This window comes from Daejeonella sp. (genome assembly GCF_030695525.1).
Taxonomy (GTDB): Bacteria; Bacteroidota; Bacteroidia; order Sphingobacteriales; family Sphingobacteriaceae; genus Daejeonella.
Window position 1 is genome coordinate 1 of sequence record NZ_JAUYSS010000037.1, and the last position, 52,762, is coordinate 52,762.

Here is a 52,762-nt window from a genome sequence, read left to right on the forward strand (position 1 = left end):
TTATGGGTTATCAGGCCGGAATATTTTCCAGAATTGGTGCAGTTGGAATGTACTTTCAGCCAGAATTATACCTGGGTAGTAAGGGAAATGAATTCGTCAGGATAGAAGATAATAACGGTAATGATATCACTGCAAACGGAAAAGTAAAATTTACTACGCTTGACCTTCCATTATTGCTGGGAACGAAAATCGGCCCGGATAAACTCAATCTTCGCTTTATGGCCGGTCCGGTAGTATCATTTATTATCGATGAAACCACCACTTTTGCTCAAGCATACCAGAGTGTAAGTGATTTTGGAAATTACAAAAAACAAACCCTGGGACTGCAAGCCGGCACAGGTGTCGATCTGGGCAATCTGACACTTGACTTACGCTACGAAGCTGGATTAAGTAATGTTAGTCAAAGTGAAAAGTATAACCAAAAACAGAATTTGTTCCACCTGAGTTTGGGAATCAAACTTCTCTAAATACTTGACATATCATTTTGTTGAGAAAAACTTTTGCCCATAGGTAAAAGTTTTTTTATTGAATTTGAATTCTCTCTTAAATAATTAAAGCTTAATTTAAAGCTTTGGATTAGGCTTTAAATATACTGATAGAATGAAGGAAATTATTGCTGGCGGGATGTTAAAAAAAGAACGCCATGCCTATATCGTTAATCAGCTCAATTTACATAACAAGGTTTTATCTTCCGATCTAAGTATGCAATTGATGGTCTCGGAAGATACCGTAAGGCGGGATTTAATTGAGCTGGCGGAAAGTGGAAAAATTCTAAAAGTACATGGAGGGGCTCTTTCAAAATCATTTCATTTTCCTTATAAGGAAATCGAGATTTATGCCCAGGAATCAAAAAAGGAAATAGCCCGAAAGGCTATAAGTCTGATAACAGAGGGAATGATTGTACTCACAGGTGGTGGAACAACCGTAATTGAAATGGCCAGGTTAATTCCGGATGATCTTGAAGCTACCATCTTCACCATTAGCCCTATTGTTGCACTTGAACTTTCTGAAAAGAAACTTTTGACAGTAGTTTTGATAGGTGGTACACTTAATAAGAACGCCAAGGTCAACATGGGTTCCAAAACAATTGGAGACCTTTCTGAAATTGGCGTGGATTTATGTCTTCTGGGAGTAAATGGAATTGACTTAAAAGAAGGAATAACTGATTCTGACTGGGAAGTTTTGCAGGTAAAAAAAGCAATGATCAGGGCTTCGGCTAGAATTGCTGTAATGTGTATTGGCGAAAAGCTGAATTCAGTTAAAAAGATGAAAGTTTGCTCCTTAAATAAAATCGACTATCTGATTACTGACCTGCCACCTACAGATTCAAAGGTTAAATTATACGCGCAGCAGACCCAGGTGCTATGAGCAAAAACAAAGCGATTTGAACTATATATAATAACTCAGAAAAAAAATTAGATGATCGTAATTACAAGTTTCCCTCCCTTTATTAAATCACCCTAACGTTTTCTATCACTTGATGCACCTTTTTGTATTTTTATTGCAGACAATACCGGAAGATGGTCTGATAACAATACCGGAAAAACAATGCTTTTTTTGGATTTTGCCAAATGTGCACTACTAACCAATACATAGTCGATCTTTTTTACCGGCTTATTGGCAGAATAGGAGTAATCCTGGTCTTTTCCGGTGTCTGTAAAGACCGACTGCAGGTTTACCATCTCTTTTGTTCCAGGTTCGGCATTAAAATCACCGGTTAAAATGACCGGTAATTGCCTACTTCCAAAAATTTTAACCAACTCTTCTGACTGCGCAAGTCTCGAATTTGAATCCCGATAATCCAAATGTACTGTACCAAACATGATTTTTGTTTTACCTGCTACAATATTGGCAGTTAACAAAGCTCTTGTATCAGCATCTGTTTTACCACTACTGGTTAATATGATCCTATGGTCTTTAATATCAGAAAGTGGAAGTTTTGAGAGTATTCCAATACCATAAGATCCCCCATCAAATGCGAAATGCCTGGCATAAGCATAATGCATACCAGTATGCTCAGCTAAAAATTTCATCTGGTCTACCTTACCAGATCGGATGCAAACACTATCAACTTCCTGCAGTCCGACAATATCTGCCTTTGATGACTTTATAAAATCAGCCATCTTCTTTAGCTGATCGTTATTAGCTGCATCCTGACCTATGTGTATATTATAAGTTAATACTTTTAGGGTCTGTGCCTTTAAATCCGAATTGTGGATGGTCAGTAAAAAGAGGATAGCAATATAGTATTTCATAAAAAAAGCTTAAAAAAAAAGGGAGCCAGGCTCCCTTTAAAATTATACAATTGATTAAAATGATGGATCAGCAGGGGTATTTGGATTTTGATCCCTTTCGCGGAATGGATAATTAACAAAATTCCGTTTTCTTTCTGCTTGCGCGCGACCTAAACGGCGAGAATCTTCAAGCCTCTGACCTGATAGAAACATTTCAATAGAACGTTGTTTATAAATCTCTGTTATAAGCTGAGCCTGAGTCAGCGGTCCTACCAATGGCGAAAGGTCAGCACCTACACCATAAGGATCTGCCGCCGGCTTTTTAGTGATAATCTTATTTAGTTCAATCAATGCAAGTGCGGCATCAGGACTTGTCTGACGGGCATAAGCTTCAGCTTTGATTAAAGTCATCTCACCTGGAAGATAAACCGGCCATTCAGTTGTCAAAGCTGCGGCGAACCCATTCATCCGCCATCTTGGTGCGATTGTAAGATTTTCAGATAGATAGAAAGATAAACGCTTGTCAGCAGGGTCTGGCGTGATACCAGTTGGAAGACCTAAAGTATTATTAATAGGCTGCCATAAGTTATTTGTACCGGTCACAGCAACGTAAATACCATTCTGATTTACAGTTGCATTATGCTGGAAACCTGACTTTTTAGAGAGATCAACTGAATTTGCTGTAGATAGTGCCAAAGCAAAATTGCCATTGTATAAAGCATATCTTGCTTTGAGGGCACGTAAAGTATTTGGAATATCTATTCCGGCAGGAGTAGTTCCCAAAAACGCTGTACTTATTGGATTTTGCGTGATTCCCGCTAAAGCCAGATCAATATCAGCTATGATTTTGGTATATGCTTCTGCACGGGTGATGAACGTCACATTTTCACCATTACCTGCAGGAACCCTCTCCCAAAATGCTGCCAGATCACCCAGAGCAAGAGCTTTAAAAATAGTGGCATAGCCAACCAGGCCGCTTACAAGCGCCTTATCAGGAAAGGCAGCAGAGTTGGTAATAACAAGGTTTGCATCAAAAATGATCTTATTACTGTTTGACCAAAGATTTCCAATAACAGTATTAGCACCATCCAGAGTAGCTCCACCCAGGCTAAGCTGTAACTCGGCGGTATTTCCCTGATTCAATAAAACAAGTTCATTGGCAAGGAAGCCACTCATGGTAATCGTATTGTAGATATTCCCACGGCCGGCGGCATACCGCGACTGAAGTGAAACCGCCACCCCGGTTAATCCTTTTGTACTTGTATTTACATCGTCTTGAGTTGCCCGGGCAGGGTCAGAATAGTTTTTGTCACATCCGGCTAAGCTCAGAACCAAAAGCGCCAGAATCGAATATGCTATATATAATTTCTTTTTCATCTTATTTATAATTAAAATTTAGCCTGTAAACCAAAATTAAATGATCTTGGAACAGGAACTGCACCGAAATCGATACCTCTAACAATAGAACTTTGTCCACCCGAATTTACTTCAGGATCGTATCCTCCTTCAAAATCATCCCATGAAATAAGGTTTCTACCCGAAACACTTAGTGTCAAATCTTTCAAATACTTAACGGAACCAAACCTGTAGCTTAGAGATACGTCTCTTAGTTTTACCCAATGACCAGGCTGAGAGCGCCATTCCTCAATATTATAATTTGCATTAACATATCCGCGTGGTACTAAGCCTAAATGTTCTGCTTCTGCAACTTTACCTGCTCCAACACCCTGGGCAGTTCTCCAGTCAGCAGCCCATCTTTCACCACCTTGCTCTGTATCCAACTGAACTCTGAAACTTAATTTTTTATAGGAAAACTCATTCACTAATGAACCATTCCAATCAGGATTAGGGTTACCAATTACTTTACGCAGAACAGTACCGGTAGGCTGACCAGCCGCATTACGTTGTGGCGTAGGGTTTAGTGGATCGGTTTGAACTCCCCTTTCAGTTTGAGGAAGCCCGGTTGGTGTGAGTAGTAAATTCCCCTGTGCATCTCTCGCAAAATAAGAACCGTAGTATAAACCAATTGGCTGGCCATTTATTAATGATACCGGCCCAGATGAGGTATTTGTAAATGCTGTAACACCTGCACCAACATTTGTTGCTTTATTCCTGTTTCTGTTGAAAATCAACGTTGCATCCCATGAAAAATCATTTGATCTGATCGGAGCACCCGTTACCAGGAACTCAATACCGGTATTTTCTAATGAACCGTAATTATCAAGCTTGCTTGTAAAACCTGTAGTTGGAGCGATCTGTCTTGACAACAGCAAATCACTAACCTTCTTATTATAATAGTTAAAGGTCAGCCCTAACCTGTTCTTAAGAAAGAAAAGGTCAGTTCCAATTTCGAACTCGTTCTGGCGTTCCGGCTTAACATTTTCATTTGCTTGCTGGTTGTTGGATGTGAATGAAGTTCTTCCCAAATAAGATGAGGTACTATATGAATTAAGTCTCTCGTATGCACCAATACCTGTCAGGTTGCCTGATTCACCATAGGCAGCACGCACCTTCATAACATCCCACCATGAGGAAACTCCAAGGCCTTCCCAAAACTTAGTAGAAGATAAAACGTAACTACCACTACCTTTAAGGTAGATCTGGTTACGCTGGTTTTCTCCAAATACACTTGAACCATCCATACGAACGGCACCGGTCAGGAAGAAATTGTTGTTAACCTTAAAATTTTGCTGGAAGTACGCTCCTTCTACAGAGAATTCACTTCTGCCATCTCCACCAACAAGTGGTGTACTTGCACCACCTACAGTTTGAACAAATGGAGCGAGTCCTCTGCCTTCTGCACTTGTATTGGAACCATTTTGATACTGGTATGAGTATCCCAGCTGACTGGTAGAACTGATTTTACTTGTTATTGAAAAATCATAGGTAATATTCAAGTCATTGTTAAACAAATACTGGTTTGCCGTACGTTTACTTGCATAACCATTTTGTGCCGGATCAAGTGTTGGTCCGCCACCATATGAACCACCTGCAGTACTTACATTATAACTGTATGGAGGTACAAAAAGAGTACCTTCCTGTGCAGCATTATCGATACCTATATTATAATCAATGGTCAGGTTTTTAACAGGGAACAACTTAAAGCCTGCATTTGCAAGAACCCTGTTTGTTCTTTGAGCCTGCTTGATGTCTTCAATAATAGAAACCGGATTAACACGGCCTCTTTCCCCGATGGCCTGAAGGTTACCCAAAGCATCACGCTTCCAGATATCGTGGTAATTGGCAATAATCCATTGAATTCCTACAGGAACAATTAAACCATTACCATATGGTTTTTCGTTAGCATCACTCCTTACAAAGTTTAAGCCTGCCCTGAAAGTCGCCCATTTGGAAAGTGTCTGATCAACATTTGCCCTTAAACCAAAACGGGTATAATCTGTATTTTGAACGATACCTTCGTTTGTAAAATAAGAAGCAGAGGTATAGAACTTAGTTTTATCACTTCCACCGCTTACTGAAAAGTTATTGTCAACTCCGCTTGCATTTCGGAAAATATAATCCTGATAATCATATCTGGTAACTGCAGTTGTATTAGTAGGTAGTACCCCTCCAACAAGACTGATAATATCCTGAGTTAAAGCTCCGGGACCATCAGTTGGACCCCCAAATTTAACAGGAGCCATATTAACAGGAAGCTTCTTACGTAACTCACTATTCATGTAAGTTGAAGAAAAGGATACCTGAGGCTCTCCGGTACTTCCTCTTTTCGTAAAGATCTGAACTACACCGGCGTTTGCACGTGAACCATAAATTGCCGCAGCGGCTGCACCATTCAGCACTTCAATACGATCAATGTCTGCCGGATTAATATCAACCAATCTGTTTTGCTGGTTGTCGGTAACGCTTGAAGTAGCATTATTCGCTATAACACCATCAATAATATATAGTGGATCAGAAGAGGAGTTGACCGAGCTGATACCACGTAATCTTACAGACATACCGCCGGCAGGGTCACCCTGATTTTGGGTAATTTGCGCGCCTGCTACTTTTCCCTGAAGACCAGTAAGGACGTTTCCTGCAGCACCCTTATTAAGGTTGTCTCCACTAACAGAACCTACGTAATTACCTAATTGGCGGCGGGTTGTACCTTCTGAAGTTCCTGTGATGATAACTTCGTCAAGACCAACAGAACTTTGCCCAATTTCAGCATTTAGAGTTACAGATAATTCAGTTCCTAATTGTACTGTTTTGGAAATGGTCTGATACCCGATGTATGTGAATGAAACTGTGTACTGTCCGGGATTTACGTCAGCTGTAAGAGAATAATTCCCATCTAAATTCGTAGATATCCCTGATGTTGTTGAAGTAAGTCTCACAGCAACACCGGGCAATGTTTCATTCGTTTTTGCGTCTGTTACTTTTCCACTTATTATATATCTGCGCGTCTGTGCATTAATCTCGCTGCAGAGAATAACTAAAAAAAGCATAAGACCGAATGCCAGAAAGTGTTTTGGCCATCCGGAAGAGTAAATTTTTCTCATTGAAATGGAATTAATTGTAAATAAATGTGATTTAAGTGTTTACCTTTTATGAATAGATAAGACTTTTGTTTCTCAGTAGGATTCTTAATAGGTCTGCATGTTACATTCATACGATTTTCCTTTTAAAATACCATGATTACACTAATCAATCTTTCAGGTTTTTGCAGGATTTTTGAAATTTTCAGGACAAACCTAATTCAATTTGCGGTTATTTTCCAAATTATTTTATAAATATTGGGCCGAACAATTCGAAAATATGTTCCACTATTTGTATAAATGACATAAAATCGACAATATTTAGGCTGTATTTAAATATTCAGTTTTCAAATTCAATATCATATTTTTTTAAAAAATCCGCAAAAACCCGCAAAAAATTGAAAAAAATTGAAAAAAATTGAAAAAATCATCTGCTGCCCTAAAAGTTTAATTTTTTTATATTTGCCTCTCACCTTAACAAGTCTGACCCTCTCATGGCAAGATTAAATTTACTTGAAGAAACCCGCTTCGAAAAACTTCCCGTTACTGTTTATCCAAATGAAGAAACCGCTGCCAGAATGGTTGCACGCCGGATTTCTGATTTGATCATCAAAAAACAAAAGAATGGAGAGAACGCAATTCTTGGGCTTGCAACCGGTGCTACACCGGTTGGAGTTTACAAAGAACTGGTACGGATTCACAAAGAAGAAGGTCTAAGCTTTAAGAATGTAATCACATTTAACCTTGACGAATATTTTCCGATGAAACCCACATCTCCGCAAAGCTATGTGACTTTCATGAAGGAAAATCTGTTCAAGCATATTGATATTGATATGGCTAATGTTCATATCCCTGATGGAACCTTAGCAATCGAAACAATTCATGGCTTCTGCCTGGAATATGAGAAGAAAATCACCTCCCTTGGTGGGCTCGACCTTCAGATACTGGGTATAGGCCGAACCGGACACATTGGTTTTAACGAACCTGGTTCTGCACCAAATTCAGGGACCAGGCTGGTCACTCTCGATGACCTTACCCGTCGTGATGCTTCACGCGATTTTGGTGGAAAAGAAAATGTGCCTACCAAAGCGATAACGATGGGTATCGGTACCATCTTCAAGGCAAGAGAAATTATTTTAATGGCATGGAGCCTGAAAAAAGCCTCCATTATTAAAAAAGCCGTTGAAGGTGAGATCTCCTCAGAAGTTCCGGCAACCTATCTTCAGCTTTCAGAAAGTGTTGAATTCATACTTGATCAGGATGCCGCTTCAGACCTAACCCGCTTCAACACTCCATGGCTGGTAAAAGATTGCATCTGGGATGAACAAATGATCAAAAAAGCAGTGATCTGGCTTGCCAATACCCTTGGAAAACCGATATTAAAGCTTACTGAAGAAGATTATAATAGTCATGGCATGGCTCAGCTTGCTACAGAAAAGGGGCCTGTTTATAATATCAATATTCATATTTTCAATAAACTTCAGCACACAATTACTGGCTGGCCGGGTGGAAAAGGCAATGCCGACGACTCACAAAGGCCTGAGCGTGCTGTTCCTGATAAAAAGCGGGTTATTATATTCTCCCCGCATCCGGATGATGATGTAATTTCAATGGGTGGAACATTCATCCGCCTGGTAGATCAGGGTCATGATGTACATGTTGCATACCAGACTTCTGGTAATACTGCGGTTTGGGACGATGATGCGCTACGTTTTGTTGAATTTGCCCGCGATTTTAGTAAATCTATTAATTTAGATACCCAAAAACTGGATGATCTTTACCTGTCAATGAGGAATTTTATGGAGTCAAAACAGCCCAATCAGGCTGATACATCCGAAATTCAGATATTAAAAGGATTGATCCGTAAAGGGGAAGCGATCAGCGGTGCACGTTTCGCCGGACTTAGCGACGATCAGATTCACTTTATGGCTTTACCTTTTTATGACAGGGGTAAAACGGATAAGAATCCAGTTTCTGAGGATGATATCAAAGTCACTATAGACCTTCTGGAAAAAATTAAACCCCATCAGATTTTTGCTGCGGGCGATTTTGCTGATCCGCATGGTACTCATAAAGTATGTTTTGATATTCTTATTCAGGCACTTGTGCGCTTGAAGGACAGGGAATGGATAAAAGATTGCTGGCTATGGCTGTACAGAGGTGCCTGGCATGAGTTCGAGACTCATGAAATTCAAATGGCTGTTCCGCTTTCACCGCAGGAAGTTGAACGCAAGCGGTTCGCAATCTTCAAACATCAGTCCCAAAAAGACAGACCAGTATTTCCGGGTGATGATGCCAGGGAGTTTTGGGTCCGTGCCGAGGACCGTACCCGTGAAACCGCCAAAGCATACGATAAACTGGGTTTGGCTGAATATGAAGCAATGGAAGCCTTTGTCAGGTGGAAATTCTAATCTGTTCTGTTCAGATATGATGAAAAAAACGATTGTAATAGTTCTTTTAAGTATGGCAATTGGGCTAAACGGCTATGCTCAGCAAACTTCAAAGCCCAATATAATCATCATTCTGACCGATGATCATGCTATTTCTACTATTGGTGCGTATGGATCGAAATATGGAGCTACTCCCAATATCGACCGTTTAGCAAAAGAGGGAGCTCTTTTTAAGAAAGCATTTGTCGCAAATTCAATTTGCGGACCAAGCAGGGCCGTATTGCTGACCGGAAAATACAGTCATATTAATGGAATGCGCGACAACCGTGACACATTCGATGCATCTCAGGATGTATTCCCTGCTCGTCTCAAACAATCCGGATTTCAAACTGCCTGGATTGGAAAGTGGCATCTGGTTTCCTATCCTCAGGGATTTACTTACTGGAATATTTTACCGGGCCAGGGGCAATACTATAATCCTGATCTGATAAATATGCAGGGCGATACAACCCGAAAAGAAGGATATGCTACCGATGTAATAACTGACCTGACCATCGACTTTCTTGATAAACGCGATCATTCAAAACCTTTCTTCGTGGTGGTCGGTGAAAAAGCACCTCACCGCACATGGATGCCTGATATTCAGGATCTGGGTAAATTCGATAAGGTCAATTTCCCTCTTCCAAAAAATTTTTATGACCAATATTCAAACCGGATAGCTGCCGGAATGCAGGATATGTCGATAGAAAAGACTATGAAACTGGGTTATGATCTTAAAATGAGAAGTGAACCGGATGAACTGGCAGCTTCTTTTCTTGCCCGTATGAATCCTGATCAGCGTTTAAAATGGAATGCCTATTATGATAAAATAGACCAGGATTTTCTGAACCGGAAGCTGACAGGAAAAGAATTAACGGAGTGGAAATATCAGCGGTATATGAAGGATTATTACAGCACCACGCTCTCCCTCGACCGTAACATCGGTAGAATCCTTTCTTATCTCGATCAGAACGATCTTACAAAAAATACCATTGTGGTTTACACCTCCGATCAGGGATTTTATATGGGTGAGCATGGCTGGTTCGACAAACGTTTCATGTACGAAGAGTCAATGCGTACGCCTTTGATTATCAGATACCCCGGTATAATAAAGCCGGGGACTGTCTCCAATCAAATCATCTCTAATGTTGACTTCGCCCCTACATTTTTAGAAGCTGCCGGTATGGCTATTCCAAAGGAGATTCAGGGTAAATCCATGATGCCACTATTCAGAAATACCAATGCAAGCATCAGAAATTCAGCTTATTATCATTTTTATGAATACCCGGGCGAACATAGCGTTTTAAAGCATTTTGGAATTCGCACCCACCGCTATAAACTGATCCGTTTTTATGAACATAAGGATTTCTGGGAGCTTTATGACCTCAAAAAAGACCCCAATGAAATGAAAAATCTTTATGGCCTGAAAAAATATCAGATAATTACAGAGGATCTAAAGGAGCAACTCAAACAACTGAGTTTTGAAAACAAGGATGATACTGCTTTAAAAGTATTGGCTCAGAATTTTTCAGGACCTTGTTCATTTCGATATTGAGACCGATTAATCAGCGCTAAGCGACGCTCATGTATTAAATCATGTAATCCCTTTTTTATTAAAATAAAAAAATGCAGATTTAATATCATTTATAAAAATCCTGATGTCTCAACCTTCTATTCTTCAACAATCTCCGGTCAGACTATTATCTCTTGATGTTTTCAGAGGGCTGACCGTAGCAGCCATGATATTGGTCAATAACCCGGGTAGCTGGACTCATATCTATGCCCCTTTAAAACATGCCGAATGGCATGGTTGCACACCAACAGACCTTATTTTCCCTTTCTTTTTATTTATTGTGGGAGTTTCAATAAGCTATGCACTCGGTAGTAAAAAGGGATACATGAGCCATTCAAAGCTAATCATGACAGCCCTGAAAAGGGCATTGATATTATTTGGGCTTGGTTTATTTCTAAATCTATTTCCAAAAGTATTTACTGAACCGCTTGAAGCCTTTCAGACAGTACGAATCCCCGGAGTTCTGCAACGAATAGCTGTTGTATTCTTCATTACGGCCCTGATTTTTATAAAAACCAATCCAAAAACCCAGCTAAGATTATTGATAGGGATCCTTATTGCATACTGGGCAATGATGACCCTCATCCCTGTTCCCGGGGTGGGATACGCGAATCTGGAAAAAGAAACTAACCTGGGTGCCTGGATAGACAGAACCTTGCTTACAGAAGCGCATTTATGGCGCTCAGCAAAAACCTGGGATCCTGAAGGAATTCTGAGTACCCTCCCTGCGATAGCAACAGGGCTTTTTGGAGTACTCGTAGGTAACTGGCTCAAACGTAAAGACAGGGAAGAAAGTGTGAAAATTTCCTGGATGTTTTCAATTGGGATATTAGCGGTTATTCTTGGCCTGATCTGGGATCTGTGTTTTCCGATAAACAAAGCATTATGGACAAGTTCTTTTGTACTTTATTCCGGCGGATTGGCTACTATAGGACTTGCATTATGTTACTGGATGATAGATGTACAGGGATACAAAAAAGGAATAAAACCATTTGTTGTTTATGGTGTAAATGCAATAACCGTATTTTTCCTTTCCGGACTTATCCCAAGAATTCTTACCATGATTAAGATTAGTTTGCCTGATGGAAGCACAGTAAACTCAAGGGAATGGATGTATGAAACCTTCTTCAGTCCTTACTTCTCTCCAATTAACGCCTCACTGGCTGGTGCAGTTACCTTTATTCTGATCTGGTTGGTCATCCTATGGTGGATGTACAACAAAAAAATTATTATCAAGGTTTAGTTTTTCTTATTTTGCAGTCCAATTATAAACCAAAATAAAAATGAAATTTCTAAATAAAAAAGTACTTACCCTCTCGGTAGCGGTACTGTTTGCTGCTGGAGGGGTGTTAAATGCTCAAACAGCTGTAAAGAGTAAAACTGCTTCGGCTGCAACAAAACAATCTGCTTCAGAGATCATTCCTTTAGATCCGGCAATCAGAATTGGTAAGCTTCCGAATGGTTTTACCTATTATATCAGGAAAAATATTGAACCCAAAAATCGGGTTCAGCTTTATCTGGCAAACAAAATAGGCTCAATCATGGAAAATGATGACCAACTCGGGCTGGCTCATTTTATGGAACATATGGGTTTCAATGGAACGAAGAACTTTCCTAAAAATGATCTGGTCAATTACCTTCAAAAAACAGGAGTACGTTTTGGTGCAGATCTGAACGCCTACACCAGTTTTGATGAAACTGTGTATCAGCTTCCAATTCCTTCAGATGATCCTGAAGTTCTCAAAAATGGTATCCAGATCATGCGCGACTGGGCCCAGGATGCAACATTAGATCCAGTTGAAATTGATAAGGAAAGGGGAGTTGTTCTTGAAGAAAAGCGTTTAGGAAAGGGAGCACAGCAGCGCATGCAGGATAAATATCTTCCAATGCTGTTCAATAATTCACGTTATTCTGACCGCCTTCCAATCGGTACTGAAGAAGTATTGAAGAATTTCTCAACCGAAACAATTAAACAGTTTTACAAAGATTGGTACCGGCCTGACCTTCAGGCATTAATAGTGGTTGGAGATATTGATGTTGATGCAATGGAACAAACTATCAAGGCCAAATTCTCTGATCTTAAAAATCCTGTCAAGCCCCGGGAGCGGACCAGGTATTCCATTTCCTTATTAAATAAAAATCAATTCATCGCTGTTACTGATCAGGAGTTTCCTGTGAGTGTTGCACAGATCATGATCAAGCATCCGGAATCGAAGCTGATCACTACAACAGATTACAGAAACAGTATTTTAAGATCTCTTTTCAATTCAATGATCGGAACCCGCTTTGCTGATATGAGCAAACAGGCTGATCCTCCTTTTTTACAGGCGGGAGCAAATATAAGTGGCTTTTTAGCCGGTCTTGACATGTATAATGTATTTGTTGTGGCTAAACCCGGGGAAATGGAAAGAGGATTTAAAGCCATTCTTACAGAAACTGAACGGGTTCAGCGATTCGGATTTACCCAAACCGAATTAGACCGTGCCAAGCAATCCTATCTTACTAATATGGAATCGGCCTTTAAGGAAAAGGATAAAACACCTTCCGAAAGCCTTGTAAACGAATACCTGCGCCATTTTCTGGAGCAGGAAGCTAGTCCGGGTATTGAATACGAGTATAAAATGGCGAACAACATGGTAGGAGGTATTAGCCTGAGCGATGTGAATAACCTGGCTAAAAAGTATATTACCGATGTCAACCGTGATGTGATCATCATGGGGCCAGAGAAAGATAAAGACAATCTGCCTGATGAAGCCAAAGTTGAAAGCTGGATAAGCGGAACCAAACAAAGTGATATTAGTGCTTATGTTGATCAGGTTTCTGATAAGCCTCTTCTTTCTGCAAAACTAAGTGGAGCTCAGGTTATTTCTGAAACAACAATTCCAGAAATAGGAATTACTGAATTTAAACTTAGTAACGGAGTGAAGGTTATTCTGAAACCAACTGATTTTAAGAATGATGAAATCAGCTTTTCAGCATTCAGCCCTGGTGGTTCCTCCTTATACGGTGACGCTGATTTTCAATCTGCCTTGTATGCTACCGCAATTATCAGAAATGGCGGATTAGGTGATTTTAATTCCGTTCAGCTTCCTAAATTATTAAGCGGAAAGCGTGTTTCCGTCTCTCCATACATTACAGAGAGAACTGAAGGAATATCTGGTTCAAGCACTCCAAAAGACATTGAAACTGCTTTGCAGTTAACCTATCTCTATTTCACACAGCCACGTAAGGATGCTGAAACTTTTAAGGGACTGATTACCCAGCAAAAAGGTGGGCTTGCAAACAGAGGAAATGACCCAGCAAGTGTATTTGCGGATTCTGTGGCTGCCATTCTTGGAAGCTACAATGTTCGCAGAACAGGGCCTTCTGTCGAGAAAATAAATCAGGTAAGCCTTGACCGTGCCTTTGAGATTTATAATGATCGTTTTGCTGATGCAAGTGATTTTACATTCGTTTTCGTCGGAAGTTTCAAACCTGAAGAACTCAAACCATTGCTCGAACAATACCTTGGCTCATTACCATCAAGTAATCGTAAGGAAGCGGCCCGGGATCTGGGGATTCAGATACCGGCAGGTAAAATTGACAAAAAAATCTACAAAGGCCAGGAGCCAAAGGCAAGTGTTCGTCTTGTTTTCAGCGGTGATTATACCTGGAGTGAAAAACATAATAATCAATTAAACGCTCTGGCTTCGGTTCTGACAATTAAACTAATCGAACGTCTGCGCGAAGATGAGGGTGGTGTTTATGGTGTTGGGGCACGTGCCTCCTATACCAAGTTTCCAACAGGACGCTACAGCTTCAGTATTTCATTTGGTTGTGCCCCTGAAAATGTAGAAAAACTGATTAGCTCAACACTGGATGAAATCAATAAGATCAGAGTCAATGGTGCCCTTGCGGGGGATATTGAAAAGTTTATTGCCGAAGAAACCCGAACCACCGAAACACAACTGAAGGACAATGGATTCTGGTTAGGTTATTTGACAAATCAACTTCAGAATGAGGAGGAGCCTAAACAGGTTTTAAGCTATCTCGAATCTTTAAAAGAATTAAGTCCTGAAGCTCTGAAAGCTACAGTTCAATATCGTTTGAACCCTGAGAATTTTATCAGAATGGTATTGCTTCCTGAGAAATAGAAAGATCATTATTTAACGTGAAATCGACGTAATATTTAAAAACCACATAGAAACATAGTACTTTATAGCTGTCAATCTTCATTTTAGACACAGATAGCTTTGAAGCTTCGCTTCAATCTATGTTTCCTTTGAAGCATAATGTAAGTCAATCTATGTGGTTAAATATTGCTCTTTAAATATTTATATGTCGAACTCAAATTATTTAAAAAAGCCGTTCATGCTCATGAACGGCTTTTTTTATGCTACAAGATTAAAACTCAGAATCTTGGGCTTGCGGTAACTGCATTTGAAGCCTGACTTTCATTCTTAAGCCTGTCAATCGCAGTAACAACATAGGTATAACTACGATTAGCATTTACCAGAGTATCTGTATATGTTGTTTCCGATGCTTTAAATGAGATTTTCAAAATATGATGAGCTTGTTCAGTATCCATTCTCTCGCCCCGGTTAACCCTGTAAATTACATATCCAAAGGCCCGATCACCATCACTGGCCACAGAAGGCAATTGCCAGCTTAATTCAACACCCTTAGTTACAGGTTTTGCTGTTAATGCAGTTGGAGCATTGGGTTTAACATCATCCAACCAGGGCATTGCTGGCTGAAGCGCAGGGTAACGGTAAAAATCTCTCCGCAGGGAGTCTTTCACACCTGCCATGTTATTTGTTACCGATTTGGAGCTAAAAAAAACACTCCCCTGAGTATTTTTATTGTTTCTCAAATACCTGATCTGCTTTGGTATCTGTGATCTGTCGCTCCATCCGGGTCTATTTTCTAATGACCTGTAAACACCCTGACCCACATAAAGATGTTTCCCAAAGGTATTATTGCTCCACCAATCGAGCAATTTATCATAAGGAGCCACCTGATAACCAAAAGGGAAATAAATTTGCGGGTTTATATAATCGAGCCATCCTGATTGAACCCATTTCCTGGCATTGGCATAGAGTTTACTATAACCATCAAATCCATTACTTTCAGAGCCTTCAGGATCCTGAGATTTGTTTCGCCAGATGCCAAAGGGACTAACACCAAATTTGATATGTTTTTTTGCATGGTGAATACTATCTGATAAAGTATGTATCAGTGTATCAACATTATTCCGACGCCAGTCTTCAATACTTCTGAATCCGGCCCCATATTTATAATATGTTTCGCTGTCCCTGAGTGGCTGAGCCTCCGGATACGGATAAAAATAATCGTCGAAATGTACTCCGTCAATATCATAATTTCGAACTACATCCATAATTACACTCACAATATACTGACGTACTTCAGGTAGCCCGGGATTAAATAGCTTCTTTCCACCGTAGGTAAAGAACCATTCAGGTTTCTGTTTGGTAATATGGTTGGCTGCTGTATGTGCATCGATAAGATTAAAAGTCGCCCGGTAAGGATTGAACCAGGCATGAAGTTCCATACCCCGCTTATGGGCTTCCTCAATAGCAAAGTCAAGAGGATCATAATTTGGAACGGGGGCTCTTCCCTGGGTTCCGGTCAAAAATCGGCTCCACAATTCACGGCTTTTACCATAAAAAGCATCTGTAGATGGTCTTATTTGCAACATTATTGCATTGATCCCACTTTTCTGATGATCATCAAAGATGCGGATCAATTCAGCTTTCTGGATATCTGAACTTAATCCTGGTTTGGAGGGCCAGTCAATATTTGCAACTGTAGCAACCCAAACTCCCCTGAATTCGCGTTTGGGGTGAGATTTACTTTGAGATCTTAAATAAAAAGGAGCAACAAGAAGGAATGCGAGGAAGAAAATAAATTTATTTACCATGTATAAGAGGAACGTTTTGCGGGTAAAGATAATTAATCTAATTAACTGCATAATTGTATTTTGGGCAACAATATGGATAAACAATAACAAAAAAATGTTTAATTTCAGTCTTGAAGCAGCCTAAATGGCTAAAACCGAAATATACAGATGTCAAAATTTGTTAAAACCCAATTCTTAAACAATATATTTGTCACGATTTCGGTTTCTTCGAATTGATTTTAAATTGACATTTAGTTTTCGTTAACCAGATATTTGAACATGGAAAACCCGGAACAGGAGCAGCCAATACGAAAGGACTCAAATAAGATCTATTTTTTAGTTGCAGTAATTCTTGCCTTGCTTGGAACAAATACCTATTTGTTTTTTAAGGATAAAAAAGCCAATGACCGTATTGTTACGGTAAGTGATGAAAAAACCAGAATGCAGACTGAAATTGACAAAATTGAGGCTGAACTGGATAATGCAACAAGCAATAACCTGAAACTTTCTGAAGAAATGATGAAAGAACAGGAAATCGCTAGAGAAAAGATTGATAATTTAAGAAATGCCCTCAAACAGGGTCAACTCACACAAGGACAACTTGCAAAAACACAGGAAGAAATAAAACAACTCCGATATTTTGTTTCCAAATACTCAACTGAAATAGATGAACTAAAAAAACAAAATCAAGATCTCACGAGTGAGCGTAATGAACTCTTGTCAGCAGTTGACTCTGTAAGTACAAAAGCCAGTGAGCTTGAAAAGCAGAATGAGGAGTTATATACTAAAGTCCAGGCTGCGGCTGCGATAAAATCAGGAAATATATCAATATCAGCATATGCTATTCGAAATAATGGCAAAGAAAATATGGTTACCCGGGCCAGTACAACTGATAAGCTTAGGATAAGCTTTTCAATTGTGAATAACCCATTAGCTGAAAAAGGTGTTCATACTATTTATCTTAGGGTGATCGACCCCAGCGGCAATCTGGCAATCGCGAATAATGGAGGAATGTTTATTTCTGATGATGAGGAACTACAATATTCCTATAAAACAGCTGTAGAATTTGCTAATGACGGAAGGAGCTACAGCATAGACTGGTCGGATGGTAAAACTTACCAGAAAGGAATCTATACAATAATACTATACGCCGACGGATATACTTTGGGAAAAGGGTCGGTTAGCCTTAGATAAAAAAGGAATTCCTAATCAACCCGATCATCCTCTAATCCTGAGGTTCGATCAACGGTAGTTCTATATAAAATATAGTACCAGAATCCGGAACAGTATCAAATGTGATATTCCCATCAATGTTTTCAATAGCCTGCTTTACGAAGGCAAGTCCAAGTCCTGTACCCGAGCTTTTAGTCGTAAAATTGGGGGTAAATATCTTCCTTTCGAGTTCTGTATGCATACCCGTTCCATTATCCTTTATTTCAACACATACAGAACCAGACTTACGATACAATAGAATGTTTATAATACAATTTCTTTCATCCGCTTTGGCTTCGATGGAATTTTTAATTAAATTATTAAAACATCTTAAAATTTGATCCCTGTCTGCCTGGACTATAATATCCCTCCCCGCCGTATTTTCAAAATTAATGGTTGTATTTTCAGATTGCCTGTAAAGTATAATGGATTGCTCTATTATTTCATTCAGATTTACCTGCTCTAACTTAGTTTCGGGCATTTTAGCGAAATTGGAGAACTCAGATGCTATATGCGAAAGACTTTCTATCTGTTCAATAAATGATTTCGTGAAACGCTCAAATTTAGCCTCAAATTTTGGGTCATTCTCCTTCCAGGATTTTTCCAATAGTTGAACCCCAAGTTTTAATGGGGTTAGCGGATTTTTGATTTCATGGGCAACCTGCTTGGCCATTTCACGCCAGGCCGACTCACGCTCTGAACGTGCAAGTTTTTGAGCACTTTCATCAAGAGCAGATATCATCGTATTGTACTCGCTGATCAGATTACCGATCTCGTCATTCCGTTTCCAATTGATGTGTTCATTCTTAGCTCCAATTTTAGTATCGCGAAGAAGTTTTTGTATCAATGTCAGCGGACTGGTGATGCGACTAGCAACAAAAACAGCAAAAAAACCAATGGCCACAAAAACCAGGGCATAAACATTAATCAGGGCATTCAGAAATATGCCAATCCGATCCTGATAATCTTTTTCATTCGAAAAATAGGGTAAACCCAAATAAGCAATAACCTCACTTTTATTGTTGCGCAGGGGTACATAGGCCGAAATAAACGACAGGTTACCAATTTGCTCCCTGTTTATAAATTCTGATTTCTGTAATCTGTTTAAATATAAATATGCTAAAGCATTCATCCGGGGGGCAATTAAGCCATTCTCATAAATCTTAGGTTGAGTAGAATGCAGGAGTTCCCCATTCAGATCGAACAAATTCAGATCTACACCATTCAAATCAGCTAAGCTATTGAAGGCAACTTCTGCCTGCTCATCAGGAGTGGGCATCCCCATACTCACAATTTGCTTATTAATACCTGAAGAGATTTTTGCCACCTTATCCAGTACTGTATTTTCCTGCTGATCTCTATATTGCTGACTAATGTTTAAGAAAGTAATTATACCGGTTAACACAAGCGTAATCACAACTGCAGATACCATGGATAGTTGTATCCTCGTTTTATACAGCATTCTATTGGATGAGATCAGCAACCTCCACCTGAAATTCCGGAAACTGATATTATAATTTTGAAAACTGTTCCATAATAATTGTAAAACATATATTAAACCGGAAAAAAATAAAAGGATTAAAAAAATAAACGAAACGGAAGCAAGCTGAGTAAAGAGACTGTTAACTTCACGGCTAACAACTACAAGCTTACGCGGGTTTGGTTGAAAGACCAGATGATTATATTGGCGGCCATTATCATAATTATTGACATAAATATATTCCCTGTTCTTCCCGCGGAATTCAGTATTTACCAGATTATAAACATAACTCCCATGCTGGTTTAATAAGCGTCCATCACTATAATAAGCAAAGGAATAATTGTTTAGCTGAAGGTCTTCCTTAATTTTTCCATCAATCAGAAGCTCAGGGAATACCCCAACTTCATTCAGCCGCTTGGAATTGAGTTGTAAAACCAGGGTTCCTAACTTGTTATTATCTTCAATGATAGGCAATATGGCAAAGTATTGCTTAAATCCAAACGTGTTATTTCTCTGGTAAAAATATTCTGATACTTTTACCGAACCACTCAGAACCAGATTTTTGAAATTAGAAAGCGGAATACCCCTATCTCCCTGAAAGAACTCGTCTTTTTCATTGTATTCAAAGCTCTCAAAGTCATACCTGGATAAATAACCGGCCATATATAATTTTGTGAGCCTGTTACTTAAGGCACTGTGACTTGACAAAGGATCCTGAAAATAATCTGCAACAAATTTATCCCTGACGATTTCCTGTTCCAGATTATAGAACAATAGAATGGCATTGGGATCGACAGATGATTCCAGTTTCCCTGCCAAAATCTTACGACTTTCCTGCTCTTTAACAAACTGAAAATTCGATAATTTCAAGGAGCCAATGAGGGCGAATATCAATATACAAACAACAAGAGTGCCCCCCTTAATCTTCCCTTCTGAATTAAAATAGGCTTTACCTGCAAGAAAGAGCATCAGAGCAAATAGTAGATAATATATGGAAAACTCAGTGAAAAAATGATATATAATAGCTAGTAACAAGGCTACTATAAAAGTGATGAGCCGTTCTTTTGCATTGATATTCAATCTGGAAATTAAATCAAAAGAGAATGATATGATCAGATATAGATTCAGGATAGCAAAACAGAAAATCAGAAATCCAAACCAGCTCAACCAGGTAGAATTAAGAACATTGCTTACATCAAAGTTGATATTCGAATTAGTTACCAGTCCGTTAAAAAGGTAATCGATAACATAGGCACTAATGCAAATGAACAGGCCTGTTAAAAACAACAAAAAATAGCTGACTGGCTTGCTGAGATCAGAAAACGAAGTCAAAATATTATTACGGTAAGAGTAAATAAATACAAATACCCATGTAAAACATATAATATTTAGAAAAAAATCCCCTATAGAAGGAAAGAAATAGCTAGAAGCGTAATGCTTCGGATTAAAAAGTTCAATATCGAAATACTGGCTAAACCATTGGTATTGAAGATCAATTAACCTGAAAGCGAGAACTGAACTAAATAATAAAATAACAGCATAGCCAACATAACCTCTATCCGCAATAGAAATACAAAGGTGTGTTAAAGATATTAGTGCAAAAATAAGGGCTAATACCCACATCCATATCTCAAGATAACTGTAAAATGAATTTGATACCGGTGTTCTGAGCTTTACAGAAAATAAATATTTACCGCTCAGATTGCGGATATTAAACACCTCCTTATCATTCAAACTGGCTATGTCTAATGTGTTTGAGGATAACAGGTCTGGTGAAAAGCTATTCCTCAAATATTCATTCTGATAGGGATAATCAGCCATAATTGGAATATAGCAAATAACAGAAAAGTTTCCCCAGGTCCTTTTTATAGCTTCATAATATCCATTTTTCCAATTGATAAATGTGATACCTTCCCTAAGCAGGCTATCAGTTTCTAAAACGATACGGATCCCACTCCAAAAACTGAGTTTACCATTTTCAAAGGTCTCGATATAAATATCTTCCTTTTCACTGAACTCAGAAATGATAAATTGAGCCCATTCTCCATTGCTATTGATATTTTTCAGGGAGTCACGGATGGCTGAATTATTCAGTAACTGATCAACTAACTTTTCTTTCCTGTGAAGACGCCGTTCGACTTTCCGGGCTTCCAGACTAAGCACCTCATCATCCTGAATAGTATAATTTATGGTTAAAGCAGTGCATGCAAAGCCAATGGCTAGCAAAAAGAGAAGTAGCCGAATTTTCAAATTTCCGCTCAAAACGTTGTATTATTAAGGAAGGTAAAATATTTGTTGAACAAAAATCAAGCCCCTTCTGGGAAATTTAAACGATTAGTTTAATAATTCCGCGCTAAATGCAGGTATACTCCGATCTACCTTCTTTACCAGACCCTGCAATACACTTCCTGGACCCACTTCAGTAAATGAAGTTGCTCCATCATGGAGCATTTTTTCAATAGTTTGTGTCCAGCGTACGGCTCCGGTTAACTGTGAAATCAAATTATGTTTAATATTGGCTACATCAGTGTATGGTTTTGCGTCAATGTTCTGATATATAGGACAAATCGGTTCATTAAATTCTGTATTCTCAATTGCTGATTGTAGTTCAACACGTGCAAGCTCCATTAAAGGGGAATGAAAGGCACCCCCAACATTCAACTTAATGGCTCTCTTTGCTCCGGCCTGCATTAATAATTCGCAAGCCCTGTCAATTCCCTCTATTGATCCTGAAATAACCAACTGACCAGGACAATTATAGTTGGCAGGGACGACCACATCACTGATTCGCGCACAAATATCTTCAACCGTATAATCATCTAGCCCCAGGATTGCCGCCATAGTAGAGGGTCTGATCTCACAAGCCTTTTGCATTGCATTAGCTCGGGCACTTACCAATCGTAAACCATCTTCAAATGATAAAGCCCGGGCAGATACCAGTGCAGAAAATTCACCCAGCGAATGGCCTGCAACCATGTCGGGCTGGAATTCACTTTTCAGTTCTTTAGCAAGAATAACAGAATGCAGAAATATGGCAGGCTGTGTTACATTGGTCTGCTTCAGTTCTTCATCATTACCTTCAAACATAATATCCGTAATCCTGAACCCAAGGATCTCATTTGCACTTTCGAATAAATTTCTGGCCGCTTCAGAATGATTGTAAAGATCCTTACCCATCTCTGGAAACTGGGCACCCTGTCCCGGAAAAATATATGATTTCATATTTGATAAAGCCCTTTCAGGCAATTTGTTTAAAATATTTCTATTAACTAAACTTTTTTAACTTAAACTTGCAGTAATAAGCCTCAAAAATTCTGAACGTGTAGTTTCATTCACAAATGCCCCTGTAAATGCAGATGTAGTAGTAACCGAATTCTGCTTTTGTATACCTCTCATCGACATACAGAGATGCTTACATTCTATCACAACTGCTACACCTGCCGGATTAAGAGTATCCTGAATACAATCACGGATTTCATTCGTTAATCGCTCCTGAACCTGTAAACGACGTGCAAATGCATCTACCACCCTCGGAATTTTACTAAGACCCACAATATGGCCATTGGGAATATAGGCAATATGAGCCTTGCCAAAAAAGGGCAGCATATGATGTTCGCACATTGAAAATACTTCAATATCCTTTACCACTACCATTTGGCTATAATCCTCCTTAAACATTGCGCTGCGCAAAATTACTTCAGGTTTTGCATCATAACCATGTGTGAGAAACTGAAGGGCTTTTGCGACCCGAATGGGGGTTTGCAGCAGTCCTTCACGGTCCGGATCTTCTCCGAGGTCGGCTAAAATTCCCTTATAATGTGATGCAATCCTTTGAATCTTATCCTGATCGTAACTATCAATCTTGACATATCCGTCAATCTTATCAATCTCTGTATTATTACTTTTTATACCCATATTTTTGGCTTCAATTCCGTCAATATTATCCGAAATACTCTACAAAATTATTTTCTGTTTCAAATAATTTTATTGAATGCAAAATAGCTCCCTGGGTTTCTACATGAGGTTTAAGAACCTCAAAAATCGTAACAGCAAGAACCTCCGTTGAAGCCATTTTACCCTTCATAAAATCAACATCAAGATTGATGTTTTTATGATCCAATACATCAGTGATGTATACAGTGATGATTTTTTTTAATTCTTTCAGGTCAATCACAAAACCTGTCTCAGGGTTGATTTCTCCCTTTACTGTGACGAACAGTTCGTAATTGTGACCGTGCCAGTTTGGGTTGGAACATTTTCCAAATATTTCCAGATTTTGTTCCTCACTCCATTCTTCCCTGAATAGCTTGTGTGCAGCATTAAATCGTTCCCTGCGGGTAATATATATCATTTTCAGCAAATTAAAATGCAAATATACTTAAACTAAAAATGCCTAAAGGACAAATTAAGCTAATTGCGTAACTTCGCTTGATGAATATACTTCTTGTAGCCGCCACTCAGGCCGAGATTAATCCATTTCTGCTTCATCATGGATTCCAGGAGTTTCCGGTCAGGGAAAAAACAATTGGCGAATATCAAGTTAGCATTCTGATCAGCGGTATTGGAATGGTCGCTACAGCCTTTGCCATGGGTAAGCATTGCGCTGAGAAAACATACGATCTTGCAATAAATGCAGGCATTGCAGGTAGTTTCGATCCAACAATTCTGCCGGGTGATTTATGCCGGGTATCAGGAGATATCCTTGCAGAATTCGGTGCCGAAGACGGTACTGATTTTCTAAATGCTGAGGCTATTGGTTTGGGCAAAAGCCTGTTTTATGCGGCTTCTTTAGACGGGTTTCCCAAATATAATCAACTAAAAAAAGTTAGAGCAGTAACCGTAAATAAGGTTCATGGGAATGAAAAGTCAATCGCTGAATTTGTCGAAAGGTTTCATCCCCAGATTGAAACAATGGAAGGAGCTGCATTTTTTTATTCCTGCGAACAAGCCGGTATTCCAGGGATACAGATCCGGGCAATATCAAATATTGTGGAACGCCGAAACAGGGAGAACTGGCAAATTGAACACGCAATAAAAAACCTGAACGATACCCTTATTCAACTTTTCAACGCATGAAACTGAGCCTCGGATTTTCACCCTGCCCTAACGATACCTTCATTTTTGATGCGATGATCCATCAAAAGATCGATACCGAAGGACTCAGCTTTGAGGTAATCTTTGATGATGTTGAAACTCTCAACCAAAAAGCTTTCAGAGCTGAACTTGATATTACCAAACTGAGTTATCATGCCTATGCATACCTGACTGAAAAATATGTTTTGCTTCATGCAGGCAGCGCACTTGGTTTCGGGGTAGGCCCATTGTTAATTTGCAATAATGAAGACTATATTTCTACTGATAGTTTGGCAAGTCTCAGACCTCAGACTTCAGGCATCAGACCTCAAACTTCAGACCTCAGACCTCAGACCTCAGACATCAGACCTCAGACATCAGACTTCAGACATCAGACTTCAGACCTCAGACATCAGACTTCAGACCTCAAATCACAGACCTCAGACCCCAGCATAGGTATACCCGGAAAGTACACAACAGCTAACTTCCTACTGAGTCTGGCCTTACCGGAGGCAAAAAATAAAATTGAAATGAAATTTTTTGAGATTGAATCCGCCTTATTGAATCATCAGATCGATATGGGTGTGATCATCCATGAAAATCGTTTCACCTATCAGGAGAAAGGCCTCAAAAAGATTATCGATCTGGGTGAGTTTTGGGAGAATCTGACCAAAGGTCCTATTCCATTAGGGGGTATTATGATCAAAAGGGATCTTCCGGAAGAAATAAAACAAAAAGTGAACCGCATCATTCGGCGAAGCGTTGAATATGCATTTGATCACCCCGAATCGGGAATGGATTTTATCTGCTCACTTTCTCAGGAAATGAGTTTGGAAGTCATTAAAAAACATATTGATTTATACGTCAATAAATTTTCCATTGATTTGGGTGAAGCAGGAAGAAAAGCCGTTGAAACCTTTTTTAAGGAGGCCCATAAAGCCGGTATCATCCCCGAAACGAAACAAAACTTATTCTTATAATTGTAGAAATAGACTTAAACAGTTAGTATGATCATTATTACAGGCGCAGCAGGATTTATCGGAAGTTGTTTGGTTCAAAAATTAAACGATGAAGGTTTTTATGACCTGGTGCTGGTGGATGATTTTTCCAGTGAGATCAAGAATAAAAATTTTGAGGTTAAACGCTATTCCAAAAAAGTAGAAAGGGAGGTCTTTGCAGAATGGCTGCAAGAAAACCATTTACATGTACAGTTTGTATTTCATATTGGCGCCCGTACTGACACTACCGAAATGGATGTTAATCTCTTCAATCAGTTGAACCTCGATTATACCAAAACCATCTGGAACATCTGCACTGAATTTGGCCTTCCGCTCGTTTACGCTTCATCAGCAGCTACCTACGGATTAGGGGAACATGGCTATGATGATGATGAATCAAAGATTCCAATGCTGAATCCCCTGAACCCCTACGGTGAATCCAAAAATGACTTCGATATCTGGGCATTAAAGCAGGAGAAGAAACCTTATTTCTGGGCAGGACTGAAGTTTTTCAATGTGTATGGGCCTAATGAATATCATAAAGGACGCATGGCCTCCGTGATTTTCCATACTTTCAATCAGATCAAAAAAACAGGGGCTATGAAATTATTCAAGTCACATAATCACAATTTTAAAGATGGCGAACAAATGCGCGATTTTGTTTACATCAAAGATGTAGTCAATGTTTTATATTTTCTGATGCACCACCGTAAAGATTCGGGAATTTATAACCTGGGTACAGGTAAAGCAAGAACATTCCTTGATCTTGCAACAAAAACCTTCGAGGCAATGGATGCACCCCTCTCCATCTCATTTGTTCCCACACCTGAGGACATCCGTGAAAAGTATCAGTATTTTACAGAGGCAAGTATGGAAAAGCTGAGGTCTATTGGTTATAGCCTTGATTTTTATAGTTTGGAAGAAGGTGTTGAGGATTATGTTAAAAATTATCTGGTGCCGAACAAATATTTATAAGTCCATTCCTGTCCGTAGAGTTAGCGCAGAGTCTCTACGGATTATCAAATATTGAGGAGTCTTCAGACTCCTCACACATAAACAACAGCAATCAAACCTTTTCCATGTCCGTAATAATCAATTCCAGAAGAATACAAATAGTCCTGCTCAAATCTCACAATTCCTGCTCTAACTGGGTTCTGATGTAAATATATCATCCTCGAAAGCAATATTTCTGGTGTTGAACACTCAACCGGATGATTATCCTGTTGCCAAAATTGAAAGATTTCATTTCTCTTATTCCACTCACCTGCCTTTTTAAAAATCCATAGCATCCATTTTTTTCTGCTTTCTTGTGGATTATCCCTGATCGCTTTAACAATTGCAAAGGAGCTGTACTTTTTAAAATCCCTGATCACGTCAGAAAGTCGGGTAATACCATTTGTAGATACAATTAAATGAATGTGATTACTCATGATACACCATGAATGAATATTCAGGCCTTTTTTCTCCTGACAAAATTTTAAACTGTCTACTAAAATATCTGCATAAATTTTTCTACTAAAAACATCTACCCATTCTACAACTGAACAAGTAATGAAGTGAACAGCATATTGATCCCTGATCTGAAACCCTCTATCTGACATAATAAGTGAATTTATACCCGAGTCTGTCCCGTATGTACGGGATATTTTATTCTCAATACTGAATATACCCTGGAATATTTATTGTGGGAATTATACTTAGTGAACGGTATTTGCAGAGGATAAACGGTATTTTATTCTAACAACAAGTCGAAAGCTATTTTTCTTGTAACCCCTGTCCTTAGAGCGAAGCGTAGCGTATCTAAGGATTTGTGAATAAATTGGAGTCTTTGACTCCAACAAAATATAATTCTTCAGCGCGGCGAGTCGAAAGACTCTTTTTTATTGTACATCCGTAGAGACGCTGCGCTGAACTCTACGGACAGCGGGTAATACGGACAGCGGGTAATACCTGTCCGTAGAGACTCCAACTATCGGGCTAAAGCCCCATGTAAATTTCATCACATTTTGCTCAATGTTGGGCTGAAGCCCGCCCGGATGAACTCCATTCGGACTGGCCCGAAAACGAGCAAAATCTTAGCCCCAGCTAAAGTTGGAGCCTATTGAATAAGCTTGCTAGTGTGCTGTCATAAACTGTACAAGAGCAATTTACTGTTGTACTAAAAAATCGATTTTTGTAATCGCTGGTAACTCCACGGACAGAAGGGAGGGGTTTTTTGTTGCGAATTATTAACTATTAAGTTTTTAACTTTAAGTAATGACACCAGCCGAATATAACCTCCTAATAGGACTGCTAAGTGCTGTAGTACTTGTTCTGCCATTTACAGGTAAAGTTTATGATGGTAGAAGGAGAATCATAAACAGAATTCAGGTTAAGGGGTGGATCATTATTATTTGCTTTTTTTCAGCATTGTTAGTTACCTATCTCAAAGATGTTGATGCTGAATTGGAAGAGAATAGAAAAGAATTACTTATTCAACAGGGACAAGCAAAATCTGATTCCATTGTTAAATCAGGTCGTTTAGAAGTAATTAAGGAACTAGCTAAGTATAATCTTGGACTTGAAAATAAACAGAATACTGTTATTAAGCTGATCAGAGATTCAGCAAAGAGGATAGTAAATATCAATTCAAGTGTATTACCATCCCTTTCTATTAATAAAATAACTCTTGAAAAGGTAAGTTATCCTGATCATCTATATCAAATCGAATTGATTTGTACCAACAACAATGCGTATAAGATTAATTTAAAATTATCTACAATTTCAGAGGGCAGTAACGGTTACGTTTATAATAAACGCGTTCCATTTTATTCAAGTGGAGGGAGTTTGAATTCGGGAGCAATAGCAACTTCAGGCGTTCACGTTGAAATTAAAGATAAAACTTCCACAAAGATTCATTTCCTAATTGAGGGTACATATAGAAATCTCGAAGGGAAAGTTATTCCCGTATTAGAGCTACTTTACTACGATCTAACATTAAATAAAGGTATGATGCTTCTTCCAGAACCGGAACATTCCCATCTATTGAAAATCTTTAGAGACTTGGCTGCAAAATTCTAAATCTCCATTTTGAATTGGCCCTTCTACCTGTCCTACCTGTCCGTAGAGTTTAGCACAGCGCCTCTACGGATTGTCAAATATTGAGGAGTCTTCAGACTCCTGGCACACTTACCAAAGGAATACATACCAGAGGAATACAAATATTTATAGATCCTCCCTCAGATCAACCGTATTTTTTACACTTAAACGTGAAGAAATCCCCGAAGCAATTACTGAAACAGTCAATACCGTACAAAAGACAAGAATAAAGTCTGTTAATTTAATCCCTACAGGATAATGATCAATAATCAGGTTAGCTCCTGACATTGCAATGAATCCGAACTTTTGTTGTAAAAGAATGAAGGCCAGTCCGGCAGCCATACCAATAAAACAACCCAGCATAGAGATCATCATACCTTCAATAAAAAAGATCCCCCTGATCAATTGCCTGTTTGCCCCAAGGCTGCTCAGGATGGCTATGTCCTTACGCTTATCAATTACAAGCATGGTTAAGGAGCCGATAATATTAAAGATCGCAATGATCAGCACAAAGGTGAGTATCAAAAAAATTGCCCATTTTTCTGAATTCAGGATCTTATACAACAATTCATTCTGCTGACTGCGGTCCTTGACAATGAATTTCTCTCCCAGCAGGTTATTTATTTCTTCATGAAGTTCGTCAATAGCTGTACCGGGTACCGTGTTGATCTCAATAAAAGAGATCAATTTATCCTCAGAAAGCAGGGTACGGGCAAACTGAATCGGAACTATCACCATGTTATCGAACTCCTGCTGTACTGTAAAAACCCCTGCAGGATAAATAGAACGAACATTAAATTCATCAGCCGGATTGATGGAATTTGAAGCGCCTTTTTTAGGGGAATAAATATCCAGTGTTTGAAACTCGTTATTGAGATTTACCGATAAAGAATTTTGAATACCTGAACCGATTACCGCCATGTCCTTTCCCAAATGATGGAGTGTAAAACTACCGCTGGAAATAACCGAATCGAGGCCGGTTCTGTTTTTCAAAAAGCCTTCGCTAACTCCTTTTATGAGTGCAATCGACTGACTATCCCCATACCTGACTAATGCCTTTTCTTCCAAAACTTCTGTATAGTTAAGGACCCTTTTGTCATTTTTCAGATTTATAAGCTGGCTGTATGATGGGTCAAAAGTTTTTCCTTCGGCAGGCTCTATTCTAAGTTCAGGGCTAAAGGTATTGTACATGGAGAGTACAATATTTTCAAAACCATTGAAAACCGAAAGAATGATAATCAATGCTGCACTTCCGACAAATACCCCAAGCATTGAGATTCCCGAAATGAAGTTAATGGCATTAACAGATTTCTTCGAGAACAAATACCTTTTGGCGATATAGTAAGATGTGTTCACCCTCTTTATTATTCAGGTCAGCTTAAAAAAGGATTGAATTGCTTTTCAAAACCTATACTTGTGGCAGGTCCATGCCCGGGATAAACCCTGGTTTCATCTGGCAGGATGAACAATTTTTCACGTATATTCCTGATCAATTGGTCATAATTGCCACCGGGCAGATCCGTACGCCCAATACTGCGGTAGAACAAAACATCACCGCCAATTAAAAAATTTTCTTCCTTGTTAAAAAAACAGAGATGAGCTGGTGAATGACCGGGTGAAAAAATCAGTTCCAGCTCAGATTCCCCAAATTTTACTATTCCGCTTTCAGACAGATAGACCTGGGGTAAAGGGGAAACTTCATAACGGATTCCCATTTGGGGAGCATAGGAAACTATTGAATTTAGTACCATTTCCTCTCCCTTGTGAAATTGGGGAAACAAGCCATAAGTATCATAAATGAACTTATTCCCGAGGACATGATCGATATGGCAATGGGTATTCAGCAATAAAACCGGTTTCAGGTTATTTTCAGCGATGTACTTCAGAAATGCATTCTGTTCTTCACCACTATACATACCTGGATCAATGATTACACATTCCAGTGTATCATCATGAAGGATATATGTATTTTCCTGGTAAGGGTTAAAGGCAAAGGATTTAATCTGGATCATAATTACAAAAGTACCAAATTCCTTCCGTTTAATGCTGAAAGTAGCGCTTATGGATTAATTGAGTGTCGGGTTTTGACGGCTTAATCTATAAATCATCAGTGCTGCCCGCTGTATAAGTAAAGGGAACTCTTTCAGATTGATTAATTCACCCGGTTTATGGGCACCGCTTCCGGAAGCCCCCATTCCATCAAGGCTGTCTACATATTTCGCAATATCTGAAATATCACCCGCTCCGCGTGCGCCTGGATCTCCCGCATTTGTAGCGCCAATACCCATATCCTGAGTAATACGGTCGAGATATTTAACAAGATTATAGTTTCCTTCAGTAGGCTCCATTGCAGGTAATCCATCAGTAAATGAAATGCTGGCAGAAGTTCCATTAAGATTTTGAGAAACAATGGTCCTCATCCTTTCTCTGGCATTATCCCGCTGAGCTTCTGAAATAAAACGAAGATCCCCCGCTACAAAAGCTGCCGGAGGGATAATATTGGTTTTACCAATAGCTTCCATTCTTGCATTTGCAGGATCGAGTCGAATCTCTGAACCACCACTGATCAAACCAGGATTGAAAGTCAGATATTTCTCATCCTTCAACTGAATTCTGAACTCATTAATGATGCGTGCAGCCTCATAAATAGCTCCATAACCTGCATTTTCACTGAATATACCTGCTGAATGACCCGTTTTTGCTGTCACATTCAATGTCCAGCCACCTATACCTCTTCTGGCTACTGCAACAGTATTTAATCCCTGTGCACCTTCGAAGCCCAAAGCAATATCTGTTGTTTTTGCACGCTCAATGAAATCTTTTCTTGCCACCTCATGCGGAGAACCCGAGCTTTCCTCATCTCCGGTGAAATAAGCAATAATCTGGGTGTTTTTTAAAAGGCCAAGTTCATGTAATGCTTTCAGAGCAGATATCATGACTACGTTACCACCTTTCATATCATTCACTCCCTGACCGGTTGCAGTAGAATCGTTCAGTTTCTGGTAGGGACTGAATTCCATATCCAACTCAAATACGGTATCCAGATGACCGATCAGAAAAAGACGTTTACCCTGATTGCCCTTACGGCTGGCTACCAGATGACCGGCACGACGTAATGAATCGGGCAAATCAACCCATTCTGTAGTGAAGCCAAGCTTATCAAACTCCCGGCGGTAAACCGCACCAACTTTTCTTACTCCTTCCACATTCAGTGTTCCGCTATTGATATTGACTGATTCAATCAGTAATTCTTCAGCTTCACCATAATGGGCTTTTAGATAATCAATTATCTTCTTTTCCTCAGAGTTTAGCTGAGCTGAGGCACTTTGTGCGATGATTAGCAGGAGAAACAGATAAAACGCTTTCATGGATTTTCAATTTGTTGGTAAAAGCCAAACAGCTAAGATAATTGTTGGATTGAATCTTTCACATCCTTTGGATGTATTTTGTACGGAAACAATAATAATGATGCTATAATAGTAGTAGATTACAGGGTAAAGTGTTGAAAGGCGATATTGGCATTGCTAAAAAAATCTTAACCTGAGTCGATATAATAAGGGTAAAAAATACGGTTATAATTGGTCTGATGAGAATCTGAAGACTTTACAATTGATTTTTGGAAACCAATGCTTGTGGGTTTTAGGCTGGTTTAGCCCTTTCCTCCGGAGTATTTCCGGCAAGAAATCACGTTCTATTTCAAATTACGAATAGCCGGAAGATACCTCCTTCGGCAAGGTTTATTTTACCCGGAGCTGTATTTCATCGGGAAGGACAGCCCGGCAAAAGGACCATTTGCCATTTGAAATAAACCCGGGTGGCAGCTGTAGATTTTTGCCGGGCAGATTTTTATATTATAAAGGAATTTATAGGCAAAAACTACGGCAGAACACGGGACTGCTGGAACCGAAGAATCACAGACCTTGCTTTCTAAAACAAAAGAAAATAATCAACCTAAGTAGTCATGCAAGATTTTATATTGATCTCAGGTTAACTTATTTTCTAAAAAAATAGCTGTTCAGTTTTTCCATTTAAAGGTTTTGATCATCTGGTCTATATCCTTTTTAACAAAATCCAAAACCGGCTGTATTGAATCGAGCCTTGGTTGTTCATTAAAATAAAGGGCTCCCCTAAGATAGTTTTTAGTACTGTCTGTCAGAAAAAATTGAACAGAAGATGCCGTATTTCCATCAATGGAATAATAAATCCCATAAACCTTTTCTTTGGGATAGGAGATTATTCCCTCATCTATTGCGGTAGCCTTAACAGTATGTTTAAATGCAAATGTCCTTGCATCTTCAGTAAGCTGATTTAACTCTGCTGCAGAGGAGATTGGCTGATAACTTAAATGGATTCGACCATTGAATTGCGGATAATTAATATTCAGCCAGCATGGTTGAGAATTCCTGCTACTATCCTGCTGGACTTGTGCATATTCCGGAAAATCAAAGGTATAGGGGCAGTCGCCTGTGTAAGTCTGGTATTTATTTTCAGGGAATTCAATTCTGAAATAGCCCCGTGGTTTTGGAGAGTATTCGGTGCCACAAGAAATAAAAAGGAAAGCGCACAAAAGTAAATGATATGGAAAGCCTGCTTTCATCAGCGATTCCATATTTCCCAGGATTTTTCTGCCTGCAAATGCAGCATTTCCATCCCATTCTTAATGGCAGCGCCTTTCGCTTTCCCCCGTTTAAGAAACTCCGTTTCTGCAGGATTATACACCAGGTCATATAAAAGGTGTTTATTGCCCAGTAATTCATAAGGAATATCCGGACATTCCTTAATATTTGGAGCGGTACCAAGAGGAGTTGTATTGATGATCAATAAATACTCATTCAGAATATCTGCAGTCAATTTTTTATAACTTAACTGCTTGCGAATGTTTCTTCTTGAAACAAATCGATAAGAGATTCCTAATTTACCAAGAACATAGCCAACGGCCCTCGAGGCACCCCCGGTTCCAAGTACCAAAGCCTTTTGATGATGCTTTTTTATCAGGGGCTTCAAAGATTCTTCAAAAGCATAGGCATCGGTATTATAGCCCTCCAGCCTGACATTCAATGAAGAAAGCTCTCCGCTGAAAAATGCTTCCACAGGCTGATGATTTACAATTTTTATACAGTTTACTGCATCAATCTCTTTTGCAGCCGGGTCTATCTTATCCAGATAATACATAACTCCGATCTTATGAGGCACTGTCACATTTAGTCCGCACAAGTCAGGAATGCTTTTAATCAGATCAGGAAGATCGCTTAGATTTGGAAGTGGGTATAATTCATACTGATGGTTATCAAGCCCTTCATTCAAAAATTTTTCGGTAAAATATTTTTTTGAGAAAGAATGTGTCAGCGGATAACCTATCAGGCCGTATTTTTTCATACTAAAAAAATTGATAGCTGGCTTTATGAGGTAAAAAAATACCTCAGCCTATTTTGTTTCCATATTCAGAAAATGATCGAAAGTATCACTTCTCAATCCCAAACGTAATGTTTCGACCGGAATAACATCAGCAGGTGCAATATTCCCAAGATTGATATTGGTTCCAATCAATTTTATGAACCAAACCTGTTGAGCCTTTTGTGGTGCTTCCCAGATGATTGTTTCAGCAGGAATCTGAGTTAAAATTTCATCTACAAGACCCTGTCTTACTTCCCCTGAATCACGATACAAACCAACATTTCCACTTTCCCGTGCCTCAGCAATCACCTTCCATGCTCCAGCCTCAATCTCGGCTTTCATCAGGCTGATCCACTTATAAGGGGCAAAGATTTTTGCTGCATCCTTTGAGCCAACTTCAGAGATAACAGTAACTTGTTCACTAAGCTTTCTGATATACTCACATTTTTCTTCGTGATCTATGGTAATTGATCCATCAGAAACTTCCGCAAACTTCATATCGTATTTATCAAGTATCCGGCGATAATCATCAAATTGATTTCTTATTATAAATGCCTCAAAGAGAGTCCCGCCAAAGTAAACCGGGATATTAGCATCTCTGTAAATTTGTAATTTATTTTCGAGATTGGGTGTTACATAAGATGTGGCCCAGCCTAATTTTACTATATCAGTATGTGGTCCTGCAACTTCCAGGAAATCTTCTATCTGACGTACACTTAGTCCCTTATCCATAACCATAGTCAGGCCATTCTGACGCGGTTTTTGTGTACGCTCAGGGATATTCTTTAGAGTATAATTCATCTGTTATTATAATTGATTTTTGAATGCCTTTCAATGTAATCCATTTTTAAATTCAGGCTATTCACTCAGATGCAAATCTCCAAAAAAAAATCAAAACCTAAAGGCTAATATTTTATTCGCTTATTTAACGGGTATAACGGTTAATAATATCAACAATTACCTTATTTTCATGTAGTTGAGGCAGGTATTCAAATAATATATGGTGTTTTTCCGGATCAGAGTTCAATGCTGTCTCGAGGTAGATAAGCGCTTCACTGAACTGATGAGCCGCAAACAGATAAGCCACCATTCTGTAATATAGTTCTGCTGAGTCGGGGTTGTTTTTAATTCCATCGGAAATGATTTCGATTGCCGAATCCAGCTTATCCTGCTCAAATAAAATGGATGAATAATCCAACCAGGCCTCAATATCCACCGGATTTAATTCCAGCACCTTTTCATAGGCCTTTTCCGATTCAGGTAACTGCTTGAGTTTATACTGGGCATCCGCAATTGCGAACCAGTAATCTGCATTTTTATCGTCCAGATCCAGTGCTTTCTTATAAAAATAGAGCGATTCAAAATACCTTTCCTCAAAATCAAGCGTTACCCCGATACCAAACCAGGCATCAGATTGTGAGGGATCTAATTTCACTGATTTTTTATAATATGATCGCGCCTCGTCCATGCGCTCGAGTTTCTCATAACATTCGCCAATGGCACAATAAGTATCACCACTTGGCGGTTCGTATTCAAATGTTTGCTTATATACCTCAATAGCATCAGCATAGCGGTCGAGATGAACCAGTGCATTGCCCTTATTGAAATAGGCAGAAGCAAAATTATCCTTGATCAAAATGGCGTAATCATAAGCATCAATTGACTTTTCAAACAAATCCATCTTATTAAATGCGTTACCCAAATTATACCAGGCTGCATAAGAATAAGGCTCATTGTCTATGTACTGCTCATAAAACTTAATGCTTTCTTCCTGCTTATCTAAAACATCATAGCAGAAAGCGAGTTCATAAAGAGCATCCTGATTCTCCATATTCTGCTGCAGGCATTGCTTAAGATAACCAACAGAATTTTCATAATCGCCCATACTTTGGTAGACATAGGCTATATGAAGCAGGATTTCATCCGTACTTTCAGCAAGGGTCAATGCCTTTTCATAATTATCCAATGCATCCTGATGACGCTCCATACCCTCATAAACATTGCCCCTGATGGTATAAATATCCGCTTCTGAAGGCTCCAGAGTTTCGGCTCTGCCCAGTGATTCAAATGCAAGATCAAACTGATTGGTTGCCACATAAAGCTGGGCCTGCTTAATTGAAAATACTGCTGCGAACGGATGCTGATTAATGGCATACTCAGTAACCTGTAATGCTTTAATCGGATCGTTTTTCTCAATATAGTATTCAATTATATTTTCAAATGCCTGAGCATCAAAAAAATACTGATCCTGATTACGGATCATCTCTTCATATCTTTCTACCGAAAATCTGGGATCTTCGGAAAAACCAAACTCAAAATCTTCTTCCATCCTAAAATAATACGATTAAGAACGTTCTCCCGGCCAATTCTGTATAGCGTATCGGCCATATTTATTTTAAATTAAGGCAAATCGCTATTTGTTTTGCTTTTATTTTTCAACATCCTGACAAACTTATCCTAATCAGCTGAAAATAAATAAATAAAAAGGGCTGTTTTGTTGGATTATGATTTATAATAAAGCATTCCAATGCCCTTGGGAGAATTGCTTAACTTTAACAAAAATACGAAATTTTATGCAAATAGATATTTTACCGGTTCTACAAGCCCTTGGAATCCAGTCAGTCAATGAAGCAAGCAGTACAGGAAAAGCCTGGAATAGCAATGATCAGCAAAATGTGCAGGTTATTTTCTCGCCAGTGGATGGAAAAGGGATTGCATCGGTAAGGTTCGCAAATAGTGCGGATTATGAAAACACGGTTCTGAAAGCTGAGGATGCATTCAGGGCATGGCGTACCTGGCCTGCTCCCAAACGGGGTGAAGTGATCAGGCAATTGGGGGATGCACTACGGCAGCACAAGACTGATCTGGGTAAGCTTGTAAGTTATGAAATGGGCAAAAGTTTGCAGGAGGGTTATGGTGAAGTACAGGAAATGATCGATATCTGCGATTTTAGCGTAGGATTATCGCGTCAGTTATACGGACTGACCATGCACTCAGAAAGACCGGCCCACCGGATGTATGAGCAATGGCACCCGCTAGGTATCGTTGGAATTATTTCAGCCTTCAATTTTCCTGTTGCTGTTTGGGCATGGAATATGGCAATTGCTCTCGTCTGTGGCGATGTATGTATCTGGAAACCTTCAGAAAAAACCCCGCTGACAGCTATTGCATGCCAGCGCATCTTACAAAAAGTATTTGAGGCAAATGATGTTCCGGAAGGGGTATCATGCCTGTTGCTTGGAGACCGCAGCATTGGAGAACTACTGAGTCATGATAAACGCATTGGCCTGGTCTCAGCAACCGGTTCAACCCGTATGGGAAAGGCAGTCGGGGCAGCAGTTGGGGCACGACTGGGCCGGAGTTTACTGGAACTTGGAGGAAATAATGCCATCATCATTTCTAAAGATGCAGATCTTGAAATGTCGCTGGTAGGTGCCGTTTTCGGGGCAGTTGGTACTGCCGGACAACGCTGTACTTCCACACGCAGACTGATTATTCACGAAAGTGTATATGATACCTTCAGGGATAAGCTGGTGAATGCATACAGGCAATTGAAAATAGGTAATCCGCTTGATGAAAATATGCATGTAGGTCCGCTGATTGATATAGACGCTGTTAAGGCCTACCTGAGCTCTATTGAAAAATGTAAGGCTGAAGGTGGCAATTTTGTAGTAGAAGGTGGTGTACTTGAAGGAGAGGGTTATGAATCAGGATGCTATGTTAAACCATGTATTGCAGAGGCAAAAAATGAATTTGAGATCGTCCAGCATGAAACCTTTGCCCCAATTCTATACCTCATGAAATATAAAACCCTTGATGATGCAATCGCTATGCAAAATGCGGTTCCGCAGGGGCTTTCATCAGCCATTATGACCTTAAACCTGCGTGAAGCGGAGCAGTTTCTTTCCAGTGCAGGATCAGATTGCGGTATAGCCAATGTGAATATCGGTACTTCAGGTGCAGAAATCGGAGGGGCTTTTGGTGGCGAAAAAGAAACCGGAGGTGGCAGGGAATCGGGATCAGATGCATGGAAGGCTTATATGCGTCGCCAGACTAACACAATTAATTATTCGGATAAACTACCGCTTGCGCAAGGGATTAAGTTTGATCTATAAAGAAAAAGGCTCAGGGGCTTTAATTAAATATTATCCTAACTATTTAGGTATAATTGAATTTTTTTTAACCACATAGAAACATAGTTTTTATTCAATTGAAAGACGTTTCAATTCTTTAGAGAAATCATAGCTATATGTACCAAGGCATTCGGCTATTAAAACCTTTTACTATGTTTCTATGTGGTTTATTAGATTATTTATACAGTCAATTAATTGCACTCAAGGGGTTATACTGATCAATTTTTTAGCTTTATTAGAACATAAGCATCTGCAGAAAGCAAATCTTTATTGTCATTAAAGTTTATTCGATTGAATAATATTTGAAGGCTCAGACCATCAAATTCAAGGTTCTGTGAAAGCAGTTGTCTGGAGACCTGTAAGGCTTGTTTATCAGCTAATTTCTGCTTCTTCAATTCCACGTCTAATTGATTGATTAAGGTATCCAGGATTATAAATTTTTCTTCAGACCCATAAATTACTTTCAATTTATTCTGATTTACTAAACGGCTGATCAGCAATTTTCTGGCATTTATGATGTTTGACAAAGTATCAGTTGAAATACTCAGCGGGAGCATATAATCTGCTCCATTCAATGGGAGAAGGTCCATATTAAAGGCTTCAACCAGATTCATTCCCAGATTCAGTTTAGAACCGTTTGTCTCATCCGGCTGAAGGTTTAAATAGGTGTAAAGCCAAAGTTTCTGCCTGCTTTTTATCTCCCATTTACTGGTACGGGAGTCATATTTTTTCTTCGCGTTAACAGAAAACAATGAATCCTCTACCAGTCCCGGATCCCGCTTTAGAATTGGGCTGAAACTTTCCAGGCCGTGCATATTCACAAGGTAATCTACAATATTAATCATCCGGCTCATATCATCTTTCGCGGGCTTATGCTTCAATGCACTGATCTTATCACCCTCCAGTGACGCATATTTTTCGAACAATTGTTTCAGTTCATTGATCTGGGATCTTCTTGATATAGAAAATGCCCCTTGCGGACCATAAGCAGAAAAAATCGTTACCAGACATAAACTGAACGGTATAATCATAATATTCTGCTTTTTTGAAAGCAGGAAATAGGCGTTAATGAAAGACAACCAGGCCGCCAGAATGATCAGAAAATAACGTTCCTCAGTAATTCCATAGTCTATTACTCTTGCCATTACTGCCCATATCAGCAGGAGTATCAATGGAATGAGCACATAATAAAAACTGCGGCTGAATGTATTCAACCATTTATTTTCTTCCTGATTTCTAACAGGATAAATGAGAAGCAGAGATAAAATCCCAAAAACTGCATAGCCGAGTATTAAATTAGAAACCAGACCTTTAGGGAGTTCCCATTCAATCAGGATCTTAGCTTCATAGGCTAGAAGTATAATTGCGTATACGGTAGCCAGTGGAATAAGAACAAACTGGGTGAATATTTTTAGTCCGCCGGGATAGGTTTTATACTCCTCAAGTTCATTTAAATTCGCAGGCACTCCCGAAAGGAAGAACACGGTTTGAAAGATCCCTGCTATCCAAACCCAAAGTATCGCAAAGGTATCCCACTCAAACTTAAAATTAAACAGGAAATTCATAGATCCAATGGCAGCGGCAAGACCAAGAAACAAAGCTGCACTATACAGCCCGCCGATTAAAAAGCGAAGGAAAATGGTCTTGTTGAATTGCCAGAACGCATTGATATGACCCTTCCCAAAATAAGCAGCAAATGAAACTAAAAGATGAAAGGCCAGAGCCAGTAAAATAAATCTGAAATAATCCGTTTCGCGCTTCAATGGGTCGATCAAAAAAAATAAAGCCACAACAATTATTATGACCAAAGCCCTAAACAAGTTTTTTTTCAGGACTGAATAAGAATTGTTTTCTAAAAAAAGACTAAGTGAAAGGGATAAAACAAGACCCAGATTAGCCAGGAGGATAAGCCTCATGGCTAGGCTTTCTGCCGCCAGATTAAGGTCACTAATTTCTATGAAAACAGTTGCCGCCACAGTTCCCAGCAGAGCAAATCCCATTTCAAGCGGGAAGCGGTACAAAACACTCCTTATGGAATTGAGAAAAGTCTGCAGGGAAGGAAATTTCATGAATAGTAATTTACCTAAAGATACTAAAAGCTTAAATTAACGAGAGTTCGATATTAAACTAGCTAAAGATTAATATTTAACCACATAGATTGACTTTTATTATGCTTTATAGGGAACATAGATTGAAGCGAAGCTTCAAGGCTATCTGTGCCTAAAATTCAGGTTAGAAGCTATAAAATGCTATGTTTCTATGCGGTTTTTAAAATATTAGTCGAGATCACGTTAAATTATTGTCACTTAATAATCAGCTAACCAATAACTTATATCCCTTGCCATGCACATTGATAATCTCCACCTTGGGATCTTCTTTCAGGTATTTACGTAGCTTACTAAGGAAAACATCCATACTCCGGCCATTGAAGTAGTTATCATCGTGCCAGATTGAAATCAATGCTTCTTCGCGGGTTAGAACCTCATTTTTTTTGAGACATAAAAGCCTGAGCAATTCTGCTTCCTTGGTTGATAACTTCTGCTGGGAATCAGCATTTGTGATCAGTTGTGCGGTGTAATCAAATTTATAATTACCAATGTCAAACTTTGATTGCTGATCTGAAGCTTCAGACTTTTCGGGGTCAGATACCCGTTTAAACAAAGCATTGATTCTTAAAAGCAATTCTTCTATACGAAATGGTTTGGTGATATAATCATCCCCGCCTAAATTATATGCCTCAGCTTTATCCTCGATCATGGTCTTCGCTGTTGCAAAAATTATCGGAATATGTGGGTTTAAGCGTCGAATTTCTTTACCCAGTGTAAAACCATCCTTCTTGGGCATCATCACATCGAAAATACACATGTCAAAATGGTCCTTGTTAAAAGTCTTCAGAGCTTCCTCACCATCCTGGCATAGAACAACTTCAAATTTTCCCTTTAATTGCAAATAATCCTGTAAAAGCATCCCCAGATTTGGGTCGTCTTCAGCTAGTAATATTTTTTTCATATCAAGAATCCCGAAAAAGGAAAAATATTTTTTAATTCAACCTGTACTCAATTAAGCCACAGGTTTCAAAGGAAGACTTATCTCAAATTCTGATCCAAGATCTTTTTCACTCTTCACCCGTATTGTTCCGCTAAGACGTTTAACAATATTATTAACATAGCTTAAACCTAAACCAAAACCTTTTACATCATGCAGATTCCCTGTAGGAATTCGGTAGAACTGATCAAAAATCTTTGACAACTGATCCTTGCTCATACCAATCCCTTTATCTGCAACCTGTATTATGAGATTTTTCCCGGAGATGAACGTACTGATCTTTATCTGAGGATCCTCGGGACTATATTTATTTGCATTATCAAGCAGGTTAAAAATCACATTCGAAAGGTGTAGTTCATCTCCGGTAACTATAGAATATTTTGCCTTTAGATCGAGCTCAATGCTGGCATTCCGCTTTTGAAGTTGCAGGGACATGCTGTCTACAATCGCTGAAAGAAGATCATTCATATCCACATCCCGGTGTTCAAGTTTCAGATCACCTTTTTCAATTTTTGCGATATTAAGTACCCGTTCAATATGGCTACCAAGTCGAACATTTTCATCGTAAATAATATTGGCCAGACGTTCAATACGGCTCTTATCAGTAGTTAGTTCCGGATCTTTCAGAGCCTCACTTGCGATCATAATGGTAGCAACCGGAGTTTTAAACTCATGGGTCATATTATTGATAAAATCAGTCTTCATTTCTGATATCTTTTTTTGCATCAGGATAGAATGAATGGTATATCCGAAGCTGAAGATCAATACCAGCAATAAGCCCCCCGACAAACCCATCATGGCGGTCATATTAGAAAGAATGATAGAGTTTTTATCGGGAAAGGTAATGGTCAGCATTCCAGCATCTCTGATCATATCTTTAGGAAAGAGCGGAGTTTCGTAACTATTATAAGGCAGGAATTTCGTTTGATTAGAAGCTCGGGTAAAGATTAGAGAGTCCCTTTTTGCAGAAGTCACTTTGTATTCATAATCACTCAAAATCGAGAGATTACGTAGTTCAGCCCTGAGCATGGAGTCTAGAGTTAGGGGGTGAACGCGTTTATTCAATGGAACATCAACTTCCCTGTATTCCTGATAAAGGTCCTTAAATACATCCTCTTTGTTTTCCTTCCCTTCGGCAAAATACTGTTTCACCTTTTGTACTCTGGTATATTGTTCAGCATCCTGCGCCTCAGGCGGGCGCTTTAGGTTCCTTAACCTTGGTCTTGGAATTGTTCTAAGAAATGCACCTTCAACAGGGTCAAACACAATATATTGAGTCACGGAATCAGGTAATTGGCCCGGGGCGGATCCGATTATTGCAGCATTGATTTGTGGATGACCTTTTGATGCTCTTGAAATAGTTCTTCTCGTTTGCTCATGTATCTGACCAAATGCATCCTCGACCTGAAAGACATCCACCCGCAGGTTATATTCAAGATCTTTCAGTTCAGAAGCTGTAACCGCATCATTAAATGAAACCACATTTGGATATCTTGCTCTAAGCAGGCTATCCCGGATCATGAATATACTATCAGCTTTTCTTTGTTGAACCAACATGTAGGTTTCATCTGACATTCTTGGCTTTCTACGTTTGGTCCAGACAGGTTTTTCAGGATCAGGTGCAAAAACAGGAGCACTTTTGATAATCGCCGGTTCAGGAAGGTTGATAAACTCCGCCTTTTTTTCAAGAAAATTATTTGCATCTTTTTTTGCAAGCCTTTCAACTACATTATTCAAGGCTTCGTGCACCGACTGGTCAAACAAGCGCGATTGAAGCTGGTAAGATTGCCTGAAAAAATACCATTGCATTCCCATTACCCCCAGCAAGGCAGTTGCCATTAAAACAATAATTAAACTTATGCTTTTACGCTTCATCCCGAAACAAAAATACGCAACACTCTCTATGTCAATATAGTTTTAACATATTTTAACAAAGCATTAACAAAATCCAATCAAGCAGCCTTTTACATTTGGTTCACCAAGAGGGTGATTTGGTTTTGTATTAATCCTTGTTATTAAGATAATAATTCCATCCTATATACCAGTTGGCTTATTAAAAGTCATTTTAAAAAAAATTAAAACTAAGCATATATGAAAAGGTTTATACTCAATCCACACCTTATGCTGATGGGTTTTATTACCCTCATCGTGGTAAGTTCAGGCACTTCCGTGAAGGCACAGGAAGAAAAAAGAATCAGTCAAAGCATTATTATAAAAAATGGAGACACCATTATCAATGGTAAAAAATTCAGCGAGGCAGATCAGAAAGAACGAATTCGTTTAAGGCAGGAGTTCAGAAATTTGGAAAGTCGCATTAAAGGACCGGATGGTCGAAATGAAAAACGGGTAATTATTAAACCCAAATCCGGAATTGAAAAGGATATTATCATTAGCCGAAAAGGGGATGCCCCGCATGTCTTACATTGGGATGATAGTGATATGGCTGAATTTGAGTTTAACCTCAAAGATAAAATGCCCGGAGGATTGCATGTTTTTAAGTTTAAAGGAGACAGCATGATGTTTGATTTTAATACTGATACCATTATGAAAGAATTCAGGTTCCAAATTGATGGTTTGGATAGTAACCTCAGAAAACGCATTATCACCATGCACAGGGATATGGTCCCAAGGGCGCCAGGGGCACCCCGAATGCCAATGCGCCCTGATGCACCGATGGCCTTTGAATTTGAAAGAAGTGAATTCCCGGGGATGAGGAACAGAAATAATTCCTCTTCTTTTAATTTTAATTCAACAGACAAAAATGGAATCACCAGCAGAATGAGTATCCGCCTCAGCGATGCAGAAAAAAGTCAGGTGAAAACGATTACAGGTATTGAAAATGTCGATAATCTATTGGATGTCAAGGATCTAACAATTTTTCCGAATTTTTCAAACGGTAAAATCGGGATCTCTTTCAATTTAGAGAGCATTGGCCCGATTAGGGTAAAGGTGATGAACAGTGATCTGAAACAGTTGTATACAGAGGAGCTTAGAAATTTTAATGGATCTTACATGAAGCAGATACCCTTAGCAGAAAATGGAGTATACTATATTAGTATAGAGCAAAATAAAGTTTGGTTTATAAAACGATTGCTTAAAGAATAATAATTTGTTGAGATCAAAAAGCCCCGTTCCGGATTACCGGACGGGGCTTATGATTTTAATTTATTTCAGACTTAAGATCAGAATGGAAGATCATCATCATCGGGAGCTGAACTGATGTCAACCGGAGCAGCATATTCAGGAGCTGCCTGAGCTGAGCCTGCAGAACTCAAAGGATTAATTCTCCATACAACCAGGGTATTAAAGTATGAGGTTTTATCTGTCTTAGGATCTTTCCATGCACGCCCGCGAAGGTTAAAAAACAATTCGACCTGATCACCAACATTTATATTATCGAACAGATTTACTTTATCCTGAACTGCCTCAAACTTCACAAATTCGGGATAAGTTGGATTTTCTGCGTATTCAATTATAAGCTCACGTTTTTTGAACTTCTCGCTCACGGTAATTACCGGTGAGATTTCGTGTACTTTGCCTTTTATGTCCATGTTAAAAAAAATTAATGATGTTTTCTGGTTTAGTATCCAATAAAATTAACCGGCTCATTTAGCAAAAACCTGCCGGCAGATACGATTTGTAAAAGTATAAAATTAAGGCAGTTTTTAATTGTTAACTTCGCAATTTATTATGCAAGTTTTCCACACAAAAAGCAAAATCATTATAACCTGTAACAATCGCCTTGCTCCTTATCTTAAGCAGGAGGTAGAAGCATTGGGTTATGAGATAAAGAGAGTATTCAGTACTGGTTTGGAACTGGAAGGAACTATCAATGATTGTATCCCTCTGAATTTGAATTTACGTTGCGCGAGTCAGGTTTTATACTCTATTAAAGCATTCACTGCCGAGAATCCGGCAAGACTTTATAAGGAATTACTGGAAATATCATGGGAAGAGCTGATTGACTTTACCGGCTATTTCTCAGTAAGTTCAACTGTCGATAATGAAACGATCACCACTCCGCTTTTCGCAAATCTGAAAGTGAAAGATGCAATTGTAGATCGTATTAAAGAGAAAAAAGAGATCAGGCCAAATACCGGACCGGAAACGAACAAGGCAGTTATTCACCTCTACTGGAAGGAAAATGACGCTGAAATATTTATTGATACCTCTGGTGAAACCCTGGCCAAACATGGGTACCGCAAAATCCCGGGTAAGGCGCCAATGCTGGAAGCGCTAGCTGCCGGAACCATCATGGCCACAGGATGGGACAGAAAAAGTCCCTTTGTTGTACCAATGTGTGGATCAGGAACTCTGGCAATTGAAGCAGCCTTGCTTGCAACTGATAAAACGCCAGGAATGTTTCGAATGAACTATGGTTTCATGCATATCATTGGTTACGATGAGCAAGTTTTCTTCGAAGAAAGACGAAAGTTAAAAGAGAAGGCAAAAAAAGAGATTGATTTCAGAATTGTAGCAACTGATCATTCTGAGGATGCAATTGATATTTCAATAAAAAATGCAAAAACTGCAGGTGTTGATCATCTGATTGATTTCTCAGTCTGCGATTTTGAAGATACTGAAGTACCCGAAGCTGCAGGGATAGTTATTTTTAACCCCGAATATGGTGAGCGTCTTGGAATTCATACTAAACTCGAAGCTACCTACAAACGCATCGGTGATTTTATGAAGCAGAAGTGTAAGGGCTACAGAGGATATATTTTCACCGGAAACCCTGATCTTGCAAAAAAAATAGGCCTGCGGGCTTCGAGGAGAATCGAATTTTACAATGGTAAACTAGATTGCAGGCTATTGGAGTACGAATTATATGAAGGCAGCAAAAGAGAACCCAAACCTGAATCATGATCAGCTCATCGCTGAAACAGTAAAGTTTGTTAAGCATACTTTAGAGGGCGCCGAAAGCGGGCATGATTGGTGGCATATTCAACGGGTATGGAATAATGCCCTACATATTATAAAAACAGAACCAGCTGAGCAACTCATCGTTGAACTTGCTTCATTATTACATGATATTGCCGACAGCAAATTTCATGATGGCGACGAGGAAATTGGCCCGAAAAAAGCAGGAGATTTTCTTTCTTCACAGGAACTGCCTGAAGATTTGATCCTGCATGTTCAGCAAATCATCCGTAATATGTCATTTAAAGCAAGTTTGGGAAAAGTTGAATTCCACTCAAAAGAGCTCAAAATTGTTCAGGATGCCGACCGTCTTGATGCAATTGGAGCAATTGGAATTGCCAGGGCATTCACTTACGGAGGCTTCAAAAACCGTGAATTATTCAACCCTGAGATACCTCCGGCACTTAATATGAGCAAGGAAGAATATAAAAATTCCTCCGCTCCAACTATAAATCATTTTTACGAAAAGTTGCTTCTGCTAAAAGATAAAATGAATACTGAAACCGGAAGGAAGATCGCAGCGGAAAGGCATTTATTTATGGAACAGTATCTGGAGCAATTTTTTAGGGAATGGGAGGGGAAATAGGGAATGGGGAATAGGGATATATACTTAAGTCTAAATTTTCTGGCTCCTTTTCAATTTCTAAACAACATGAGTTCGATATTTATATCTAACCACATAGATTGACTTGTATTATGCTTTAAAGGAAACATAGATTCTAAATCACATATATTGAAGTGAAGCTTCAAGGCTATCTGTGTCTAAAATGAAGGTTGGTAGCTATAAAATGCTATGTTTCTATGCGGTTTTTAAATATTATGTTGGGCTCACGTTAAATAATATTCAACAGACCAAAATAAATTAACATCATTATACCACTTAAGAGGGTCATTCTCGACATGTTCTTAAAATTTGCATTCACCGGATCCCGGTAAACTTTGGCAAACCAACTAAGAAATAATACAAATACCGGGGCAGAGGCAATCAAAAACAACCAGAAATTCATAATTAATTCCAATCTATCCCAATAAATAAAAAGGAGAATTCCGGAAAGCAGGAAAAGGCAGGCTGAAAAATAAAAAGAACCCCTGATGCCTAACATAAGACTCAGCGTCTTATCTCCCCTTTTCGAATCCTCCTCATGCTGATATACCTGAGTAAGCGGATAAGTTGCCCCAATCAGACAGGAACAAATGATTCCGGCGATTGTAAAATTCAAATTCCATCCAAATAGTGTATCAATGCCTGAAATAGAAGCATAGGTACTCCAATAAACAAAGGCTCCCTGAAATATAAATACAATCAGGAAACTAATAATCGGATATTTCTTTAATCTGATTGAAGGATGACTATACATTTTAGAAAACAGCCCGTAAATAAGGACGGCAAAAAACAAGATCCATCCAACATAAATTGCTAATAATAAGGCAATTATATCAAGCAAGAGTGAAAAAAAGTACAGATTTCTGTCAACAGGCGGAGGATTTTCTATGAGCGCAATACTTCCTTCGTCTTTATCGAAATAACTATTGTACCCATTGCTGGCAGGATAAACAAACAGATGCCAAATCACAAATGTTAAAATTGCATTCACTGTATTGATTTCGGGTACCTGAGAAAGCGCAAAAAGAAACACAGGCAGCAGAAAGACTGAAAACAATATGCGTAAATGCAATAAAGTGGATACACTCGGGAAGAAGCTTTTTAAAAGATTCATTTACTAATTTAATAGGAGTCCAATATATAAATATCTAAAGATTAATATTTAACCACATAGATTGACTTAAATTATGCTTTAAAGGAAACATAGATTGAAGCGAAGCTTCAAAGCTATCTGTGTCTAAATTGAAGCTTGGCAGCTATAAAATGCTATGTTCCTATGCGGTTTTTAAATATTATGTCAATTTCACCTTAAATTAACATTTTATACTGAAATCAGTCCTTAAAGTAACAAATGGTTTCAATCAGAAATATAGAATCATTTCTGGCTTATATATTGATATTAAAACCAAAAACATAAATATTTAGTAATTTACTCATATGAGCAGTTGCATTAGCGCGATTGGTACCGCCAACCCCAAATACCGTATCCCTCAGAATGATATTTATCAGTTCATGATCAAGGCATTCAATCTGAGCGATACCAATGCTTCGCGGCTAAAACGTATTTATGACCATTCAGGAATTGAACATCGCTACTCGGTGATTCCGGATTTCGGAGAAAAGGAAAGTAATAATAATACATTCTTCGGGAAGACTGCTGACTTTGAGCCTTTTCCCGGTACCCGCGAACGATTAAGCCTATATCAGGATACTGCAGCAGATCTCGCATCAGAAGCTGTTAATGATTGTATATCTAATCATGCTGAGATTCTTAGTGCTTCGATCACTCACTTGATAACTGTTAGCTGTACAGGTATGCACGCTCCCGGAATAGATATCGAACTGGTTGAGATATTAGGATTAAACCGAAATATAGAAAGAACCTGTATTAATTTCATGGGCTGTTACGGCAGCTTAAATGCCCTTAAAGTTGCTGATTATATCTGCCGCGCAGATCCATCTGCAAAAGTTCTGATCGTTTCAGTAGAACTCTGCACGCTTCACTTCCAAAAGGAAAACACCCTGGATAACTGGGTTGCCAATTCGCTTTTTTCGGATGGTGCCGCCGCAGTTATTGTAGAAAACAGCAAAAACTCAAAGTCTGAAAAAAAATATTTGACACTTGATACTTTTTATTCTGAATTTTTAAATGAGGCCAAAAATGAAATGGGCTGGTATGTAGGGGATGCCGGATTTGAAATGAAGCTAACCTCGAAGGTATCTAAACTTATAACAAAACATGTTCAATCCATTTCCAATAAACTTCTTAATAAAGCAGGTCTGAATTTCAAAGATATTGGTCGTTTTGCAGTGCATCCCGGAGGAAGAAAAATCCTGGAGGCTGCTGAGAATGCACTTGGTTTTTCATCCATTGCAAATCGCTTTGCCTATGATACATTACGGGATTATGGAAATATGTCTTCTGCCACAATATTATATGTTCTCAAAAAACTGATGGATGACCCTGAGGGAATCGATGGTGAAAATATTCTTGGCTTTGCTTTCGGACCCGGCTTAACTGTTGAATCGATGATCTTAAAAAGAAACGGAAATGCCTGACTTTAGTCGCCGAAGTTTAGAAGAAGAAATGATGGACGATTTCTCATTGGGACATGAGATTATCGACCCGATCATGGATGAGCTCGAAGTAGTAAACAAGTTACTCGGCGGGTACAATGTGTTTTTTGATGCCTTCGAAAAGATTGGGCTAAAAGATGGAATGATCATCAGTGATTGGGGTTGTGGTGGCGGGGATTCATTAAGGGTTATTGCAAAATGGGCTCGCAGACGAAATCTTAAAATTCATTTGGTTGGAGTTGATGCTAATGAATCTGCCATCGAATATGCGAGGAAAAGATCCGGGAATTTTCCGGAGATCTCGTATATTCTTACTGATGTAATGAGTGAAGAGCTCGTTAATAATCAATTTGACATTGTAATTTCGAGTCTGTTTACACATCATTTTACCGATGAAAATTGGATTCGGCTGATTCAAAAAATGGCGGATTGTGCCAGAAAACAGGTCGTGATCAATGATTTGCACCGCCATTGGTTTGCCTACCATTCCATCGGTATATTAACCTCTGTTTTTTCGAAATCTGAAATGGTTAAGCATGATTCAAAGCTTTCTGTACTTCGCAGTTTCAGACTGATAGAGCTGGAGCATCTCTTAAAAAAAGCAGGAATTAAAACATTCTCGATCAAATGGATGTGGGCATTCAGATGGCAGGTATGCATTGAGACATCAACAAACAGGGAGATAGTAAGTATCTGATTTGAAAACTGAATATGAGTGATATACTGATAATTGGAGGCGGACTCGCAGGATTGACCAGTGCAATTCTTCTTCAACAGAATGGATATCAGGTAAACGTATTCGAAAAGAAAAAATATCCATTACACAGAGTTTGTGGAGAATATATTTCAAATGAAGTCCTGCCATTTTTGGAATCATTGAATATCGGGATTTCCAAATCCGGCTACTCAAGGATAAACCATTTGGCAATCACTTCGGTTTCCGGTAAAATTTTACAGGCAGAACTTCCAATGGGTGGATTTGGCTTAAGCCGTTATAAACTAGACCAATTAATGTACGAACAAGCAAAAAGACTTGGTGTGGAATTTGTTTTCGAACGCGTTGATAATATATCTTTTAAGGACGATAAATTCACAATCACAACTCCCGGAAATAGGGTGTATGAGTCGGCTATTGCCATTGCAGCCTATGGTAAAAGATCTAATCTTGACCAAAAACTAAATCGTAGTTTTTTTTACAGACGGAGTCCTTACCTTGGTGTAAAATATCATATAAAGACTGAACATCCCGGGAACCAGATCCGCCTTGATAATTTTCAGGGTGGTTATTGCGGTTTAAATAAGATAGAGGATGATAAATTCTGCTTGTGCTACCTCTCAGAAACCGCAAACCTTAAAAGATATTCAGGCATACCTGAAATGGAGGAAGAGGTTCTGTACAGAAACCCATATTTACGTAGCCTGTTTAAAAACTCAGAATTTTTATTCGATAAGCCTGAAGTAATTAATGAAATTTCCTTTGAAAAGAAAACCCTGATAGAAAATCATTTGCTATTTTGTGGTGATTCGGCCGGAATGATTACTCCGCTATGTGGAAATGGAATGGCAATTGCCATTCATTCGGGAAAAATACTTGCAGATAGTATCCTGCGCTATGCAAAAAAAGGAGCAGCCTTGAACAGAATTGCACTAGAAAATAATTATAAGTTTGAATGGGGAAAACAATTTAGCATCAGACTTAAAAGTGGCCGTTTGATTCAGCAGTTATTTGGTAACACATTTATTTCTGACATGACCTTAAACATACTCAACAAATTTCCAGACATAACACAATTTTTGGTTAAAAAAACACATGGCGAAACGTTAAAATACTAACTTGCACTATGAAATTGTGGGTACTCGTTTTTATCAATGCCCTGGCGGTTGCTTTATCCCTTTCGATAATCAACTTCTACTTTCAGCAAAATCTCGTCGATTTCTTAATTACTTTTTCAGTTTCCCTTATAACCAGCTATCTGGTCTTCTATTATCTGATCGAAAGATTTGTTTACAGTAAGATTAAACTGATTTATAAACTGATTCACAACCTGAAACTGGGCAAGGATTTGAAAGATGCTTTGGGTGAATACGTGAGTGCTGATCCGATTAATGATGTTGAACTCGAAGTTAAGGAGTGGGCAAGAGATAAAAAATCGGAGATTGATCGGTTAAAAGATCAGGAAAAATTCAGAAGGGAATTCTTATCAAATATTTCACATGAGTTAAAAACTCCTCTTTTTGCAATACAGGGCTATATTGAAGCTCTGCAGGAAGGAGATATTGATGATCCTGAAATATCAAGGCAATTTCTTGAAAAAGCTTCCAGAAATGTCGACCGCCTCACATTTTTTATTAAAGATCTTGATGCTATTTCAAAACTGGAAAGCGGGGAAATAGCTGTTAATTTTGCCCGCTTTAACTTGACGGAACTAATACATGAAGTAGTTGAATCCCTTGAATTAAAAGCGAAAAAATATAATATCACTCTCCACTTTAAAGACAAGTATCATAGCCCGACCTGGGTATATGCCGACCAGGAGAAGATCAGACAGGTTTTGGTAAACCTGCTCGATAATTCCTTTAAATATGGCAAAAGTGGTGGAAATACCTCCATCAAAACCTTTGAACTTCATGATCAGATTTTGGTCGAAATCACTGATGATGGTATCGGAATTGAAGAAAAATATCTTCCCAGACTTTTTGAACGATTCTACCGTACCGATAAAAGCCGTTCCAGACAAATTGGAGGCTCAGGTTTAGGGCTAGCCATTGTGAAACATATTATTGAAGCCCACCAGCAAACCATAACCGTAAGAAGTACGGAAAATATAGGTTCAACATTTGGATTCACACTCCAGCGGGATAAATAAATCGGATTGTTTTGTTAACATTAACTTAACATTGGGTTTGTAAATTTGCAGCATCTTAAAATCCAATACGATGTCACTGAACAGTATTTTCCAGTACTTCATTCCTAAAGACAAGAAATTTTTTCCTCTTTTCGAAAAGGATAGTGCAAACTTAATCCAATTAGGTGAAAAGCTTGTTGAGGCAGTTAACACTGAAGATCTTACCCTTCGCAAGAAATTATTCAAAGACATTGAAGATCTTGAGCATACGGGAGATGAGATCACTCATCAGATACATCTGGAACTAAGTAAGAATTTCATTACTCCCTTCGACCGGGAAGATATTCACAGACTGGCAAGTGCGATTGATGATATTGCCGATTATATTCATGGCTCTGCAAGCCGTATGGATTTGTATAATGTCATTGTAATAACCCCCCCGATTAAAGAACTTGCAAATTTGATCTTACAAGCATGCCAGGATCTTCATAAGGCCATTCACGAATTAAGGGATTTGAAAAATATCCGTTTAATTGCAGATTGCTGTGTGCGTATAAACAGCATTGAAAATCAAGCTGATTATATTTTTGACAAAGCAGTCGGTGAACTTTTCGATAATGAGAAAGATGCGGTAAACCTGATCAAATACAAGGAAGTACTTTCAGCGCTCGAGACCGCTACTGATATGTGTGAGGATGCAGCGAACGTGCTGGAATCTATCCTGGTGAAAAACGCTTAATTACATCATTAAAGATATTACACCAGTTATATGGGTTTTACACTGTTAAT

General features: G+C 38.9%; 41 protein-coding genes. 20 read left to right on the plus strand and 21 right to left on the minus strand.

Annotation, left to right across the window (positions count from 1 at the left end; translation table 11 throughout):
- Both Q8S11_RS08205 and Q8S11_RS08210 read left to right on the plus strand, forming a co-directional pair.
- On the plus strand, positions 1-467 hold a 467-nt coding region (locus Q8S11_RS08205), incomplete at its 5' end, for a porin family protein (protein ID WP_305661602.1).
- A 157-nt stretch (positions 468-624) separates the two neighbouring features.
- Complete coding sequence (locus tag Q8S11_RS08210) at positions 625-1,368, plus strand: DeoR/GlpR family DNA-binding transcription regulator (RefSeq protein ID WP_305661642.1); 744 nt, start codon at positions 625-627, stop codon at positions 1,366-1,368.
- Between the two features lie 92 nt (positions 1,369-1,460).
- Here the strand turns inward: Q8S11_RS08210 and Q8S11_RS08215 are convergent, their stop codons facing one another.
- Genes Q8S11_RS08215 through Q8S11_RS08225 form a run of 3 tightly spaced genes read right to left on the minus strand, consistent with a single transcriptional unit; the run spans position 1,461 to position 6,736 of the window.
- Positions 1,461-2,255 (minus strand): endonuclease/exonuclease/phosphatase family protein, encoded by a 795-nt coding sequence (locus Q8S11_RS08215; protein WP_305661603.1) that lies wholly within the window; start codon positions 2,253-2,255, stop codon positions 1,461-1,463.
- 54 nt (positions 2,256-2,309) lie between these two features.
- Positions 2,310-3,611 (minus strand): RagB/SusD family nutrient uptake outer membrane protein, encoded by a 1,302-nt coding sequence (locus tag Q8S11_RS08220; protein WP_305661604.1) that lies wholly within the window; start codon positions 3,609-3,611, stop codon positions 2,310-2,312.
- 11 nt (positions 3,612-3,622) lie between these two features.
- On the minus strand, positions 3,623-6,736 hold the full coding sequence (locus Q8S11_RS08225) for a SusC/RagA family TonB-linked outer membrane protein (protein ID WP_305661605.1): 3,114 nt from the start codon (positions 6,734-6,736) through the stop codon (positions 3,623-3,625).
- A gap of 470 nt (positions 6,737-7,206) precedes the next feature.
- Between Q8S11_RS08225 and nagB the strand changes: the two genes are divergently transcribed.
- From nagB to Q8S11_RS08245, 4 genes are all read left to right on the plus strand, one after another.
- Complete coding sequence (nagB, locus tag Q8S11_RS08230; RefSeq protein ID WP_305661606.1) at positions 7,207-9,123, plus strand: glucosamine-6-phosphate deaminase; 1,917 nt, start codon at positions 7,207-7,209, stop codon at positions 9,121-9,123.
- Complete coding sequence (locus Q8S11_RS08235; protein WP_305661607.1) at positions 9,086-10,696, plus strand: sulfatase; 1,611 nt, start codon at positions 9,086-9,088, stop codon at positions 10,694-10,696. The genes nagB and Q8S11_RS08235 overlap by 38 nt, the downstream gene beginning before the upstream one ends.
- Before the next feature lie 103 nt (positions 10,697-10,799).
- A complete protein-coding gene (locus Q8S11_RS08240) occupies positions 10,800-11,957 on the plus strand; it encodes an acyltransferase family protein (protein ID WP_305661608.1) in 1,158 nt (385 codons plus the stop codon).
- Positions 11,958-11,997: 40 nt separating this feature from the next.
- Positions 11,998-14,847: a pitrilysin family protein gene (locus tag Q8S11_RS08245; RefSeq protein WP_305661609.1), complete on the plus strand. Its 2,850-nt coding sequence runs from the start codon at positions 11,998-12,000 to the stop codon at positions 14,845-14,847.
- 257 nt (positions 14,848-15,104) lie between these two features.
- On the opposite strand, the gene Q8S11_RS08250 is transcribed toward Q8S11_RS08245, so the two are convergent.
- Entirely contained in the window at positions 15,105-16,634 is a 1,530-nt protein-coding gene (locus tag Q8S11_RS08250) for a glycoside hydrolase family 10 protein (RefSeq protein WP_305661610.1), read from the minus strand.
- 258 nt (positions 16,635-16,892) lie between these two features.
- Between Q8S11_RS08250 and Q8S11_RS08255 the strand changes: the two genes are divergently transcribed.
- A complete protein-coding gene (locus Q8S11_RS08255) occupies positions 16,893-17,807 on the plus strand; it encodes a hypothetical protein (RefSeq protein ID WP_305661611.1) in 915 nt (304 codons plus the stop codon).
- Positions 17,808-17,838: 31 nt separating this feature from the next.
- On the opposite strand, the gene Q8S11_RS08260 is transcribed toward Q8S11_RS08255, so the two are convergent.
- From Q8S11_RS08260 to Q8S11_RS08275, 4 genes are all read right to left on the minus strand, one after another.
- The gene (locus Q8S11_RS08260) at positions 17,839-21,555 is read right to left on the minus strand and encodes an ATP-binding protein (protein ID WP_305661612.1); all 3,717 of its coding nucleotides are present in this window, start codon (positions 21,553-21,555) and stop codon (positions 17,839-17,841) included.
- An 84-nt stretch (positions 21,556-21,639) separates the two neighbouring features.
- Positions 21,640-22,527 carry an ACP S-malonyltransferase gene (gene fabD, locus Q8S11_RS08265; RefSeq protein ID WP_305661613.1) on the minus strand — a complete coding sequence of 296 codons (888 nt, stop codon included), beginning with the start codon at positions 22,525-22,527 and terminating at the stop codon, positions 21,640-21,642.
- A 57-nt stretch (positions 22,528-22,584) separates the two neighbouring features.
- Positions 22,585-23,220 carry a GTP cyclohydrolase I FolE gene (gene folE / locus Q8S11_RS08270; protein ID WP_305661614.1) on the minus strand — a complete coding sequence of 212 codons (636 nt, stop codon included), beginning with the start codon at positions 23,218-23,220 and terminating at the stop codon, positions 22,585-22,587.
- Between the two features lie 25 nt (positions 23,221-23,245).
- Positions 23,246-23,656, minus strand: a complete 411-nt coding sequence (locus tag Q8S11_RS08275) for a 6-carboxytetrahydropterin synthase (RefSeq protein ID WP_305661615.1) — start codon at positions 23,654-23,656, stop codon at positions 23,246-23,248.
- Between the two features lie 80 nt (positions 23,657-23,736).
- Here Q8S11_RS08275 and mqnB point away from each other — a divergent pair, with 80 nt between their 5' ends.
- Genes mqnB through rfaD form a run of 3 tightly spaced genes read left to right on the plus strand, consistent with a single transcriptional unit; the run spans position 23,737 to position 26,351 of the window.
- Complete coding sequence (gene mqnB, locus Q8S11_RS08280) at positions 23,737-24,381, plus strand: futalosine hydrolase (protein ID WP_305661616.1); 645 nt, start codon at positions 23,737-23,739, stop codon at positions 24,379-24,381.
- Positions 24,378-25,358, plus strand: a complete 981-nt coding sequence (locus Q8S11_RS08285) for a menaquinone biosynthesis family protein (protein ID WP_305661617.1) — start codon at positions 24,378-24,380, stop codon at positions 25,356-25,358. Before mqnB ends, Q8S11_RS08285 begins: the two co-directional genes overlap by 4 nt.
- 27 nt (positions 25,359-25,385) lie before the next feature.
- The gene (gene rfaD, locus Q8S11_RS08290) at positions 25,386-26,351 is read left to right on the plus strand and encodes an ADP-glyceromanno-heptose 6-epimerase (RefSeq protein ID WP_305661618.1); all 966 of its coding nucleotides are present in this window, start codon (positions 25,386-25,388) and stop codon (positions 26,349-26,351) included.
- 71 nt (positions 26,352-26,422) lie between these two features.
- Here the strand turns inward: rfaD and Q8S11_RS08295 are convergent, their stop codons facing one another.
- A complete protein-coding gene (locus tag Q8S11_RS08295) occupies positions 26,423-26,977 on the minus strand; it encodes a transposase (protein ID WP_305661619.1) in 555 nt (184 codons plus the stop codon).
- Positions 26,978-27,632: 655 nt separating this feature from the next.
- On the opposite strand from Q8S11_RS08295, the gene Q8S11_RS08300 reads away from it, so the two are divergent.
- Entirely contained in the window at positions 27,633-28,436 is an 804-nt protein-coding gene (locus tag Q8S11_RS08300) for a hypothetical protein (protein WP_305661620.1), read from the plus strand.
- 144 nt (positions 28,437-28,580) lie between these two features.
- On the opposite strand, the gene Q8S11_RS08305 is transcribed toward Q8S11_RS08300, so the two are convergent.
- The 7 genes from Q8S11_RS08305 to Q8S11_RS08335 form a co-directional block, all read right to left on the minus strand.
- On the minus strand, positions 28,581-29,810 hold the full coding sequence (locus tag Q8S11_RS08305) for an ABC transporter permease (protein ID WP_305661621.1): 1,230 nt from the start codon (positions 29,808-29,810) through the stop codon (positions 28,581-28,583).
- A 17-nt stretch (positions 29,811-29,827) separates the two neighbouring features.
- Positions 29,828-30,466 (minus strand): MBL fold metallo-hydrolase, encoded by a 639-nt coding sequence (locus Q8S11_RS08310; RefSeq protein WP_305661622.1) that lies wholly within the window; start codon positions 30,464-30,466, stop codon positions 29,828-29,830.
- A gap of 54 nt (positions 30,467-30,520) precedes the next feature.
- Positions 30,521-31,822, minus strand: coding sequence for a M20/M25/M40 family metallo-hydrolase (locus Q8S11_RS08315; protein WP_305661623.1), 1,302 nt, complete (start codon positions 31,820-31,822; stop codon positions 30,521-30,523).
- Between the two features lie 647 nt (positions 31,823-32,469).
- The gene (gene gldD, locus Q8S11_RS08320; RefSeq protein ID WP_305661624.1) at positions 32,470-33,063 is read right to left on the minus strand and encodes a gliding motility lipoprotein GldD; all 594 of its coding nucleotides are present in this window, start codon (positions 33,061-33,063) and stop codon (positions 32,470-32,472) included.
- Positions 33,051-33,830 carry a shikimate dehydrogenase gene (locus Q8S11_RS08325; RefSeq protein ID WP_305661625.1) on the minus strand — a complete coding sequence of 260 codons (780 nt, stop codon included), beginning with the start codon at positions 33,828-33,830 and terminating at the stop codon, positions 33,051-33,053. The genes gldD and Q8S11_RS08325 overlap by 13 nt, the downstream gene beginning before the upstream one ends.
- 48 nt (positions 33,831-33,878) lie before the next feature.
- A complete protein-coding gene (locus Q8S11_RS08330) occupies positions 33,879-34,649 on the minus strand; it encodes a phosphosulfolactate synthase (RefSeq protein WP_305661626.1) in 771 nt (256 codons plus the stop codon).
- A 124-nt stretch (positions 34,650-34,773) separates the two neighbouring features.
- The gene (locus Q8S11_RS08335) at positions 34,774-36,177 is read right to left on the minus strand and encodes a lipopolysaccharide assembly protein LapB (protein WP_305661627.1); all 1,404 of its coding nucleotides are present in this window, start codon (positions 36,175-36,177) and stop codon (positions 34,774-34,776) included.
- Between the two features lie 244 nt (positions 36,178-36,421).
- On the opposite strand from Q8S11_RS08335, the gene Q8S11_RS08340 reads away from it, so the two are divergent.
- Positions 36,422-37,963 (plus strand): aldehyde dehydrogenase family protein, encoded by a 1,542-nt coding sequence (locus Q8S11_RS08340; RefSeq protein WP_305661628.1) that lies wholly within the window; start codon positions 36,422-36,424, stop codon positions 37,961-37,963.
- A gap of 236 nt (positions 37,964-38,199) precedes the next feature.
- Here Q8S11_RS08340 and Q8S11_RS08345 read toward each other — a convergent pair whose 3' ends face one another.
- The 3 genes from Q8S11_RS08345 to Q8S11_RS08355 all read right to left on the minus strand — a co-directional run bounded on the left by Q8S11_RS08345 (position 38,200) and on the right by Q8S11_RS08355 (position 42,865).
- Positions 38,200-40,050, minus strand: a complete 1,851-nt coding sequence (locus Q8S11_RS08345; RefSeq protein ID WP_305661629.1) for a DUF4153 domain-containing protein — start codon at positions 40,048-40,050, stop codon at positions 38,200-38,202.
- A 244-nt stretch (positions 40,051-40,294) separates the two neighbouring features.
- Complete coding sequence (locus tag Q8S11_RS08350) at positions 40,295-40,990, minus strand: response regulator transcription factor (protein WP_305661630.1); 696 nt, start codon at positions 40,988-40,990, stop codon at positions 40,295-40,297.
- Between the two features lie 51 nt (positions 40,991-41,041).
- Entirely contained in the window at positions 41,042-42,865 is a 1,824-nt protein-coding gene (locus Q8S11_RS08355; RefSeq protein ID WP_305661631.1) for a sensor histidine kinase KdpD, read from the minus strand.
- Between the two features lie 252 nt (positions 42,866-43,117).
- Between Q8S11_RS08355 and Q8S11_RS08360 the strand changes: the two genes are divergently transcribed.
- Complete coding sequence (locus Q8S11_RS08360; RefSeq protein ID WP_305661632.1) at positions 43,118-44,131, plus strand: hypothetical protein; 1,014 nt, start codon at positions 43,118-43,120, stop codon at positions 44,129-44,131.
- A 77-nt stretch (positions 44,132-44,208) separates the two neighbouring features.
- On the opposite strand, the gene Q8S11_RS08365 is transcribed toward Q8S11_RS08360, so the two are convergent.
- Complete coding sequence (locus Q8S11_RS08365; protein WP_305661633.1) at positions 44,209-44,577, minus strand: DUF3127 domain-containing protein; 369 nt, start codon at positions 44,575-44,577, stop codon at positions 44,209-44,211.
- Positions 44,578-44,716: 139 nt separating this feature from the next.
- Between Q8S11_RS08365 and Q8S11_RS08370 the strand changes: the two genes are divergently transcribed.
- Both Q8S11_RS08370 and Q8S11_RS08375 read left to right on the plus strand, forming a co-directional pair.
- Complete coding sequence (locus Q8S11_RS08370; RefSeq protein ID WP_305661634.1) at positions 44,717-45,892, plus strand: class I SAM-dependent RNA methyltransferase; 1,176 nt, start codon at positions 44,717-44,719, stop codon at positions 45,890-45,892.
- On the plus strand, positions 45,855-46,532 hold the full coding sequence (locus Q8S11_RS08375) for an HD domain-containing protein (RefSeq protein ID WP_305661635.1): 678 nt from the start codon (positions 45,855-45,857) through the stop codon (positions 46,530-46,532). Before Q8S11_RS08370 ends, Q8S11_RS08375 begins: the two co-directional genes overlap by 38 nt.
- A gap of 247 nt (positions 46,533-46,779) precedes the next feature.
- Here the strand turns inward: Q8S11_RS08375 and Q8S11_RS08380 are convergent, their stop codons facing one another.
- The gene (locus Q8S11_RS08380; protein WP_305661636.1) at positions 46,780-47,664 is read right to left on the minus strand and encodes a UbiA family prenyltransferase; all 885 of its coding nucleotides are present in this window, start codon (positions 47,662-47,664) and stop codon (positions 46,780-46,782) included.
- A gap of 323 nt (positions 47,665-47,987) precedes the next feature.
- Here Q8S11_RS08380 and Q8S11_RS08385 point away from each other — a divergent pair, with 323 nt between their 5' ends.
- From Q8S11_RS08385 to Q8S11_RS08405, 5 genes are all read left to right on the plus strand, one after another.
- The gene (locus Q8S11_RS08385) at positions 47,988-49,109 is read left to right on the plus strand and encodes a type III polyketide synthase (protein ID WP_305661637.1); all 1,122 of its coding nucleotides are present in this window, start codon (positions 47,988-47,990) and stop codon (positions 49,107-49,109) included.
- Positions 49,102-49,824, plus strand: coding sequence for a methyltransferase domain-containing protein (locus Q8S11_RS08390; RefSeq protein ID WP_305661638.1), 723 nt, complete (start codon positions 49,102-49,104; stop codon positions 49,822-49,824). The genes Q8S11_RS08385 and Q8S11_RS08390 overlap by 8 nt, the downstream gene beginning before the upstream one ends.
- A gap of 14 nt (positions 49,825-49,838) precedes the next feature.
- Positions 49,839-50,960: an NAD(P)/FAD-dependent oxidoreductase gene (locus Q8S11_RS08395; RefSeq protein ID WP_305661639.1), complete on the plus strand. Its 1,122-nt coding sequence runs from the start codon at positions 49,839-49,841 to the stop codon at positions 50,958-50,960.
- Between the two features lie 8 nt (positions 50,961-50,968).
- Positions 50,969-51,994: a cell wall metabolism sensor histidine kinase WalK gene (locus tag Q8S11_RS08400; protein ID WP_305661640.1), complete on the plus strand. Its 1,026-nt coding sequence runs from the start codon at positions 50,969-50,971 to the stop codon at positions 51,992-51,994.
- 70 nt (positions 51,995-52,064) lie between these two features.
- A complete protein-coding gene (locus Q8S11_RS08405; RefSeq protein ID WP_305661641.1) occupies positions 52,065-52,712 on the plus strand; it encodes a DUF47 domain-containing protein in 648 nt (215 codons plus the stop codon).
- Positions 52,713-52,762 lie beyond the last annotated feature (50 nt).

What these genes read in the sequence shown, in the direction of transcription:
- Q8S11_RS08210 (WP_305661642.1), top strand. Translation starts at nt 625, where the DNA reads ATGTTAAAAAAAGAACGCCATGCCTATATCGTTAATCAGCTCAATTTA.
- Q8S11_RS08215 (WP_305661603.1), bottom strand. Translation starts at nt 2,255, where the DNA reads ATGAAATACTATATTGCTATCCTCTTTTTACTGACCATCCACAATTCG.
- Q8S11_RS08220 (WP_305661604.1), bottom strand. Translation starts at nt 3,611, where the DNA reads ATGAAAAAGAAATTATATATAGCATATTCGATTCTGGCGCTTTTGGTT.
- Q8S11_RS08225 (WP_305661605.1), bottom strand. Translation starts at nt 6,736, where the DNA reads ATGAGAAAAATTTACTCTTCCGGATGGCCAAAACACTTTCTGGCATTC.
- nagB (WP_305661606.1), top strand. Translation starts at nt 7,207, where the DNA reads ATGGCAAGATTAAATTTACTTGAAGAAACCCGCTTCGAAAAACTTCCC.
- Q8S11_RS08235 (WP_305661607.1), top strand. Translation starts at nt 9,086, where the DNA reads ATGAAGCAATGGAAGCCTTTGTCAGGTGGAAATTCTAATCTGTTCTGT.
- Q8S11_RS08240 (WP_305661608.1), top strand. Translation starts at nt 10,800, where the DNA reads ATGTCTCAACCTTCTATTCTTCAACAATCTCCGGTCAGACTATTATCT.
- Q8S11_RS08245 (WP_305661609.1), top strand. Translation starts at nt 11,998, where the DNA reads ATGAAATTTCTAAATAAAAAAGTACTTACCCTCTCGGTAGCGGTACTG.
- Q8S11_RS08250 (WP_305661610.1), bottom strand. Translation starts at nt 16,634, where the DNA reads ATGGTAAATAAATTTATTTTCTTCCTCGCATTCCTTCTTGTTGCTCCT.
- Q8S11_RS08255 (WP_305661611.1), top strand. Translation starts at nt 16,893, where the DNA reads ATGGAAAACCCGGAACAGGAGCAGCCAATACGAAAGGACTCAAATAAG.
- fabD (WP_305661613.1), bottom strand. Translation starts at nt 22,527, where the DNA reads ATGAAATCATATATTTTTCCGGGACAGGGTGCCCAGTTTCCAGAGATG.
- folE (WP_305661614.1), bottom strand. Translation starts at nt 23,220, where the DNA reads ATGGGTATAAAAAGTAATAATACAGAGATTGATAAGATTGACGGATAT.
- Q8S11_RS08275 (WP_305661615.1), bottom strand. Translation starts at nt 23,656, where the DNA reads ATGATATATATTACCCGCAGGGAACGATTTAATGCTGCACACAAGCTA.
- mqnB (WP_305661616.1), top strand. Translation starts at nt 23,737, where the DNA reads ATGAATATACTTCTTGTAGCCGCCACTCAGGCCGAGATTAATCCATTT.
- Q8S11_RS08285 (WP_305661617.1), top strand. Translation starts at nt 24,378, where the DNA reads ATGAAACTGAGCCTCGGATTTTCACCCTGCCCTAACGATACCTTCATT.
- rfaD (WP_305661618.1), top strand. Translation starts at nt 25,386, where the DNA reads ATGATCATTATTACAGGCGCAGCAGGATTTATCGGAAGTTGTTTGGTT.
- Q8S11_RS08295 (WP_305661619.1), bottom strand. Translation starts at nt 26,977, where the DNA reads ATGTCAGATAGAGGGTTTCAGATCAGGGATCAATATGCTGTTCACTTC.
- Q8S11_RS08300 (WP_305661620.1), top strand. Translation starts at nt 27,633, where the DNA reads ATGACACCAGCCGAATATAACCTCCTAATAGGACTGCTAAGTGCTGTA.
- Q8S11_RS08310 (WP_305661622.1), bottom strand. Translation starts at nt 30,466, where the DNA reads ATGATCCAGATTAAATCCTTTGCCTTTAACCCTTACCAGGAAAATACA.
- Q8S11_RS08315 (WP_305661623.1), bottom strand. Translation starts at nt 31,822, where the DNA reads ATGAAAGCGTTTTATCTGTTTCTCCTGCTAATCATCGCACAAAGTGCC.
- gldD (WP_305661624.1), bottom strand. Translation starts at nt 33,063, where the DNA reads ATGGAATCGCTGATGAAAGCAGGCTTTCCATATCATTTACTTTTGTGC.
- Q8S11_RS08325 (WP_305661625.1), bottom strand. Translation starts at nt 33,830, where the DNA reads ATGAAAAAATACGGCCTGATAGGTTATCCGCTGACACATTCTTTCTCA.
- Q8S11_RS08330 (WP_305661626.1), bottom strand. Translation starts at nt 34,649, where the DNA reads ATGAATTATACTCTAAAGAATATCCCTGAGCGTACACAAAAACCGCGT.
- Q8S11_RS08335 (WP_305661627.1), bottom strand. Translation starts at nt 36,177, where the DNA reads ATGGAAGAAGATTTTGAGTTTGGTTTTTCCGAAGATCCCAGATTTTCG.
- Q8S11_RS08340 (WP_305661628.1), top strand. Translation starts at nt 36,422, where the DNA reads ATGCAAATAGATATTTTACCGGTTCTACAAGCCCTTGGAATCCAGTCA.
- Q8S11_RS08345 (WP_305661629.1), bottom strand. Translation starts at nt 40,050, where the DNA reads ATGAAATTTCCTTCCCTGCAGACTTTTCTCAATTCCATAAGGAGTGTT.
- Q8S11_RS08350 (WP_305661630.1), bottom strand. Translation starts at nt 40,990, where the DNA reads ATGAAAAAAATATTACTAGCTGAAGACGACCCAAATCTGGGGATGCTT.
- Q8S11_RS08355 (WP_305661631.1), bottom strand. Translation starts at nt 42,865, where the DNA reads ATGGCAACTGCCTTGCTGGGGGTAATGGGAATGCAATGGTATTTTTTC.
- Q8S11_RS08360 (WP_305661632.1), top strand. Translation starts at nt 43,118, where the DNA reads ATGAAAAGGTTTATACTCAATCCACACCTTATGCTGATGGGTTTTATT.
- Q8S11_RS08365 (WP_305661633.1), bottom strand. Translation starts at nt 44,577, where the DNA reads ATGGACATAAAAGGCAAAGTACACGAAATCTCACCGGTAATTACCGTG.
- Q8S11_RS08370 (WP_305661634.1), top strand. Translation starts at nt 44,717, where the DNA reads ATGCAAGTTTTCCACACAAAAAGCAAAATCATTATAACCTGTAACAAT.
- Q8S11_RS08375 (WP_305661635.1), top strand. Translation starts at nt 45,855, where the DNA reads ATGAAGGCAGCAAAAGAGAACCCAAACCTGAATCATGATCAGCTCATC.
- Q8S11_RS08380 (WP_305661636.1), bottom strand. Translation starts at nt 47,664, where the DNA reads ATGAATCTTTTAAAAAGCTTCTTCCCGAGTGTATCCACTTTATTGCAT.
- Q8S11_RS08385 (WP_305661637.1), top strand. Translation starts at nt 47,988, where the DNA reads ATGAGCAGTTGCATTAGCGCGATTGGTACCGCCAACCCCAAATACCGT.
- Q8S11_RS08390 (WP_305661638.1), top strand. Translation starts at nt 49,102, where the DNA reads ATGCCTGACTTTAGTCGCCGAAGTTTAGAAGAAGAAATGATGGACGAT.
- Q8S11_RS08395 (WP_305661639.1), top strand. Translation starts at nt 49,839, where the DNA reads ATGAGTGATATACTGATAATTGGAGGCGGACTCGCAGGATTGACCAGT.
- Q8S11_RS08400 (WP_305661640.1), top strand. Translation starts at nt 50,969, where the DNA reads ATGAAATTGTGGGTACTCGTTTTTATCAATGCCCTGGCGGTTGCTTTA.
- Q8S11_RS08405 (WP_305661641.1), top strand. Translation starts at nt 52,065, where the DNA reads ATGTCACTGAACAGTATTTTCCAGTACTTCATTCCTAAAGACAAGAAA.